This is a genomic window from Pseudomonas sp. GW822-FHT04C11 (assembly GCF_058800905.1).
Genome location: NZ_JBXAMS010000004.1, coordinates 1 through 54,832 on the forward strand (window position 1 = coordinate 1; position 54,832 = coordinate 54,832).

The 54,832-nt window shown below is 59.7% G+C and carries 53 protein-coding genes, 1 tRNA gene and 5 pseudogenes; 26 read left to right on the top strand and 33 right to left on the bottom strand.

The genetic code is table 11. The features are described 5' to 3' along the window. Positions 1-84: 84 nt before the first annotated feature. Genes AC1RJ3_RS07745 through arsC form a run of 3 tightly spaced genes read right to left on the bottom strand, consistent with a single transcriptional unit; the run spans position 85 to position 1,458 of the window. Positions 85-510 carry a DUF2069 domain-containing protein gene (locus tag AC1RJ3_RS07745; protein WP_054593579.1) on the bottom strand — a complete coding sequence of 142 codons (426 nt, stop codon included), beginning with the start codon at positions 508-510 and terminating at the stop codon, positions 85-87. A 1-nt stretch (position 511) separates the two neighbouring features. Then, entirely contained in the window at positions 512-1,108 is a 597-nt protein-coding gene (gene wrbA, locus AC1RJ3_RS07750) for an NAD(P)H:quinone oxidoreductase (protein WP_103318739.1), read from the bottom strand. Next, positions 1,105-1,458: an arsenate reductase (glutaredoxin) gene (arsC, locus tag AC1RJ3_RS07755; protein ID WP_054593577.1), complete on the bottom strand. Its 354-nt coding sequence runs from the start codon at positions 1,456-1,458 to the stop codon at positions 1,105-1,107. Before arsC ends, wrbA begins: the two co-directional genes overlap by 4 nt. 117 nt (positions 1,459-1,575) lie before the next feature. Here arsC and AC1RJ3_RS07760 point away from each other — a divergent pair, with 117 nt between their 5' ends. Next, positions 1,576-2,040: a TlpA disulfide reductase family protein gene (locus AC1RJ3_RS07760; RefSeq protein WP_347927748.1), complete on the top strand. Its 465-nt coding sequence runs from the start codon at positions 1,576-1,578 to the stop codon at positions 2,038-2,040. A gap of 145 nt (positions 2,041-2,185) precedes the next feature. Here the strand turns inward: AC1RJ3_RS07760 and AC1RJ3_RS07765 are convergent, their stop codons facing one another. From AC1RJ3_RS07765 to AC1RJ3_RS07780, 4 genes are all read right to left on the bottom strand, one after another. Further along, on the bottom strand, positions 2,186-2,590 hold the full coding sequence (locus tag AC1RJ3_RS07765) for an META domain-containing protein (protein WP_103318744.1): 405 nt from the start codon (positions 2,588-2,590) through the stop codon (positions 2,186-2,188). Continuing rightward, entirely contained in the window at positions 2,590-3,024 is a 435-nt protein-coding gene (locus AC1RJ3_RS07770) for a hypothetical protein (RefSeq protein WP_054593574.1), read from the bottom strand. The genes AC1RJ3_RS07765 and AC1RJ3_RS07770 overlap by 1 nt, the downstream gene beginning before the upstream one ends. Before the next feature lie 81 nt (positions 3,025-3,105). Next, complete coding sequence (locus tag AC1RJ3_RS07775; RefSeq protein ID WP_493078244.1) at positions 3,106-4,095, bottom strand: 2-hydroxyacid dehydrogenase; 990 nt, start codon at positions 4,093-4,095, stop codon at positions 3,106-3,108. Positions 4,096-4,161: 66 nt separating this feature from the next. Continuing rightward, positions 4,162-6,912: a response regulator gene (locus tag AC1RJ3_RS07780; protein WP_347927746.1), complete on the bottom strand. Its 2,751-nt coding sequence runs from the start codon at positions 6,910-6,912 to the stop codon at positions 4,162-4,164. A gap of 217 nt (positions 6,913-7,129) precedes the next feature. Here AC1RJ3_RS07780 and AC1RJ3_RS07785 point away from each other — a divergent pair, with 217 nt between their 5' ends. From AC1RJ3_RS07785 to AC1RJ3_RS07815, 7 genes and pseudogenes are all read left to right on the top strand, one after another. Continuing rightward, positions 7,130-7,852 carry a response regulator transcription factor gene (locus tag AC1RJ3_RS07785; RefSeq protein ID WP_489112280.1) on the top strand — a complete coding sequence of 241 codons (723 nt, stop codon included), beginning with the start codon at positions 7,130-7,132 and terminating at the stop codon, positions 7,850-7,852. A gap of 28 nt (positions 7,853-7,880) precedes the next feature. Further along, positions 7,881-8,579 (top strand): annotated as a pseudogene (locus tag AC1RJ3_RS07790) (sensor histidine kinase); the annotation flags it as partial. Between the two features lie 210 nt (positions 8,580-8,789). Further along, positions 8,790-9,692, top strand: a complete 903-nt coding sequence (gene cysM, locus AC1RJ3_RS07795; protein ID WP_054593570.1) for a cysteine synthase CysM — start codon at positions 8,790-8,792, stop codon at positions 9,690-9,692. After that, the gene (rlmD, locus tag AC1RJ3_RS07800; RefSeq protein WP_493078248.1) at positions 9,692-11,044 is read left to right on the top strand and encodes a 23S rRNA (uracil(1939)-C(5))-methyltransferase RlmD; all 1,353 of its coding nucleotides are present in this window, start codon (positions 9,692-9,694) and stop codon (positions 11,042-11,044) included. The genes cysM and rlmD overlap by 1 nt, the downstream gene beginning before the upstream one ends. 122 nt (positions 11,045-11,166) lie before the next feature. Continuing rightward, entirely contained in the window at positions 11,167-13,410 is a 2,244-nt protein-coding gene (gene relA / locus AC1RJ3_RS07805; protein ID WP_054593568.1) for a GTP diphosphokinase, read from the top strand. A 149-nt stretch (positions 13,411-13,559) separates the two neighbouring features. Then, positions 13,560-14,393, top strand: a complete 834-nt coding sequence (gene mazG, locus AC1RJ3_RS07810) for a nucleoside triphosphate pyrophosphohydrolase (protein ID WP_493078250.1) — start codon at positions 13,560-13,562, stop codon at positions 14,391-14,393. Positions 14,394-14,418: 25 nt separating this feature from the next. Further along, entirely contained in the window at positions 14,419-14,961 is a 543-nt protein-coding gene (locus AC1RJ3_RS07815; RefSeq protein WP_054593566.1) for a DUF2058 domain-containing protein, read from the top strand. A 249-nt stretch (positions 14,962-15,210) separates the two neighbouring features. Here AC1RJ3_RS07815 and AC1RJ3_RS07820 read toward each other — a convergent pair. Then, positions 15,211-15,420: pseudogene (locus AC1RJ3_RS07820) on the bottom strand (addiction module antidote protein); the annotation flags it as partial. 577 nt (positions 15,421-15,997) lie between these two features. Between AC1RJ3_RS07820 and AC1RJ3_RS07825 the strand changes: the two are divergent. Then, the gene (locus tag AC1RJ3_RS07825) at positions 15,998-16,372 is read left to right on the top strand and encodes a DUF6124 family protein (protein ID WP_493078253.1); all 375 of its coding nucleotides are present in this window, start codon (positions 15,998-16,000) and stop codon (positions 16,370-16,372) included. A gap of 382 nt (positions 16,373-16,754) precedes the next feature. Further along, positions 16,755-18,473 (top strand): hydrogenase maturation protein, encoded by a 1,719-nt coding sequence (locus AC1RJ3_RS07830; RefSeq protein ID WP_493078255.1) that lies wholly within the window; start codon positions 16,755-16,757, stop codon positions 18,471-18,473. A gap of 45 nt (positions 18,474-18,518) precedes the next feature. Here the strand turns inward: AC1RJ3_RS07830 and AC1RJ3_RS07835 are convergent, their stop codons facing one another. After that, positions 18,519-21,143, bottom strand: a complete 2,625-nt coding sequence (locus AC1RJ3_RS07835) for an MGH1-like glycoside hydrolase domain-containing protein (RefSeq protein ID WP_493078257.1) — start codon at positions 21,141-21,143, stop codon at positions 18,519-18,521. A gap of 141 nt (positions 21,144-21,284) precedes the next feature. On the opposite strand from AC1RJ3_RS07835, the gene AC1RJ3_RS07840 reads away from it, so the two are divergent. Together AC1RJ3_RS07840 and AC1RJ3_RS07845 are read left to right on the top strand one after the other, a co-directional pair. Continuing rightward, entirely contained in the window at positions 21,285-22,148 is an 864-nt protein-coding gene (locus AC1RJ3_RS07840; protein WP_054596993.1) for a LysR family transcriptional regulator, read from the top strand. 112 nt (positions 22,149-22,260) lie between these two features. Next, on the top strand, positions 22,261-23,415 hold the full coding sequence (locus AC1RJ3_RS07845) for a sterol desaturase/SRPBCC family protein (RefSeq protein ID WP_347929799.1): 1,155 nt from the start codon (positions 22,261-22,263) through the stop codon (positions 23,413-23,415). Positions 23,416-23,493: 78 nt separating this feature from the next. Here the strand turns inward: AC1RJ3_RS07845 and AC1RJ3_RS07850 are convergent, their stop codons facing one another. From AC1RJ3_RS07850 to AC1RJ3_RS07890, 9 genes are all read right to left on the bottom strand, one after another. Beyond that, positions 23,494-23,733: an HP1242/YdcH family protein gene (locus tag AC1RJ3_RS07850; protein ID WP_054596992.1), complete on the bottom strand. Its 240-nt coding sequence runs from the start codon at positions 23,731-23,733 to the stop codon at positions 23,494-23,496. Positions 23,734-23,941: 208 nt separating this feature from the next. Further along, complete coding sequence (locus tag AC1RJ3_RS07855; RefSeq protein WP_054596991.1) at positions 23,942-24,601, bottom strand: DUF799 domain-containing protein; 660 nt, start codon at positions 24,599-24,601, stop codon at positions 23,942-23,944. Then, positions 24,598-24,954 carry a DUF4810 domain-containing protein gene (locus AC1RJ3_RS07860; RefSeq protein ID WP_347930023.1) on the bottom strand — a complete coding sequence of 119 codons (357 nt, stop codon included), beginning with the start codon at positions 24,952-24,954 and terminating at the stop codon, positions 24,598-24,600. The genes AC1RJ3_RS07855 and AC1RJ3_RS07860 overlap by 4 nt, the downstream gene beginning before the upstream one ends. A 45-nt stretch (positions 24,955-24,999) precedes the next feature. Then, positions 25,000-25,674, bottom strand: coding sequence for a CsgG/HfaB family protein (locus AC1RJ3_RS07865; protein WP_347929798.1), 675 nt, complete (start codon positions 25,672-25,674; stop codon positions 25,000-25,002). Positions 25,675-25,877: 203 nt separating this feature from the next. After that, on the bottom strand, positions 25,878-28,976 hold the full coding sequence (locus AC1RJ3_RS07870) for an error-prone DNA polymerase (RefSeq protein WP_493078260.1): 3,099 nt from the start codon (positions 28,974-28,976) through the stop codon (positions 25,878-25,880). Beyond that, a complete protein-coding gene (locus AC1RJ3_RS07875; protein WP_347929796.1) occupies positions 28,952-30,367 on the bottom strand; it encodes a Y-family DNA polymerase in 1,416 nt (471 codons plus the stop codon). The genes AC1RJ3_RS07870 and AC1RJ3_RS07875 overlap by 25 nt, the downstream gene beginning before the upstream one ends. Positions 30,368-30,374: 7 nt before the next feature. Further along, a complete protein-coding gene (gene imuA / locus AC1RJ3_RS07880) occupies positions 30,375-30,992 on the bottom strand; it encodes a translesion DNA synthesis-associated protein ImuA (RefSeq protein WP_054596986.1) in 618 nt (205 codons plus the stop codon). Continuing rightward, on the bottom strand, positions 30,992-31,609 hold the full coding sequence (gene lexA, locus AC1RJ3_RS07885; RefSeq protein ID WP_493078263.1) for a transcriptional repressor LexA: 618 nt from the start codon (positions 31,607-31,609) through the stop codon (positions 30,992-30,994). The genes imuA and lexA overlap by 1 nt, the downstream gene beginning before the upstream one ends. A 47-nt stretch (positions 31,610-31,656) precedes the next feature. Then, complete coding sequence (locus tag AC1RJ3_RS07890) at positions 31,657-32,574, bottom strand: LysR family transcriptional regulator (RefSeq protein WP_493078265.1); 918 nt, start codon at positions 32,572-32,574, stop codon at positions 31,657-31,659. A gap of 104 nt (positions 32,575-32,678) precedes the next feature. On the opposite strand from AC1RJ3_RS07890, the gene AC1RJ3_RS07895 reads away from it, so the two are divergent. After that, the gene (locus AC1RJ3_RS07895) at positions 32,679-34,424 is read left to right on the top strand and encodes an amidohydrolase (RefSeq protein ID WP_493078267.1); all 1,746 of its coding nucleotides are present in this window, start codon (positions 32,679-32,681) and stop codon (positions 34,422-34,424) included. Positions 34,425-34,549: 125 nt separating this feature from the next. Here the strand turns inward: AC1RJ3_RS07895 and AC1RJ3_RS07900 are convergent, their stop codons facing one another. Further along, a complete protein-coding gene (locus AC1RJ3_RS07900) occupies positions 34,550-35,437 on the bottom strand; it encodes a Dyp-type peroxidase (RefSeq protein WP_493078269.1) in 888 nt (295 codons plus the stop codon). A 319-nt stretch (positions 35,438-35,756) separates the two neighbouring features. Here AC1RJ3_RS07900 and AC1RJ3_RS07905 point away from each other — a divergent pair, with 319 nt between their 5' ends. Both AC1RJ3_RS07905 and AC1RJ3_RS07910 read left to right on the top strand, forming a co-directional pair. Further along, positions 35,757-37,382, top strand: a complete 1,626-nt coding sequence (locus AC1RJ3_RS07905) for an NADP-dependent glyceraldehyde-3-phosphate dehydrogenase (RefSeq protein WP_493078271.1) — start codon at positions 35,757-35,759, stop codon at positions 37,380-37,382. A 30-nt stretch (positions 37,383-37,412) separates the two neighbouring features. Next, a complete protein-coding gene (locus AC1RJ3_RS07910) occupies positions 37,413-38,492 on the top strand; it encodes an FUSC family protein (RefSeq protein WP_493078273.1) in 1,080 nt (359 codons plus the stop codon). 7 nt (positions 38,493-38,499) lie between these two features. Here AC1RJ3_RS07910 and AC1RJ3_RS07915 read toward each other — a convergent pair whose 3' ends face one another. Further along, entirely contained in the window at positions 38,500-39,393 is an 894-nt protein-coding gene (locus AC1RJ3_RS07915; protein WP_493078275.1) for a DMT family transporter, read from the bottom strand. A gap of 133 nt (positions 39,394-39,526) precedes the next feature. On the opposite strand from AC1RJ3_RS07915, the gene AC1RJ3_RS07920 reads away from it, so the two are divergent. Together AC1RJ3_RS07920 and AC1RJ3_RS07925 are read left to right on the top strand one after the other, a co-directional pair. Next, the gene (locus tag AC1RJ3_RS07920; protein WP_019690796.1) at positions 39,527-39,964 is read left to right on the top strand and encodes an Lrp/AsnC family transcriptional regulator; all 438 of its coding nucleotides are present in this window, start codon (positions 39,527-39,529) and stop codon (positions 39,962-39,964) included. 57 nt (positions 39,965-40,021) lie between these two features. Further along, positions 40,022-40,351: a YceK/YidQ family lipoprotein gene (locus tag AC1RJ3_RS07925; protein ID WP_103317930.1), complete on the top strand. Its 330-nt coding sequence runs from the start codon at positions 40,022-40,024 to the stop codon at positions 40,349-40,351. 64 nt (positions 40,352-40,415) lie between these two features. Here the strand turns inward: AC1RJ3_RS07925 and AC1RJ3_RS07930 are convergent, their stop codons facing one another. Then, entirely contained in the window at positions 40,416-41,087 is a 672-nt protein-coding gene (locus AC1RJ3_RS07930; RefSeq protein ID WP_054596977.1) for a Bax inhibitor-1/YccA family protein, read from the bottom strand. Between the two features lie 124 nt (positions 41,088-41,211). On the opposite strand from AC1RJ3_RS07930, the gene AC1RJ3_RS07935 reads away from it, so the two are divergent. Both AC1RJ3_RS07935 and AC1RJ3_RS07940 read left to right on the top strand, forming a co-directional pair. Then, positions 41,212-41,299: transfer RNA gene (locus AC1RJ3_RS07935), tRNA-Ser, on the top strand. Positions 41,300-41,516: 217 nt separating this feature from the next. Further along, entirely contained in the window at positions 41,517-41,726 is a 210-nt protein-coding gene (locus tag AC1RJ3_RS07940; protein WP_493078278.1) for a hypothetical protein, read from the top strand. Between the two features lie 248 nt (positions 41,727-41,974). Here the strand turns inward: AC1RJ3_RS07940 and AC1RJ3_RS07945 are convergent, their stop codons facing one another. From AC1RJ3_RS07945 to AC1RJ3_RS07955, 3 genes are all read right to left on the bottom strand, one after another. Then, positions 41,975-43,192, bottom strand: coding sequence for an MFS transporter (locus tag AC1RJ3_RS07945; RefSeq protein WP_493078279.1), 1,218 nt, complete (start codon positions 43,190-43,192; stop codon positions 41,975-41,977). Between the two features lie 21 nt (positions 43,193-43,213). Further along, the gene (locus AC1RJ3_RS07950; RefSeq protein ID WP_347929786.1) at positions 43,214-44,077 is read right to left on the bottom strand and encodes an NAD(P)-dependent oxidoreductase; all 864 of its coding nucleotides are present in this window, start codon (positions 44,075-44,077) and stop codon (positions 43,214-43,216) included. A gap of 117 nt (positions 44,078-44,194) precedes the next feature. Continuing rightward, positions 44,195-44,776, bottom strand: a complete 582-nt coding sequence (locus AC1RJ3_RS07955) for a TetR/AcrR family transcriptional regulator (RefSeq protein WP_054596973.1) — start codon at positions 44,774-44,776, stop codon at positions 44,195-44,197. A gap of 224 nt (positions 44,777-45,000) precedes the next feature. Here AC1RJ3_RS07955 and AC1RJ3_RS07960 point away from each other — a divergent pair. Together AC1RJ3_RS07960 and AC1RJ3_RS07965 are read left to right on the top strand one after the other, a co-directional pair. Continuing rightward, positions 45,001-45,736, top strand: a pseudogene (locus AC1RJ3_RS07960) (SOS response-associated peptidase family protein). Between the two features lie 257 nt (positions 45,737-45,993). Further along, a complete protein-coding gene (locus AC1RJ3_RS07965) occupies positions 45,994-46,827 on the top strand; it encodes a WG repeat-containing protein (protein ID WP_347929785.1) in 834 nt (277 codons plus the stop codon). 353 nt (positions 46,828-47,180) lie between these two features. On the opposite strand, the gene AC1RJ3_RS07970 is transcribed toward AC1RJ3_RS07965, so the two are convergent. Beyond that, positions 47,181-47,711, bottom strand: coding sequence for a GNAT family N-acetyltransferase (locus tag AC1RJ3_RS07970; protein ID WP_347929784.1), 531 nt, complete (start codon positions 47,709-47,711; stop codon positions 47,181-47,183). 248 nt (positions 47,712-47,959) lie between these two features. Then, positions 47,960-48,106, bottom strand: coding sequence for a hypothetical protein (locus AC1RJ3_RS07975; RefSeq protein ID WP_158246534.1), 147 nt, complete (start codon positions 48,104-48,106; stop codon positions 47,960-47,962). Between the two features lie 475 nt (positions 48,107-48,581). Here AC1RJ3_RS07975 and AC1RJ3_RS07980 point away from each other — a divergent pair, with 475 nt between their 5' ends. Continuing rightward, a complete protein-coding gene (locus AC1RJ3_RS07980; protein ID WP_054596970.1) occupies positions 48,582-49,043 on the top strand; it encodes a hypothetical protein in 462 nt (153 codons plus the stop codon). Between the two features lie 48 nt (positions 49,044-49,091). On the opposite strand, the gene AC1RJ3_RS07985 is transcribed toward AC1RJ3_RS07980, so the two are convergent. The 3 genes from AC1RJ3_RS07985 to AC1RJ3_RS07995 all read right to left on the bottom strand — a co-directional run bounded on the left by AC1RJ3_RS07985 (position 49,092) and on the right by AC1RJ3_RS07995 (position 50,368). Further along, the gene (locus AC1RJ3_RS07985; protein WP_054596969.1) at positions 49,092-49,301 is read right to left on the bottom strand and encodes a hypothetical protein; all 210 of its coding nucleotides are present in this window, start codon (positions 49,299-49,301) and stop codon (positions 49,092-49,094) included. Between the two features lie 59 nt (positions 49,302-49,360). After that, positions 49,361-49,594 carry a hypothetical protein gene (locus tag AC1RJ3_RS07990; RefSeq protein ID WP_054596968.1) on the bottom strand — a complete coding sequence of 78 codons (234 nt, stop codon included), beginning with the start codon at positions 49,592-49,594 and terminating at the stop codon, positions 49,361-49,363. A 222-nt stretch (positions 49,595-49,816) separates the two neighbouring features. Next, a complete protein-coding gene (locus AC1RJ3_RS07995) occupies positions 49,817-50,368 on the bottom strand; it encodes a papain-like cysteine protease family protein (RefSeq protein ID WP_347929783.1) in 552 nt (183 codons plus the stop codon). Positions 50,369-50,530: 162 nt separating this feature from the next. Here AC1RJ3_RS07995 and AC1RJ3_RS08000 point away from each other — a divergent pair, with 162 nt between their 5' ends. Beyond that, positions 50,531-50,662: a hypothetical protein gene (locus AC1RJ3_RS08000; protein ID WP_256583881.1), complete on the top strand. Its 132-nt coding sequence runs from the start codon at positions 50,531-50,533 to the stop codon at positions 50,660-50,662. An 85-nt stretch (positions 50,663-50,747) separates the two neighbouring features. Here AC1RJ3_RS08000 and fabF read toward each other — a convergent pair whose 3' ends face one another. Beyond that, the gene (fabF, locus tag AC1RJ3_RS08005) at positions 50,748-52,016 is read right to left on the bottom strand and encodes a beta-ketoacyl-ACP synthase II (protein WP_493078283.1); all 1,269 of its coding nucleotides are present in this window, start codon (positions 52,014-52,016) and stop codon (positions 50,748-50,750) included. 113 nt (positions 52,017-52,129) lie between these two features. Here fabF and AC1RJ3_RS08010 point away from each other — a divergent pair, with 113 nt between their 5' ends. Beyond that, positions 52,130-52,639 (top strand): winged helix-turn-helix transcriptional regulator, encoded by a 510-nt coding sequence (locus tag AC1RJ3_RS08010; protein ID WP_054596965.1) that lies wholly within the window; start codon positions 52,130-52,132, stop codon positions 52,637-52,639. A gap of 45 nt (positions 52,640-52,684) precedes the next feature. Here AC1RJ3_RS08010 and AC1RJ3_RS08015 read toward each other — a convergent pair. Next, positions 52,685-53,074 (bottom strand): annotated as a pseudogene (locus AC1RJ3_RS08015) (VOC family protein). A 711-nt stretch (positions 53,075-53,785) separates the two neighbouring features. Next, on the bottom strand, positions 53,786-53,953 hold the full coding sequence (locus tag AC1RJ3_RS08020; RefSeq protein WP_237142916.1) for a DUF3088 family protein: 168 nt from the start codon (positions 53,951-53,953) through the stop codon (positions 53,786-53,788). Between the two features lie 10 nt (positions 53,954-53,963). On the opposite strand from AC1RJ3_RS08020, the gene AC1RJ3_RS08025 reads away from it, so the two are divergent. Beyond that, a complete protein-coding gene (locus AC1RJ3_RS08025) occupies positions 53,964-54,203 on the top strand; it encodes a lysozyme family protein (RefSeq protein ID WP_493078286.1) in 240 nt (79 codons plus the stop codon). After that, on the top strand, positions 54,200-54,613 hold the full coding sequence (locus tag AC1RJ3_RS08030) for a hypothetical protein (RefSeq protein ID WP_493078288.1): 414 nt from the start codon (positions 54,200-54,202) through the stop codon (positions 54,611-54,613). Before AC1RJ3_RS08025 ends, AC1RJ3_RS08030 begins: the two co-directional genes overlap by 4 nt. A gap of 51 nt (positions 54,614-54,664) precedes the next feature. Here AC1RJ3_RS08030 and AC1RJ3_RS08035 read toward each other — a convergent pair. After that, a pseudogene (locus tag AC1RJ3_RS08035) lies at positions 54,665-54,784 on the bottom strand (lysis protein); the annotation flags it as partial. Between the last annotated feature and the right edge of the window lie 48 nt (positions 54,785-54,832).

Below are 54,832 nucleotides of genomic sequence, written 5' to 3' on the forward strand. Positions count from 1 at the left end.
CCCCTGCTCCTACGGTTTTAGTGGGTACGACACAAAACCGTAGGAGCAGGGGGGCGCCTAGCTCTTGCCCGCGATGGCGTCCTGTCAGGCGACGGAGATCTCGCCTTCGCCGGCCAGCTTACGGTTCAACTGGAACCGCCAGCGCACATACAGCAGTGCCGAGCAGAACACTGCCAGGCTCGCGGCCATTTCCAGCAGACCAAACACCTGTCGATTCGGGTCGAACGCGGCGGTCGCGCCCTTGATGAAATACAGGTTCACCACAAAACACATCCATGAATGCCCGCGCGCGCTGCCGCTGAGCATGCCTGGTGCCAGCACCAACAAGGGCACCAGTTCAATCAGTAGGATGACCCACGGCCGTGCACCATGCAGGTCGGCGATCAGCAGGTAATAGGCGCAGAGCAATCCCGCCAGGCCGAAGTAGCACAGCAGGCTGATGACGCGCATCGCCCGAACTCGCGGTTCGAGCCAATCGATGGAGGGCAGAACCTTCGGCTTTTTGGCCACGTTAGCGCTCCAGTTTCAGGGCGGTTTTCGCCAAGCGCAGACCCAAGGCCCGGCACAAGGCGACTTCATGCTCGTTCAAGCCGCTTTTGCCGTCAGCACCGGCGTGATGGCTGGCGCCGTAAGGCGTGCCGCCACCGCGGGTCTCGAGCAATGCCGATTCGCTGTAGGGCAGGCCGGTGATCAGCATGCCGTGGTGCAGCAATGGCAACATCATCGACAGCAAGGTGGTTTCCTGGCCGCCATGCAGGCTGGCCGTCGAGGTGAAGACCCCGGCCGGTTTGCCCACCAGTGCGCCGGTCAGCCACAGGTTGCTGGTGCCGTCGAGGAAGTACTTCAGCGGCGCCGCCATGTTGCCGAAGCGGGTCGGGCTGCCAAGGGCCAGGCCCGCGCAGTTTTTCAGGTCGTCGAGGCTGGCGTACAGCGCGCCTTCGTCGGGAATGTCCGGCGACACCGCCTCGCATTCGCTGGAGATCGCCGGCACCGTGCGCAGGCGCGCTTCCATCCCGGCCTGTTCCACGCCACGGGCAATCTGTCGGGCCATTTCATTGGTCGAGCCGCTGCGGCTGTAATACAGAACCAGAATGTACGGCGTACTCACGGCAGAATCTCCAGCAGGTTCTCTATCGGACGGCCGATGACGGCTTTGTCACCGACTTCGAGAATCGGTCGTTCCATGAGTTTTGGATGTTCGGCGATGGCGGCGATCAATTGCGCTTCGCTCAGGCTGCTGTCGGCCAGGTTCAGGGCTTTGAATTCGTCTTCGCCGGTGCGCAGCAATTGGCGGGCGCTGATGCCGAGTTTGCCCAGCAAGCTTTGCAGCTGCGCGGCGTTCAGCGGGGTTTCCAGGTAGCGGACCACGGTTGGAGTCAGGCCACGGGCTTCCAGCAGTTCCAGCGCACCGCGGGATTTCGAGCAGCGCGGGTTGTGATAAAGCGTCAGATCGGTCATGTGCGGTTCGCATCTTGCGTAAGGTGGCGGCTATTCTACCTGTGCAGCGAGCAGTCCTGAACCTTGGGAGGCGATGGGTCGCAGCAGAACCTGTTTTTTTTGAGTAAGGATGATCCCATGACAAGGCGACTGACAGCAGCATTGGCCCTCTTCGCAACCTTGCTGCTTGGCGGCTGCGGCTATGACTACGGCACCGATCAGTTGGGACAGAAAGTAGCGTCCGAGCGGTTGGATGGCCGATGGTTTGTACTTAATTACTGGGCCGAGTGGTGTAGCCCGTGCCGTACCGAAATTCCGCAATTGAACGTGTTGGCTGAACAGCTCAAAGGTCAGAAGATCAGTGTGTTCGGGGTCAATTTCGACAATGTGCAGGGCGAAGAACTCAAGAGCGCCAGTGAAAAGCTCGGGATTACGTTCACCGTGCTGGCCCAGGATCCGGCCGATCGCTTCGAATTGCCACGCAGCGAGGCGCTGCCGGTGACTTACATCATCGATGACAAGGGCAAGGTGCGTGAGCAGTTGATGGGAGAGCAGACGGCGGCGGGGGTGATGGCGAAGCTCAAGGTGTTGCAGGCGATGTGACGACTACTTGTGGCGAGGGGGCTTGCCCCCGTTCGAGTGCGGAGCAGTCGCAGAAACTGCGATGCGGTATCGCAGTTGCAGGATTAGGGGCTGCTTCGCAGCCCAACGGGGGCAAGCCCCCTCGCCACAGGAGCAATCGAGGGGTTTAGCCTTCTTCAAGCCACCAGCGCAGCGGCTTGCCTTCGGCGGGCCAGAAGCGCATTTGCTCGATCGGCGAGATGTCCCAGCGCTGCACGGATTCCAGCGCTTGCAGGAAGCGTTTTTCCTGTTCCATCAAGGCCGGGGCGCACATTTTGCGAGTGCTGCCGACTTTGCCGAAGCTCAGTTTGTCACCGTCCAGCGTGTAGGGCGCGAACCAGTGGTTGCAGCCACCATTGCCATAAGCGCGACCGTCTTCACCCAGGGTGATGGTCAGGTGGCTGTAGTCGATCAGCGGGCGTTCGCCGATCCACTCCAGCACATAGCTGCGATCCTGCTGCAGTTGCACCGGCTCAGCGGCGCAACCCAGCAGGCTGGCACCTGCCATGGCGGCCAGAACGAGGTGTTTCATTACACGGGCTCCTGGCATTTCGGGCACAGGTGCTTCTCGCTGGCGGTGGTCCAGCCCAGTTCGGCAATCCGTGCGGTGGCGGCCGGTTTTTCGGCCTTGTTGCCCAGCTTGGCGTCGACCGCGAACTCGAATTTCAGTTCTTTGGCGCAGCTGTCGCAGTTCACTTGCCAGTTGTGGATCGCCAGTTCACCAAACACCGGACCACTGGCCACGGCAACCCACTGGCCCATGGGTTTGAGCAGGTGACGAACGTTTTCAACGGTCAGGCGCATGGACAAGTCCTTGCTGCCTTTGAGGGTGACCAACAACACGTCATCGGCGCGTATCGAGCCGCCGTTGCCGGTGACTTGATAACGCCCCGGCGTCAGCGCGCGGCATTCGGTCAGGGTGTGTTGCGGGTTCATCAGGCTGTAGCGGAAATCGTGTTCGACCATGGGTCCTCCAAATATGCGCGGTATGCTAGCACGCGAAAGAATCGGGCATGGCCCATGGTTGCGACCTTCGATCAGACCAAATCAGCTTTCGACCTGATTGTGAGGTGTGCCAGCGGCCCAATCGGTGATGTTCTGCAAGGTGGTCATGGCAATTGCGGCCAATGCTTCGTGGGTCAGGAAGGCCTGGTGTGCGGTGATGATCACGTTAGGGAAGGTCAATAGCCGCGCCAACACGTCGTCTTGCAGCGGCCGGTCGGAGCGGTCCTCGAAGAACAGTTGGGCTTCTTCTTCATAGACGTCCAGCCCCAGATACCCCAATTGACCGCTTTTCAGTGCGTCGACCAGCGCGGGTGTGTCCACCAGTCCGCCACGCCCGGTGTTGATCAGCATGGCGCCGGGCTGCAGATGTGCCAGCGACTGGCTGTTGATCAGGTGTTTGCTATCGGCGGTCAGCGGGCAGTGCAGGCTGATGATCTGCGCTTCGGCCAACAGCTCAGGTAACGGCAGGTAACGGACACCGAGCGCCTGGACTTGCGGATTGGGGAAGGGGTCGTAAGCCAGCAGCTTGCAGCCAAACCCGGCCATGATTTTCGCGAAGGTGGCGCCGATCTGGCCGGTGCCGACCACGCCGACGGTCTTGCCGAACAGGTCGAAACCGGTCAGCCCGTGCAGGCTGAAATCGCCTTCGCGGGTCCGGTTGTAGGCGCGGTAAAGGCGTCGGTTCAGGGCCAGGATCAACGCCACCGCGTGCTCGGCCACCGCGTGAGGCGAGTAGGCCGGCACGCGGACGATGCTCAAACCCAGGCGTTTCGCGCACGCCAGGTCAACGTGGTTGTAACCGGCCGAGCGCAGGGCGATCAGGCGCGTACCGCCTGCGGCCAGTCGTTCAAGTACCGGCGCACTCAGGTCGTCATTGATAAAGGCGCAGACCACTTCATGCCGCTCGGCCAGCGCCGCCGTATCCAGACTCAGGCGCGCAGGCTGGAAGTGCAATTCGATACCGGCGGGCACTTTGGCGGCGAGAAAACTCTCGCGGTCGTATGTCTGGCTGCTGAAGAGAATCGTACGCATGGCGTCATCCTTGTGCTCGAGTGCGCTGAGTTTAACCCTCAACGCCCGCCGCGCTATTGCGCTGGGTCAAGCGCCAATACGCGCTTGCGAGGCCAGGCGGTTGATCGCCCGCTCAAGCTCTTCCAGCGCCACGACCGCTTTGGGGTCTTGTTGCTTGAGCAGGGTTTCACTGCGCTGACAGGCCGCACGCAACTGCGGAACGCCGCAATAGCGTGTCGCCCCGTGCAGGCGGTGGACCCGTTCGATCAGGGCATTCTGGTCATTGCTTTCACGGGCGACGCGAATCGCCTCGCGATCGGCTTCCAGTGAGGCCAGCAACATCGCCAGCATGTCGGCCGCCAGATCGGCTTTGCCGGCCGCCAGGCGCAGGCCTTCATCGGGATCGAGTACCAGCAGGTCGCTGTTGTTGCCATAAACGTCGGCCCGCTCCGGACCGTGGTTACGCAGGGCCAGCCCGGTCCACTTCAACACCACCTGCGCCAGTTGGCGTTCGCTGATCGGTTTGGTCAGGTAATCGTCCATGCCGCTTTGCAGCAAGGCGCGTTTTTCGTTGGCCATCGCGTGTGCGGTGAGGGCGACAATCGGCAGTGGCGTGCAATGCCGTTCGCTTTCCCATTGGCGAATCGCCTCGGTGCTTTGGCGTCCATCCATACCCGGCATCTGCACGTCCATCAGCACCAGATCGAAGGCTTCGGTCTGCACGGCCTTGACCGCTGCGTAACCGCTTTCGACTGCCAGTACCTTGGCACCCATGTCTTCGAGCAGCGTCTGTACCAGCAGCAGGTTGGCCGGGTTATCGTCAACGCAGAGTACTTTGGGGGCGCGGCTGGAAATTGGTTCGCCCGGTTCATTGCGTAACTGGCGCGGGTTGACCAGATCCGACAGCGCACGTCGCAACTTGCGGGTGCAGGCCGGTTTGGCCTGCAATTGGCTGTGAGGGTTGGGTACCGAGAGATGGAACAGCGTCTGTTCGGTGGTCGGGCACAGCACCAGCACTTTGCAACCCAGGTGCTCGAGGTCCCAGATATGCTGATTCAGCCGCTCCGGCGGCATGTCGTTGGAGGTGATGCCGAGCACGGCAAGGTCGATCGCCTGCTCGGTCTGGTGTGCGCCGGTGACGCCATTGGTCAGGCTTTCGAGGGTGTTGAACGGGGTCACTTCAAGGCCACAGTCTTCCAGTTGATGCTGCAAGGCCTGGCGTGCCAGTTCGTGGTTTTCCAGCACTGCAACGCGGCGTCCGAGCAACGGTGGTCCTGGCAGGTCTTCGGCATCGTCGCGGGTTTTTGGCAGGCTCAGGCTGACCCAGAATTCCGAGCCTTCGCCCGGCGTGCTGTCGACCCCAATCTCGCCCCCCATCTGCTCGATCAGACGCTTGGAAATCACCAGCCCCAGACCGGTGCCGCCCGGTTGCCGCGACAATGAATTGTCGGCCTGGCTGAAGGCCTGAAACAACGCGCGTACGTCCTGATTCGACAGGCCGATACCAGTGTCCTGAATGCTGATGCGCAGTTGCACGCTGTCTTCGTGTTCTTCTTCAAGCATGGCGCGGGCGACGATGGTGCCTTCGCGGGTGAACTTGATCGCGTTACTCACAAGGTTGGTAAGGATCTGCTTGAGCCGCAGCGGGTCACCGACCAGCGACAGCGGGGTGTCGCGGTACACCAGGCTGACCAGTTCGAGCTGTTTTGCGTGGGCGGCCGGGGCGAGGATGGTCAGGGTGTCCTGGAGCAGATCGCGCAGGTTGAACGGAATACTGTCGAGTACCAATTTGCCGGCCTCGATTTTCGAGAAGTCGAGAATCTCGTTGATGATTCCCAGCAGGCTGTCGGCGGACTTTTCGATCGTGCCCAGGTAGTCGAGCTGACGCGGCGTCAGTTCGCTTTTTTGCAGCAAGTGGGTGAAACCGAGGATGCCGTTGAGCGGCGTACGAATCTCGTGGCTCATGTTGGCGAGGAACTCGGACTTGATCCGGCTCGCTTCCAGGGCTTCCTTGCGCGCCAGATCCAGCTCGATGTTCTGGATCTCGATGGTTTCGAGGTTCTGCCGGACGTCTTCGGTGGCCTGATCGATGCTGTGCTGCAGTTCTTCCCGGGCGTTTTGCAGGGTACTGGCCATGCGGTTGATACCCGAGGCCAGTTCATCCAGCTCCTGGCTGCCAAGCGGGGGCAGGCGGGTTTCGAGATGACCCTCCTTGAGTTGTGCCACGGCCTGCTTGATCAGGTTCAGCGGTGTATTGATGGTGCGACCCATACGCAATGCCAGCAGCGCGGTGCCGACCAGACCTGCGGCGATCAACAGCACGCTGGCGAACAGGCTGCGATAACCGCGCAGCAACATGCCGTTGTGGGAGAGTTCCAGCTCGACCCAGCCCAGCAAGCGATCGGATTCATCGGGGATCAGCTCGCCGGCCAGGTTGCGATGCCTGCCAAACACCGGCAGCAGGTAACGGGTGGCGTCGTTGCCGGTGCGTTGCAGCATATGCGCGCTTTCGCCGGTGGGCGGCTGGTTGAGCATCAGCGGCCCGGCGTGCGCCAGTTGCGTGCGGTCCGGCGCCAGGAACGACACGGCGCGCACGTCCGGTTGCTCCAGTGACTGGGTCGCGATGCGCTCCAGCAAGTCGTCATTTTTGTGGCCCATGGCCGGGGCGACCAGAGGGGCGAGCTGTTCGGCGATCATTTCGCCGCGTTGCAGAAGTTGGGTTTGCAGGTCGGACTGTTGCATCCAGGTGAAGTAGCCGCCCAGAACCAAGGCCATCAGGCTGGTCGGCAACAAGGTCAACAACAATACGCGACCTTTGATCCCCAGTTTCTTCAGCACGTCACTCTCCTGCTATCACGCTGTTTATAGATGACCGTGCGTGCATCCGGCACGCGCTACCCGCGCAGTGTAGCGATTTGCTGGCAGGCAATCCCGGCAAATTATCCAGAGCTTTGTGACGGTTTGAACGTTACCGGGAGCCGCGACGAGAGTCACGGGTTGCTCACTGCCGGGCAATCTAGAATAATCAGTGATTGAGAATGACTAGCAGAAGCTAATGACTCCCGTATCCGTTGTCCCCCCGCGTGTCCTGGCGATTGAAGACGACCTTGTAGTGGGGGCACATGTTCATGAACATCTGGGGCGCTGTGGTTTTCAGGTGACCTGGTGCCAGAACGGCGAGGACGGGTTGGCGATTGCTCGCGAGCAGACCTTCGATATCGTGCTGATGGATATTGTGCTGCCAGGCATGGATGGCCTGGCGGTATTGACCGACCTGCGGACTCGCGATTCCACCCCGGTGCTGCTGATGTCGGCACTGGGCGCCGAAGCGGATCGCATCAGCGGTTTTCGTCTGGGGGCCGATGACTACCTGCCCAAGCCTTTCAGCATGGCCGAGTTGCGGGTACGCATCGAAGCTATCCTGCGGCGGGTGGCCCTGGACCGGCGACATACGTCGCCAGCGTTCAACGGCGACGTTCACAACCTGCGTTTCGATGATGAACAGTGTGATGTTCATTATGCTGAGCAGTGGGCCGGGCTGACTCGCAGCGAATACCGGCTGCTGGAAACCCTGAACCGCAATGGCGATGAAGTGCTCGGCAAGGCCTTCCTTTATCAGCAGGTGTTGCAGCGCGGCTACGCGCCCCACGACCGCAGCCTGGACATGCACATCAGCCAGATTCGCCGAAAACTCAAGGCCATCGGCTACGGCGAACGCGAAGTGCGCACCGTGTGGGGCAAGGGCTATGTAATGAGTGCCGTTGATGAGAGGGTCTGACCGGGTGACGCCTTTGAACAACCTTGATGAACAGGTCCGCGCTTTCGATCAAATGTCCGAACGCCGGCAAAGCCCCGTGGCTGTGCAGCAGCAACTGCTACGCGACTTGTCTCATGAACTGCGCACACCGTTGAGCCGTCTGCGGGTGGCCAGCGAAAGTGAAGAGGACCTGCTGCAACTACGCGAGCGCATTGGTCGCGAAGTCGATGGCATGCAACGGCTGATAGAAAACACTCTGCAACTGGCCTGGCTCGACACGGAGTGCTCGGCATTACCGGATGAGGCGATCCAGATACAGGCGCTGTGGGAAATGCTCACAGAAAACGCCTGTTATGAAAGCGCTTGGCCCGCCGGGCAACTGCACTGCGCGGTGGCGGCTTCGTGCTGGGTTCGCGGCCACCTGAATACCTTGGCCCAGGCACTGGAAAACATCCTGCGCAACGCCATCCGCCATTCTCCGGTCGGTGGCAGCGTGCGCCTCGATGGGCAGCGCGACGGCAATTACTGGCTGCTGTGGCTCGAAGATCAGGGCGGCGGTGTCGCCGAAGACGATCTGGAGCGTATGTTCGACCCGTTCACCCGACTCGACGGCTCACGCCCCGGCAATGGCGGTTTTGGCTTGGGCCTAAGCATCGCGCGCAACGCGGTGCAGCGTCAGGGCGGGCGCTTGTGGGCGGAGAACACGGGGCAGGGGTTGCGGCTGAATATGCGGTTGTTGGCTCATTAATGAATGCCTCTAGGGACGCTCTGCATCCCGCATCTGGGCGCATGTGGCGCAGAGCGCCACGGGCTGCATTCCCACGCAGAGCGTGGTAACGATCTGAGTCAAAACCAGCGCTTATTCCCATTAGCCATAAGCACCACACTTTGCGTGATATGGCCTACGCACGTTTGCCGGTATGATGGTCGCCCCCGCAGTCTGGATTGCGAATACACCATGACCTTGCAGTACCCAACCATCGCCGATTGCGTCGGCAACACTCCGCTGGTTCGTTTGCAGCGCCTGCCCGGCGCCACCAGCAACACCCTGCTGCTCAAGCTCGAGGGTAATAACCCGGCGGGTTCGGTCAAGGACCGTCCGGCGCTGTCGATGATTACCCGTGCCGAGTTGCGTGGGCAGATCCATGCTGGCGATACGCTGATCGAGGCGACCTCCGGCAACACCGGGATTGCCCTGGCCATGGCCGCGGCGATCAAGGGTTACAAGATGATCCTGATCATGCCTGACAACTCCAGCGCTGAACGCAAGGCGGCGATGACCGCTTATGGCGCGGAGCTGATTCTGGTCAGCCAGGAAGAGGGCATGGAAGGTGCTCGCGATCTCGCCGAGCGGATGCAGGCTGAGGGTCGCGGCAAGGTGCTCGACCAGTTCGCCAACGGCGACAACCCCGAGGCGCATTACACCGGTACCGGCCCGGAAATCTGGCGCCAGACCCAGGGCACCATTACTCATTTCATCAGTTCCATGGGCACCACGGGCACCATCATGGGTGTCTCGCGTTACCTGAAAGAACAGAATCCGGCTGTGCAGATCGTCGGTCTGCAACCAATGGAAGGCTCGGCGATTCCGGGTATCCGTCGCTGGCCGCAGGAATACCTGCCGAAGATCTATCAAGCCGATCGGGTTGACCGGATCGTCGACATGGCCCAAAGCGAAGCCGAAGACGTGACCCGTCGTCTGGCGCGCGAAGAAGGGATCTTCTGTGGCGTGTCCTCGGGTGGTGCTGTAGCCGCGATGCTGCGCCTGTCCAAAGAAGTCGAAAATGCGGTGATGGTCGCGATCATTTGTGACCGTGGCGACCGTTACTTGTCGACCGGCATTTTCGACGCACCCAACTGATGGCCAAGCAAGAGAGAGGCCTGCGCTTCCAACCCACTGGCGGCAGCAAGGCCCCGCAAGTCCCGACCGGCAAAAAGCAGCGCTTGAGCATCGAGCGTCTGGCCAATGACGGTCGCGGTATCGCGTTTTTCGAAGGTCGTACCTGGTTCGTCATCGGTGCTTTGGCTGGTGAAGAAGTCGAGGCGCGCGTCCTGGGTGCCCACGGCAAAGTTGTCGAGGCACGCACCGAGCGCGTCTTCGTCGCCAATCAATTGCGTCGTCCGGCACCGTGCGCCCATGCCGGGCGCTGCGGTGGTTGCAGCGTGCAGCATCTGCCCCACAGCGAACAACTCGCCCTGAAACAGCGCATGCTCGCCGAGCAGTTGTCGCGGGTAGCGGGTGTCGAACCCGAGCAGTGGGCGGAGCCCTTGAGCGGTCCTGAGTTCGCCTACCGACGTCGCGCCCGGGTGGCGGTGCGTTGGGACGTGAAGACGAAAAAACTCGAAGTCGGTTTTCGTGCCGCCGGCAGCCAGGACATCGTCGGTATCAACGATTGCCCGGTGCTGGTACAGCCCTTGCAACCGATCATGAGCGGTTTGCCGGAAATGCTCCGGCGTTTGAGCAAGCCTCAAGCGTTGGGTCATGTGGAATTGTTCGCCGGTTCATCACAGGCATTGTTGTTGCGGCACATGGCGCCACTGTCTGAAAACGACCTGAGCATTCTCAAGGAATTCTGCGCATTCCATGACGCCCAATTGTGGCTGCATGGCGAAGGCGAGCCGCAACCGGTCGATGCCGATCAGGCGTTGGGTTACCGACTTGAGCAATGGGATCTTGAACTGGCGTATCGCCCGGGTGACTTCATTCAGGTGAATGCCGGGGTCAATGAAGCGATGGTCGCCCAGGCGCTGGAATGGCTGAAGCCTGCCGCTGACGAACGCGTGCTCGATCTGTTCTGTGGCTTGGGTAACTTTGCCTTGCCGCTGGCGCAGAAAGTCCGTGAAGTGGTAGCGGTGGAAGGTGTGCAGGCCATGGTCGAGCGCGCCGCTGCGAATGCCGCTAGCAACAATCTGCATAACGCGAAGTTTTTTCAGGCCGATTTATCCCAGCCTTTGGCTGATGCCAAATGGGCCAGCGAGGGCTTTTCTGCGGTACTCTTGGACCCACCGCGCGACGGTGCTTTCGAGGTGGTGCGCACACTCGCATCACTGGGTGCCAAGCGCTTGGTTTATGTGTCGTGCAACCCGGCAACTTTGGCCCGCGACACGGTCGAACTGATCAAGCAGGGCTACCGGTTAAAACGTGCCGGGATCCTCGATATGTTTCCTCAGACGGCACATGTCGAGGCCATGGCGTTATTTGAAGCGAGCTAGGATGGCTCGTCTGGTCCGACCAGACCGCTCATGCATCAGCCGTTCAGCCCGGCAAGGGCGCATGAGCAACGAAGGTCAGCGATTTGACGCATTGAATCTGCGTCGTAGGGAAGGTAAGCAAGATGGTACAGGTGAGAGCACACCAGCCGATCAATACCGACGGCAGTATCAATCTCGAGGCTTGGCTCGATCATGCGGTCAGTGTCGATCCGGCACTGGATCGCGAAGCCTTGAAAGAAGCCTGCGAGTTCGCTCGTCAGGCCGAACAGCAAGACAAAGCGGCGAAGAATCTCTGGGCCGAAGGCACGTCGAGTTTTCGTACGGGCCTTGAGATCGCAGAGATCCTCGCCGACCTCAAGCTCGATCAGGATTCGCTGGTCGCGGCAATTCTTTACCGTGGCGTACGCGAAGGCCATATCCAGCTGCCGGCCGTCAGCCAGCGCTTTGGCCCGGTGGTCGCCAAACTGATCGATGGCGTGCAGCGCATGGCAGCGATCAGCGCTAGCCTGAGCCCGCGCCAATCGTTGGTGCTGGGCTCTCAGGGCCAGGTGGAAAACCTGCGCAAGATGCTCGTGGCCATGGTCGACGACGTCCGCGTCGCGCTGATCAAACTGGCCGAGCGCACCTGCGCGATCCGAGCGGTGAAAACCGCCGATGACGAAAAGCGCAACCGGGTCGCCCGGGAAGTCTTCGACATCTATGCGCCGCTGGCTCACCGTCTTGGCATCGGTCATATCAAATGGGAGCTGGAGGACTTGTCCTTCCGTTACCTGGAGCCTGACCAATACAAGCAGATCGCCAAGTTGCTGCACGAGCGGCGCCTTGATCGCGAGCGGTTCATCAGTGATGTGATGAACCAGTTGCAGGCTGAATTGCAGGCTACCGGCGTCGATGCCGACATCAGCGGCCGGGCCAAACACATCTATTCGATCTGGCGCAAAATGCAGCGCAAGGGTCTGGAGTTCAGCCAGATCTACGACGTGCGTGCGGTGCGCGTGCTGGTGCCGGAAATGCGCGATTGCTACACCGCGCTGGGCATCGTCCACACCTTGTGGCGGCACATCCCGAAAGAGTTCGACGACTACATCGCCAACCCGAAAGAGAACGGCTACCGCTCGCTGCACACTGCGGTCATCGGCCCTGAAGGCAAGGTGCTGGAAGTACAGATCCGCACCCACGCGATGCACGAAGAGGCCGAGCTGGGCGTTTGCGCGCACTGGCGCTACAAGGGCACCGACGTCAAATCCGGCTCCAATCACTACGAAGAGAAAATCTCGTGGCTGCGTCAGGTGCTCGAGTGGCACGAAGAGCTGGGCGATATCGGTGGTCTGGCGGAACAGCTGCGGGTCGATATCGAGCCGGATCGGGTGTACATCTTCACCCCCGACGGTCATGCGATCGACTTGCCAAAAGGCGCCACACCGCTGGACTTCGCCTACCGCGTACACACCGAAATCGGTCACAACTGCCGGGGTGCGAAGATCAACGGGCGGATCGTTCCGCTCAACTACAGCCTGCAGACCGGTGAGCAGGTCGAGATCATCACCAGCAAGCACGGCACGCCGAGCCGCGACTGGCTGAACCCGAACCTGGGTTACATCACCACCTCGCGAGCGCGGGCAAAAATCGTTCACTGGTTCAAGTTGCAGGCGCGTGACCAGAACGTCGCGGCCGGTAAAACCCTGTTCGAGCGCGAACTCAATCGCCTCGGTCTGCCGCAGGTGGATTTCGAAAAGCTGGCCGACAAGGCCAACATGAAAACCGCCGAGGACATGTTTGCAGCGTTAGGTGCCGGCGATTTGCGCCTGGCGCAACTGGTCAACCTGGCGCAGCAACTGGTCGAGCCGGAACGCGGCAACGAACAGCTGGAACTGATTCCGCGCAAAGCCACTGGCTACAAGCCGGGCAAGCGCGGCGACATCCAGATCCAGGGCGTCGGCAACCTGATGACCCAAATGGCCGGCTGCTGCCAGCCGTTGCCGGGCGATGCGATCGTCGGCTACATCACTCAGGGTCGTGGCGTCAGCATTCACCGCCAGGACTGCGCCTCGGTGCTGCAGCTGGCCGGGCGCGAGCCTGAGCGGATCATCCAGGTCAGCTGGGGCCCGGTGCCGGTGTTGACCTATCCGGTGGACATCATCATTCGTGCCTACGACCGTTCCGGTCTGCTGCGTGACGTGTCGCAAGTGCTGCTCAACGAGCGGATCAACGTGCTGGCGGTCAACACTCGCTCGAACAAAGAGGACAACACCGCGTTGATGTCCCTGACCATCGAGATTCCGGGGCTGGACGCATTGGGGCGGTTGTTGGGGCGTATTTCCCAATTGCCGAACATCATCGAAACCCGGCGCAACCGCACCCCGTGATGGTGATCAATGTGGGGGCGGGCTCGCGAAAGCGATTTGCCTGGCACGGCGCCGACCTTGCAGGAGCTGAGCGTGCTCGCGATAGCGGTGTGTCATGCGTGCCGCCATCACGAGCTAGCTTTGTTCCTACAGTGTGAAGAGATTGATAGATGTATTCACTTCAAGACTTGCTACACCTGATGAACCGCCTGCGGGATCCGCAGTTCGGCTGTCCGTGGGATATCAAGCAAACGTACCAGACCATCGTCCCGCATACCCTGGAAGAAGCCTACGAGGTGGCTGATGCCATCGAGCGTGGCGACTTCGATCATTTACAGGGTGAGCTGGGCGATCTGCTGTTCCAGGTGGTGTATTACAGCCAACTGGCGCGGGAAGAAGGGCGTTTCGAGTTCGACGGTGTGGTCGACAGCATCACCCGCAAACTGATTCGTCGTCATCCCCACGTATTCCCGACAGGTGATCTATACGCACCACTGGATATCCCGCGCCTCAGTGAGGAGCAGGTCAAGCAGCGCTGGGAGGAGATCAAGGCCGAGGAGCGGGCCGAGAAGTCCCTGGCCCCTGAACAATTGTCCTTGCTCGACGATGTGCCAGCGGCGCTGCCGGCGTTGTCCCGTTCGGCCAAGCTGCAAAAGCGTGCGGGGCAGGTGGGTTTCGACTGGCCGGACGCGTTGCCGGTGCTGGATAAAGTCCGCGAAGAGCTTGATGAAGTGCTCGAAGCCATGGCGGATAACGACGCGACAGCGATCAGTGACGAAGTCGGCGATCTGCTGTTTTCCGTGGTCAACCTGGCGCGTCACCTCAAGGTCGATCCCGAAAGCGCATTGCGCGGCGCCAACAGCAAATTTGAAAGACGCTTCCGATTTATCGAACAGGCATTGCGCGACACCCGCCGTCCCATAGAAGATTGCACCCTCGAAGAGTTGGACGCCTTGTGGGGCGAAGCCAAACGTCAGGAAAAGAATTTGCCCAGCTGCGGCTGAGCTGTTGCCTAAGTGAGTAAGCACCATGAGCCTTTCCCTTCGCGACCAGTTGCTCAAAGCAGGGCTGGTCAACCAAAAGCAGGCCAAACAGGTCGGCAAAGAAAAACAGAAGCAGCAACGTCTGGCCCATAAAGGCCAGATCGAACTCGATGATTCCCAGCAGCGTGCGGCCCAGGAGGCCATGGCCGAGAAGGTCAAGCGCGACCAGGAACTCAATCGCCAGCAGCAGGAAAAGGCCGAGCAGAAGGCCCGTGCCGCGCAGGTCAAGCAATTGATCGAAGTCTCGCGCTTGCCGAAGTTGACCACCGAGGACTACTACAACTTCGTGGACGACAAGAAGGTCAAGCGCATCTGCGTCAACACCCTGATGCGCAACAAGCTCAGCAGCGGTTCCCTGGCGATCGTGCATCACGCCGGCGGTTACGAAGTGATCCCGCGTGAAGCGGCCCTGAAGATCCAGGAGCGCGATCCACAACGTATCGTGCAACTGAATGTGAAGACAGAAGAAGTCAGCGCCGAAGACGATCCGTACGCGGCCTATCAGATCCCTGACGATCTGATGTGGTAAGCCTTTAAAGGTTGCAACAACGACAAACCCCGCTCATTGGCGTAATGCTGTTCACTTAAGGAAGTATGGAGGCCTGAGAAGTATCTTTGGCGAGGGAGCTTGCTCCCGCTGGACTGCGTAGCAGGCCCAATTCAGGGCCGCTTCGCGCCCCAGCGGGAGCAAGCTCCCTCGCCACAACTGCGGTTGTGCCTGAAACATCGGCTTAAGTGAACAGCATTGCGCCATTGGCGGGCTTGTTGTTCAAGGATTTCAAGCACGCCCAACGGTGGCGTGGAGCTCAATGCCCATCGCACGCATCACTTTAATCACCGTGTCGAAGCGTGGCTTGGCGCCTGGCGCAAATGCTTTGTACAAGCTTGCCCGACCAAGGCCTGAGTCATTCGCAATCTGGGCCATACCGCGCGCTTTGGCGACGTATCCAACCGCACGGATGAACTCGTCAGTGTCGCCCTCGGCCACTTCCAATCGAGGGTCACTTTATGCCTTGGTCCTCCACGTGAAACCCTACATAGATAACCAAGGTGTAGAGCCTGCACCCGTAGCAGCTGTCGAGCCCGCGAGGCTGCGTTCGAGGACAGAGTCCTCGCCAACCCTGCGTACGCGATTTACCTGAAAGAAGGTGTTGCTTGATTTTACGACCGCTTCGCGGCCGAACGCAGCCTCGCGGGCTCGGCAGCTGCTACGACGGGCGTTTAAGCTTGCCTACGCAGTGCTCATCAGAGGCTACAACGTCTTGCGTCACGGCCTACACCTACGCCAGAATCCGCCGGCTTGTGCGCTTTTGGCCTTGCTCTTATTGTTTCCGTGTCACTGCTCATCAGTGATCGGGTCTGCAAGCCCGCCGGAAATAACCAGTCGCACAGCAACACCATAAGCAAAGGACGATTTTTTGTGTCCGCTTTATGGCGGCTTTGCGCGGGAGACCTTAGGGTCTGCCGGGTTCCTGGTTTCCCGGTCTTGCAGACCCGCGCTTAGCTGCCACCCATCATCTGCAAGTGATATTGGCAGCTCCTTTGAAACAATCAGGAGCATCACCATGTTCAAACCAACGCCCAACCCTCCCGAAACCGATCCGGTCTCTCCCTACGCCTCCCTCGATTCAAAAGAACTCCACGCCGCCGCACACCGTGCGCTCGATCACTACCTGGTGCTGCCCGAGACCAAGCAGTTGTTAGCCGACCGACGTCCTGGCTGCATTTTCGTCATTGCCCCGGACGTCGACAGCGAAACCCTGCTGGCCCACGCCTGCGAAACCCTCGCCTCAGTGAATGTCATGGCCAGCGATCTGGCGTTTGAGCTCGAAGGCCCCAAGCGCAATACCGCGCTGGCGATTCAGCAGATGATTTCGCTGACCGAATTGGCGGTGAATCGCGCCCTCGATCACCTAGATCCACCGGATTCACCGCAGTAGCCAATCCGGCGCAGTCATTGTGGCGAGGGAGCTTGCTCCCGCTCGGCCGCGAAGCGGTCGTAATCCGGTAATCGCGCGCTATCTGGTTATTCGCGGTGGCTGATTTTAGGGTCGCTTCGCAACCCAGCGGGAGCAAGCTCCCTCGCCACGGAACCGTATGGGCCTTTAGGCAGTGTTCGCAGACCACACAAAGCCCGCCACCTTTTCACAAGGTTGGCGGGTTTTGTTGTTTTGATCGTCGACTGATGAACAATTTGCAAACACAAGATTGATCTCGATCAGCTAACCCTCGCCACACACTCTCTACCCTTGCGCCTCCATCAAAGGCCAGGGACGGCTCAATGGGAGCCTCCGGCCGCGCATCCTCAGGGAAGAGTCACTCATGCGATCATTGAAGATCATTTTGTTGTCATCGGCGTTCAACGGTTTGACCCAACGGGCCTGGCTGGACTTGCGCCAGTCGGGTCACGAGCCCAGTGTGGTGCTGTTCACCGACGAAGCCTCGGTGTGCCGGCAGATCGAAGAATCGGCGGCCGATCTGGTGATCTGCCCATTTCTCAAGGATCGCGTTCCGCAACGGCTCTGGAGCAACCCGGATCGCCCAGTGGTGATCATTCACCCAGGCATCGTCGGCGACCGCGGCGCCAGTGCGCTCGACTGGGCCATCACCCAGCAGGTCAGCCGCTGGGGCGTTACGGCCTTGCAAGCGGTCGAAGAAATGGACGCCGGACCAATCTGGTCGACCTATGAATTCAATATGCCCGCCGACGTGCGCAAATCCGAGCTGTACAACGGCCCGGTGAGCGACGCCGCGATCTATTGCATCCGTGACGTGGTGGAAAAATTCGCCAGCGACTTCGTCCCGACACCCCTCGATTACACGCAACCGAACGTCATCGGGCGCCTGAAGCCAAACATGAAACAGGCCGACCGAACCTTCAGCTGGCACGATTGCGCGCAGTTCATCAAACGCACCCTCGATGCCGCCGACGGTCAACCCGGAGTGCTGGCGAGCCTGGCCGGCGGGCAGTATTACCTGTACGACGCCCACCTGGATTCACGTACCGGCACGCCGGGGGAAATCCTTGCCGTGCAAGACGATGCCGTACTGGTCGCGACCGGCGATCACAGCCTGTGGATCGGCTCGCTCAAACGCAAGGCTCAGCCAGGAGAAGAAACCTTCAAATTGCCGGCGCGGCATGTGCTGGCCGGGCAACTCGATGCAATACCGGTACTGGACGGATCGATCGCCAACCAACCGTTCAACGAGGCGACCTATCAACCGATTCGTTATCGGGAGTCGGGTCACGTCGGTGAACTGACCTTCGAGTTCTATAACGGCGCCATGAGCACCGAACAATGCCAGCGGCTAGTTGCAGCGCTGCAGTGGGCCAAGGCTCGGGACACCCAGGTGCTGCTGATCAAGGGCGGTCGTGGAAGCTTTTCCAACGGTGTGCACCTCAATGTCATTCAGGCTGCCAAGGTGCCGGGGCTGGAAGCCTGGGCCAATATTCAGGCGATCGACGATGTCTGCAAGGAAATGTTGACGGCCCGGCAACTGGTGGTCAGCGGCCTGACCGGCAGTGCCGGAGCCGGCGGTGTGATGCTGGCGCTGGCCGCCGACATCGTGTTTGCCCGAGCGGGTGTCGTACTCAATCCGCATTACAAAACCATGGGCCTGTATGGCTCCGAATACTGGACCTACAGCCTGCCCCGAGCAGTGGGCAGCGAAATCGCGCACAAGCTGACCGAAGACTGCCTGCCGGTCAGCGCGTTTCAGTCCTGGCAGTTGGGGATGATTCAGGAGATTGGTCCACGCTGCCCCCGCGAGTTCAGCCAATGGCTGTTGCAACAGGCCAAGGGCGCTTTGACCGATGAAAAGTACGCGGCGTTTCGCGCGCAAAGAACCAGAATGGACCTTCAGCAGATCGAACACTGTCGCGAGGCCGAGCTGGCCCAGATGCAACTGGACATGGTGCACAACCGCCAGCAGTTCGCCGAGAAGTGCCGCAACTTCGTGTTCAAGCGCAAAACCTGCCAGACCCCGCAGCGCTTGATCGCGCCGTGGGCATTAGAGCGCGAAGTGACGCTGATCGCTTGATAGGCCTGGTGATCGTTCCCACGCTCCCGCGTGGGAACGAGCTCGCTAGAGCAACAACGCGACCAGCGCGCTCCAGCCGGTTTGATGGCTGGCACCCAAGCCGCGGCCGGTTTCGCCGTGGAAATACTCGTGAAATAGCACCAGGTCGCAGCTCAACGGGTCGGCCTGGAGCTGCGCGTAGCCGACCATCGACGGTCGGCTACCGTTTTCATCCCGCAAGAACAGTCGGGTCAGACGCTGGCTCAAACTGTCGGCTACCTGGGCAAGCGATGCCAGATAGCCTGAGCCGCTGGGGTATTCGACCGAAAAATTTTCGCCGTAGTAGCGATGAAACTCACGCAACGACTCGATCAGCAGGTAGTTGATCGGCATCCACAACGGCCCGCGCCAGTTGGAATTGCCGCCGTACAGCCGCGAACCGGATTCCGCCGGTTCATAGTCGGCACACAGTTTGTTGCCATTGATCTGCATGCCAAACGGATGCTCGGCGAAGGCTTTGGACAAGGAGCGAACGCCGAATTCGGAGAGGAACTCGGCCTCATCGAGCATGCGCTTGAGCAGGTTTTTGGTGCGCTCGCCACGCAACAGCGCGAGCAGGATCCGATTGCCTTTTCCAGGCTCGGTCCAGCGTGAAATCAGACTTGCCAGGTCCGGCCGATGATGCAGGAAGCCCAATAAACGCTCACGCAAGCCGGGCAACCCTTCGTGCTCGTGCTGTTCCAGCACCTGCACTGCAAACAGCGGCATCAAGCCAACGATAGAGCGCAGGCGCAGCGGTTCGTTGACCCCATCCGGGCGGTGCAGCACATCGTAGAAAAACTGATCCTGCTCATCCCACAACCCTTCCGCGGCATCGTCCACGCGGTTGATGGCGCCGGCGATATAGAGGAAGTGCTCGAAGAACTTCACCGCGATATCGACGTACACCGGATTGCGCTTGGCCAGTTCCAGGGCAATCCGCATCAAGTCCAGCGCATACGCCGCCACCCATGCCGTGCCGTCGGCCTGATCCAGGTGAAAACCGGGGGGTAACGCGGCCGAACGGTCAAACAGCGCAATGTTGTCCAGCCCGAGAAACCCGCCCTGGAACAGGTTGCGACCTTCGGCATCCTTGCGGTTGACCCACCAGGAAAAATTCAGCAGCAGCTTGTGGAAAATCCGCTCGAGAAAATCCATATCGCCGACGCCGGTCAAGGCCTTGTCACGCTGATACACCCGCCAACTGGCCCAGGCATGCACCGGCGGGTTGGCATCGTCGAAACGCCATTCGTAGGCCGGCAGTTGGCCGTTGGGGTGCATGAAGCGGTCTTTGACCAACAGCAGCAGTTGATGCTTGGCAAAACCCGGATCGATCAACGCGTAAGCAACGGCCTGAAAGCCCAGGTCCCACGAGGCGTACCACGGATATTCCCAGGTATCGGGCATGGAAACGATGTCGGAGTTCGACAAATGCCGCCAATGGGTGTTGCGGATGTTCAGCCGTCCGGGCGGTGGCGAGGGTTGTCCGGGGTCGCCATCGAGCCAGCGATTGACGTCGAAGTAATACAGCTGCTTGGACCAGAGCAGCCCGGCCAGCGCCTGACGCTGAACGTTACGTGCGTCCGGGTCCGTCATCTGTGCTTGCAGCACCGCGTAATAGTCATCGGCCTCCAAGCGGCGGCGTTCGAACAGCGCCTTGGCGTTGACCTTGGGCGCGACGGTCGGCGCAAAGCGCAGGTAGATGCATTTGCGCGCCAGCCCGTCCAGTTCGAGAACAAAATGCGCCGCGACCCGAGTACCGGCGTCACGCCGAATCGCCCCCGCCACACCGTCGACCAGATAATCGTTGATGCCATCCTTGAACGGGCCGTTGGCGGGCACACCGTCGAGTTTCGGATGATTGGTCTGGTTGTCGCAGAACAGCCACTCACACCCCTCCTCGCCCCAGGCACTGAGTTGCCGGTCCGTGAGCATCGGGTGCCGCGCCAGGACCGAATCACCGGTCAGCGTCAGGCTGGGCATGTGTCGGTCACCGCCCCAACTCCAGGTATTGCGCGCCCACACCTGGGGCAAGACTCGCAGACGCGCCGGCAGATCCGAACGGTTGTGCACGGTGACCCGCATCAACAGATCGTCCGGGCTGTTCTTGGCGTATTCCACCGTTACGTCGAAGTAGCGGTCGTCCTCGAACACCCCGGTATCGAGGATTTCATACTCGGTATCGCAAAGGCCGCGACGAGCGTTTTCAGCCACCAGGTCGGCATAGGGAAACATAGCTTGCGGGTATTTGTAGAGCATGCGCATGTAGGCATGGCTCGGCACCCCGTCGACATAAAAATACAGCTCTTTGACGTCCTCGCCGTGATTGCCTTCGGCATTGTTCAGGCCAAACAGGCGCTCCTTGAGAATCGGGTCGCGCTCGTTCCATAGCCCCAACCCGATGCACCAGTGCTGGGCCCGGTCGCAGAACCCGGCCAATCCGTCCTCGCCCCAACGATAGGCCCGGCTGCGGGCGTGCTCATGCGGGAAATAGGTCCAGGCATCGCCATCGGCGCTGTAGTCCTCGCGCACGGTGCCCCATTGCCGTTCACTCAAATACGGGCCCCACTCACGCCAGCACTCCGCCTCATCGCCAACCAAACGCTGGCCTTCGACGGTGTCGAGAATGTTCTTGGCCGACTGCGCTGTCATGGGAACGTCCGTTGTTGTCCGGGATGGTTTGCAGTGTAGAGCGAGGATTCGCCCCCGTGCATGCCGCCTCATGTTCATTCAACTCGAGTTCAGGCGCGCGCTTGCTCTACACTGCGGGGCTCTTCACCTCAGCGACTGCTTATGGACATCGATCTCGCCCGTACCTTTCTGGAAATCGTTCGCTGCGGCAGTCTTGCGGCCGCCGCCGATAAGCTGCACGTCACCCAGACCGCGATCACCGCTCGGGTACAGAAGCTCGAAAGCCAGCTCGCCAGCACCTTGTTCGTGCGCAACCGCGCTGGCGCTCGCCTGACCGCAGACGGTGAAGCCTTCGTGGTGTACGCCAATCAGCTGGTACAGACGTGGGAAGCCGCGCGCCGGGATTTGCCGTTGCCGGAAGGCTACCGCAATGTGCTGCACATCGGCGGCGAGGTCAGTTTGTGCAACCCATTGATGCTCAGTTGGGCCCGCGAACTGCGTGAGAAGATCCCCAGCCACGCCTTACGCACAGAAATCCGCGACGGCGAAAACCTGCTGCGCCAGCTGGAATTGGGCGTGCTGGATGCCGCGCTGGTGTTTCAACCCGAGTACTGGCCACAGCTGCAAGTGGAGCAACTGCTTGAGGAGAAACTCATTCTGGTGCGCCTGCCGTCCAGACCCGAACCCTACGTCTATATCGACTGGGGCAAGGAGTTTCGGCGCCAGCACGACGCGGCGCTGCCGGACAAGGCCAAAGCCGCGGTGAGCTTCAATCTCGGCCCGCTGGCGCTGCAATACATCCTGCAGAACGGTGGCACCGGTTATTTCCGCACTCGGGTGGTTCAGACCTACCTCGACAGCGGCGTGCTGGAACGGGTGCCCAAAGCCCCGGAATTCAGTTACCCGACCTATCTGGTGTATTCGCGGGATCGCGACTCGGCGGTGCTGCAACAGGCCTTCGAGTTGTTGCGCGAACTGGTCAAGACCGACAGCGACTGGTCGCAGCGCTGGGATCCGTTGATCTGAGCAACATCCATACCCGTTCGGCGTGAATACCCACTCATTCCCGACATTCATTGGCTGAATAATTTCTCCGCGACTAGTCTTTTGTTAATAACAACGACAACAGGTGATCGCGGTGAGGCAAACCACGCAGGCGTTTCGTGCCCGTTACCGGGCCGATATTCATCGGCTCTACAACCCGTGGCTGCACGGCGGTTTTGTGTTGGCCTTCGGTGTGCTGGGCATCACGCTGTTCTGGAGCACCGTGCACCAGGTGCAACCGCTGGAGTGGCTGGCGGTGCCGCTGACGCTGTTGTTTTTCAATTTCGCGGTCTACGTGGTGCACCGCCACCTGGGCCATCACAAAAAGGCTTTTGCGCGGTTGTTCTATGCCCGACACGCAGGCGATCACCACAGTTTTTTCGCCCCCGGCTACATGACCTACGATTCTGCGCGCGACTGGCGGGTGATTCTGTTTCCCGCGTGGCTGATTGTGCTGCACAGCCTGGCGATCACCCTGCCCGCCTGGTGGCTGCTCAAACATCTCAATGGCAACATCGCCGGACTGTTCGCAGGCTGCATGATCCTCGGCTACCTGGCCTATGAGGTGTTTCACGCCTGCGAACATCTGCCGCCGGGCAATCCCGTCACCCGCCTGCCGTGGATTCGCCAGATGCGCCGCCTGCACGCACTGCATCACCGTCGCGAGCTGATGCAGGAGCGCAATTTCAATATCGTTTTCCCGCTAATGGACTACCTGTTTGGCACGCTGTATTGGGAGGCTGAACCCGATCATTCGCACCTTCAAACGAGACGAGCGCCCATGACCCGCCTGCAACACCGGATCGACATCGGGCGCGACCCGATCTCGGTGCTTGCCTACGCCAGCACCGCGACGCGTTGGCCTGAGTGGCACCCGTCATCGCTGAAAGTCGACGGCCCGCCAGGACCGCTGCACGCGGGGGCACGTTTTGAAGAGGACATTCATGCGGGTGGACGAGCCGGGCATCTGAGCTGGGAGGTCGAGGAGTATTTGCCGGGGCGACGCTGGAGCGCTCGCGCTCAGGGTGATCATGGTCTGGAGCTGCTGCTGACTTATGAATGCGCCAGCGAGGGTGGCAGCACGCGCTTCGTTCGCACCCTGGAATACCGCTTCAGCGGACGACTGATGCGCCTGGCCAATCGACTGCTGCTCAAGCGGCGTATCGAGCACGAATCGGCAGCCTCGATGCTGGCCTTGCGCGACATGGCGCAACAGACGATCCCGGCCCAGACAGGGGCAATCGCCTGATACGCAACACTCAATGTTGAATCAACGCTTGCAATCGGGCTGCCAAACAAGGGGGCGACACCGCGCCCCCCACGGTGGTCACGTTCTGACAGAACCGTTCAAACTCCGGGATATTTCGTCTTTGATTGAAAGGCGCTTTGCCTTGAGCTTCCTCAATTCGTCATCTGCCAGAGCCTGGGCTTCTGCCTCCAGGACACGCTTGTCGATATCCGAATATTTGTCCAGCAGCGCGTTCAGGTGAGGATCATTGGCGCGCTTTTGCTGAATGACTTCCTTTGAGCAGCTCAGGTCCTGATACAGGTCATGATTAACCGGCATGGAACACCTCCGTTTGTTGATCGGTGGCGAACGCCATTGCGTGCGCTCGCCAGTTATCAGAATGGCCTCGCTCGGTGGTCGCTGTCGACTATCAATCAGACCAGCGGTGACCGTTGGTCGGACGTGTCGATATTGTCAGCGCCCTCACCCACCAGAATAGTCTCGTGCCCGCCGCTGTGTTGAGCACCGCATGTCGGCAACCGGAATTTCAGTCGGTGCCGTACATCGGCGACCGCGGCCCGTACAGCAAGCCCGCCGGGTGTCCCGCCGACAGCAGTCGTGCGCTGGTGATACCGGCAATCGGGTGACCGGCGTCGGTGGAGCTGTTGATGACCTGCTTGACCGCTGCGGTGATCAGCGCACCCAACAAACCGCCTCCACTGTTGTTGTTGCCCTCTTCGCTCGACGCGCTGGCCGAGCCGGTCCACAAGGTCGTGCCCGTCTTGAGGTCCACCAGTTTCGCGCTGGCGGTAACCACGGTTGCACTGGAGATCACCATGTAGCGAGTGCCGTAGTCAGTCACGGTAATGTAGAGCGCGGCATCGGCACCGAAGATTTCTTGCAGTTTGTTGGCCGGCGCCTGGTGGATGTCCGCCGGCGTGGTCAGGCCGTTCTGGTGGAACGTCTCGTCGACCAGCGCGATCGGCAGCACGTAGTAACCGGCTTCAGCCAGCGGGTACGTAACCTGCGAGAGCATGCTGTAGGACGCCTTGACGTCCGGCGAGTTGTTCAGCGGCGGTAGCACCAGAATGGTTTTTGGACGGCTTTGCTTGTAAGCCGAGTAGTCCACAGTCTTGGGGCTGACGCAACCGCCGAGGACGGCCAGGGCCAGCAAGCCGGCCATCAGTTTCAATGAGCGCGCGATCATTGGGCATCTCCGGTCTTGGCGTTTTTAAGCAGAAAGTTCATGTACGGCGTCGACTCGGGAAACAGGGTCTTCTCGGTTCTGAACTGCTGCACCATCTGATCGTCCTTGCCCAGGCTCAGGTACAACAGCCCCAGGTGAGCGTGGTAACCAGGCGGCGGAGTCTTGCCGGTGGACTTGATCTTTTGCAGGTCGCGCTCCAGCGCTTCGGCCTGAGCTTCCTTGGGCTCTTCGCCTTTGAAATACTCATAAACCTGTGGCTGGTAGCCTTCCCACTGATAAAGGGTTTTCGGACTGTTGCATCCGGCCAGTAAGCCACTGACCAGCAACATCGACGTCATCAACGCCCACGACATATAACGTTTGAACATGCTTGTACCGCTCCTTGTCATCGACCTTGATCAGTTGCCCGGCTTCCATGCACCCGAGTTCATGCCATCCACCAGGCGATTGATCGCCTCGCGCATGGCCAGGTCGAGCACCTTGCCGTTGAGGGTCGAATCGTAGGCAGCAGTACCGCCGAAGCCGATGACTTCACGGTTGGACAAGGCGTATTCACCTGCGCCCTGGGTCGAATAAACGACTTCCGAGGTGCTGATATTGACGATATTCAAATTGACCTTGGCGTATGCCACCTGGGTCTTGCCACGGCCAAGAATGCCGAACAGCTGGTGATCGCCGGTCTCTTTGCGACCGAACTCGGTAACGTCGCCGGTCACCACGAAATCAGCACCCTTGAGGCGCTGGGCCTGCCCCTTGATCGATGCTTCCTGCTGGATCTCGCCCATGTTGTCGCGGTCCAGCACGCTGAAGCGGTTGGTCTGCTGCAAATGAGTGATCAGGATGGTCTTGGCCTGACCGCCGAGGCGATCCACGCCATCGGAGAAGATCCCGCGCATGTAGCTCGAACGGTTGTCGAACTTGCCGACAGCCATCGGCACTCGAACACCGACAAAGGCCTGGCTGGCGCTTTCGACTTTGGCTACCGGCAATGCCCGGGAGCTTTCGGTCGCACACCCGGCCATCGCGCCCAATACGGCAATCGCTGCCCCTGATACCACCATTCGAGAGATCATTCTCACTGTGCATTCCTTCTGAAAAACGGTTTATCCCGGCATGACAGCGACCCGCCACTGCGGATTGTAGTGGCGAAAAAGCGATGGGGATTCGAATCGATAAGCGACGTGCAGGACGTCAGCGGGCGCCATTATGACAAAGTGCCACTACTGATGACAGTGTTTATATTTTCTGGCGTCAGTTTCTTGAATGATCATGACGACTAGTGAAAATCCCGGCTATGCACGCTGATGCCGTTGAGCAACGGGCTCAGGTCGCTCAAGCGTCCGGCGATCAGGTGCCGGACTTCGCCGACCTTCTCCCAGCGGCCGTCGATCTTGAGCAATTGCGAGCCGATCAGTGCTTTGCGTTGACGCTCGGCGAGGTCGCGCCAGACCACGACGTTGATGTTGCCGAACTCATCTTCAAGGGTCACGAAGGTCACTCCACTGGCCGTGCCCGGGCGTTGGCGGCCGGTGACCAGGCCGGCGACGCTGACGTTGCGCCCATGTTCGACCTCCAGCAATTCCCGTGAGCTGCGGCAACGTCGGGCACGCAACTCATCGCGCAACAAGGCCAGCGGATGCGGGCCGAGGGTCGTACCGACGCTGCTGTAGTCAGCTTGCAGGTCTTCGCTCACGGTCGGTTTGGGTAACACCACGCAAGGCTCTTCCTGGCTCGGCAACCCGGCAAACAACCCAAGTTGCTTCTGCACCCCCGCCACTTCCCAGCGCGCGCGATGGCGATCACCGGCCAGCCTGCGCAACGCTCCGGCGTCGGCCAGTTGTTCTTGCGCACGAGCATCAAGCCGGGCGCGCTCGCCCAGGTCGGCGATGTCGATGAACTCACCCTGCAAACGCGCGGCTTCGATGCGGCGCGCATCGTCCTCGCGAAAGCCCTTGATCATGCGCAACCCCAGGCGAATCGCCGGTTGCTCACCGTCAGTCGGCTCCAGGCTGCAATCCCAATCGCTGGCGGCCACGTCCACCGGACGGATCTGCAACTGATGCCGGCGTGCATCCTGGAGAATCTGGTCCGGGCTGTAGAAACCCATCGGCCAGCTGTTGATCAGCGCACAGGCGAACGCCGCCGGCTCATGGCATTTCAACCAGCAGCTGGCGTAGGTCAGCAAGGCAAAACTGGCGGCGTGGGATTCGGGAAAACCGTAGCTGCCAAAGCCCTTGATCTGCTCGAAGATCTGCGCGGCGAACTCCTCCGAGTAGCCGTTTTTCAGCATGCCTTCGCGAAGGCGTTTCTGGTGCGGCTCAAGACCGCCATGGCGCTTCCAGGCCGCCATGCAACGGCGCAACTGATCGGCCTCGCCGGGACTGTAGTCGGCGGCCACAATCGCGATCTGCATGACCTGCTCCTGAAACAACGGCACGCCGAGAGTGCGTTTGAGCACGGCCTCCAGTTGCACCGAGGGATAGGTTTCCGGCTCTTCCTTGTTACGCCGTCGCAGGTACGGGTGCACCATCCCGCCCTGGATCGGACCGGGACGAACGATGGCCACTTCGATCACCAGATCATAGAAATTCTGGGGTTTGAGTCGGGGCAACATCGACATCTGCGCCCGAGACTCGATCTGGAACACTCCGATGGTGTCGGCGCGGCTGATCATCTCGTAGGTTTTCGGGTCCTCGGACGGTATGTTGGCCAGGCTCAGGTCTCGCCCGCGGTGGTCGCGCAGCAGGTCAAAGCAGCGGCGAATGGCGCTGAGCATGCCGAGGGCAAGAATGTCGACCTTGAGCAGGCCGACCATATCCAGGTCGTCCTTGTCCCACTGGATGATCGTGCGCTCGGCCATGGCTGCGTTTTCCACCGGCACCAGGCTGTCCAGCGGCTGCTCGGAAATCACGAAACCGCCCGGATGCTGGGACAGGTGCCGGGGGAAGCCGATCAACTGCCGGGTCAAGCTCAGCACCTGGCGCAACACCGGGCTGTCCGGGTCGAAGCCACCTTCGCGCAGACGCTCCAGCGGCGGTACATCGTCGCTCCAATGGCCACAGCAATCGGCCAGCGCGTTGACCTGATCCGGCGGCAAACCGAGGGCCTTGGCCACGTCGCGGATCGCACCGGCACCGTGGTAAGTGCTGACCACCGCCGTCAGCGCGGCCCGCGTCCTGCCGTAACGCTGGAACACGTACTGCAAGACTTCTTCGCGGCGCTCGTGCTCGAAATCGACGTCGATGTCCGGTGGCTCGTTGCGCTCTTTGGAGAGGAACCGCTCGAACAGCATGCTCGTCCGGCTCGGGTCGATTTCAGTGATTCCCAGCGCGTAACACACCGCCGAGTTGGCGGCCGAACCGCGCCCCTGACACAGAATGCGCTGGCTGCGGGCGAAGCTGACGATGTCTTCGACGGTGAGGAAGTAACTCTCGTAACCGAGCTCGACGATCAGCTTCAGCTCCTTTTCGATCAGCGCCATGACCGTGCTGTCCGGCCCTTCAGGCCAACGTCTGCTCAGGCCCTGTTCGGTCAACCGACGTAGCCAGGAAGTCGGGGTCTGCCCTTCAGGCACCAGCTCACGCGGGTATTGGTAGCGCAACTGGCCGAGGTCGAAAGTACAACGTCGGGCAATGATCAGCGTTTCTTCAAGCAGCGACGCTGGGTACAGTTCACGCAACGCCTCAAGGCTGCGCAAGTGCCGTTCGCCATTGGGATGCAAGCGCTGCCCGGCGTCGGCGACCCGCACATGCAGACGAATTGCCGTCATGGTGTCCTGCAATGCACGCCGACCACGGGCATGCATGTGCACATCGCCGCTGGCCACCACCGGAATCTGCAAGCGGGCAGCCAGGGCCTGCCAATCAGCCAGACGCCGGGCGTCGTTCTGCCCGCAATGCAGCTCGACCGCCAGCCACAGCCGCTCGCCGAAAATACCTTTCAGCCAGGCGCCGTGTTCCAGTGCGTCAACGGCATCTGGCACCCACAACGCCAACAGTCCGGGCAATGGCCCGTTGAAGTCTTCGCGCAACACCCGGTACTGGCCCTTTTCCGTACGCCGTCGGGCATGGGTGATCAGCCGGCACAGGGCCTGATAACCCTCAAGGTTTTCCACCAGCAACACCAGCTTGGGGCCGTTCTCGATGCGCATTTCACTGCCGATGATCAACGGCAATTCCAGCGCCTTGGCCGCTTGCCAGGCGCGGACGATACCGGCCAGGGTGCACTCGTCGGTGATCGCCAGGGCTTGGTAACCCTGACGTTTGGCCCGCTCGAACAGCTCGTGGGCACTGGACGCCCCGCGCTGGAAACTGAAGTTCGACAGGCAGTGCAGTTCGGCGTAGCCGGCGCTCATGCGAACCAGCCTTGCAGCCACAGCGGCCCGGCCTCGCCCACCGTACGATAGGCCCAGGCCTTGGAGCCTGTGCGGGTTTCGATCAGGTAGTAATCGCGGCGCACGTCGGCGCCATCCCACCAGCCGGACTCGATGCGCTCCGGCCCCATGAGGATGCGCGCCGTGCCTTCGTGCACGGGTAACGGCTCGGTCAGCAACCAGCCGGGACGCTGTACATCAGGCAGCGCCGGACAGGCCTGAGGTTGTGCATTCGGCAGCCAGGCACACTCCGGCCGGTGATCGGACTGAAAACCCAGGCCCTGCACCGCCTCATCCCCGAGCCGCGCACGCAAGCGTTCGCGCAGTTGTTCCCAGGGCAAGGACTGTTGCGGGCGTTCGTCGAACAGCTCCCGGCGCTGCGGGACGAAGCTTGGCAAGTCCTGCGCCGACAGCCGAAAACCGCGTACCGGCGCCTCGACCTGCACCTGTTCCAGCCGACCGCGCGCGAGTTCGAAGAGCATCGCCGGGTCGCGCTCGGCGCTCAGCAGGCCGACCTTGATCAGCGTGTCCGGCAACCCGGCGTGTTCCAGATGCAGGTCAAAGCGCTGCACGCCGCTGTCCCGGCCACAGAGGAACGCCGAGAGATCACCGGTCAGCCGGCGCAAGGGGAACAGCAATGCCTGATGGGATTGCACATCGAAATTCAGCTCGATCCGCACATCGAAACGGTCCGGCGGCAGATAAAACCCCAGGGCCAGCGGCCGTTCGCCCAACAAGGTATCGAGGTGCTTGAGCACTTGCGCCTCGAAGCGTCGGGCCAGGGTTTGACGCGGCAGCGCCTGAACCTGGCCCAAGGTGCGCAAGCCCATGCGCGACAGTGCAGTGGCGACCGTTTGCTCAAGCCCGATCCGCTCGACAGGCATCTGCCCGAGCAATTGCCGTAGTGCGTCATTGTCCGGCACCGCCAGACCGTCGTAGGCATTGGCCAGGACCCGTGCGGCCAGCGGGTTGGGCGCCGCGACCAGTCGATGGCGAAACCCCAGTGCCGTGAGCTCTGCGCGCAACCGCGCCTCGAACTGCGACCAAGGCCCGAACAGCCCCAGGCTCGATTCGATTTCAAACAGCACCGCACGCGGGTAATGCACGCTGACCTGGGAGCTGAAGCGATAGGCCCAGGCGGCGAGAAACTGCTGCCAATGCTCGATTTCGGCCACGTCATAGTCGGCGCTGACAAAGGCCTTGCTCAAGGCCTGGGCGGCGGTCATCGACTGGCCCGGACGCAGCCCCAATGCTCGCGCCGGCGCATTGACCGCTTGCAACACCCGACGCTGCGCCGGGCCGCTCAGCAACACCAACGGTTCGTCAGGATCGCTGCGCTGACGCAACACCGCGTCCAGCGCCAGTTGCGGGAAAAGGATACAGACCCAGCGCATGCCAACCTCACTGCCCCGTGGCGAAGGCAATCGGTGCCGAACGGGCCAGCCCGCCACGGCACTTGAGCACCCTTAACTGCGCGGGCCTTGAATCGATGGCGATGCGCAGGGCTGCCGGCGAAGGATTGATGGCGTCCTTGATCGAGCGATAGGCAAACGCCAGGGTCTGCCCGGTTTCCGCCGCCACCTGCAAACGGCGCAAGGCGCGGTCATCCGCCTGTTGCGGCCAGCACAACACCGCCCCGCAACTGCCTGAGCGCAGGCATTGTTCCGCCGCCCACAGTGCCTCGCGGTCACTGGCCTGGATGATCGACAATTGCCGCAAATCCACCCCGGCGTTCTGCCAGGCTTGGGGATACGGCACATACGGCGGCGCTACCAGCACCACCCGCTCACCGGCGGTCGTCAGTCGGGCCAAGGTTGGCCATACCAGCTGCAACTCGCCCACGCCCTGCCCGGCGACAAGGATTTCGCTCAGTGCCGCTTCCGGCCAGCCGCCGCTGGGCAACGCCGCGTCCAGTGCCGCATGCCCGGTCGGTTGCGGGCTGATGCTCGGCGGCGCGGGCCGGCCTTTCCAGACCTGGCCGCCATTGAACAGCGTATCCAGCGCAACGACGGCGCCCATCACCCTTGCCTCACCAGACCGCAGAACACCCCTTCAATCGCCAGGTCCTGATCGGCGGTGACCACAATGGGGCTGTAATCCGGGTTGCGCGGCAGCAACCGCACGCTGTCCCCTACCCGCTCAAAGCGCTTGATGGTGACTTCGCCCTCAAGCCGCGCAACGACGATCTGGCCGTTCCGCACCTCGGCACTGCGGCGCACGCCCACCAGATCACCGTCGAGAATGCCGTCGCCGATCATCGAGTCGCCCTGAACCCGCAGCAGGTAGTCCGGTGTGCGCGAGAACATTGCCGGATCCAGCCACAAGCGGCTGTGCACCTCGGCATCGACTCCCATCGGCACACCGGCGGCCACCCGCCCGAGTACCGGGATGTCCAGCAACTCGGGGCGACGCGGCTGATTGAGCAAGCGAATACCGCGGGCCTGGTGCGGATTGACCTCGATGAAACCGGCCTCGGTCAGCGCCACCACATGCTTGCGCGCCACGCTGCGTGAGGCAAAACCGAACGCCTCGCTGATTTCAGCGAGGCTCGGTGACTGGCCTTGTTGCGCGATACGGTCGCGGATGAAGGTCAGGATGGCGGTACGGCGGGGAGTCAAAGTCGTCATGGAGTACATTTGTACTCCTCTCGGGTTTTCCTGACAATAACCGCCAGTCGTAACGCTTAGCCCAAGCCGCGCTGGCGCAGAAAAACCGAAATGAAATCGATGAAAGCCGCCACCTTGGCAGTGGCGCGACGGTGGCTGGGATACACCGCCAGGATGTGCGAACCGAACGCGTCCGGATCAATCTCGTAGTCGGCCATCAACCGCACCAGCCGGCCATCCGCCAGATACGGCGCGGCACTCCACAGCGGTGCGTGCAGCAGCCCGCGTCCCGCCAGCGCACTGGCCAGCAGCAAGTCGTAATTGTCGCTCTTCAGGCGCGGCCGCGACGGCTGGGGCAAGCTGAGCCGTTGACCGTCGCGCTCGACCCACCAGAATTCACGGCTCAGGGCCGCATGGTGATAGAGCAGCCAGTGATGCTGATCGAGGGTCTGCGGCGTCACCGGAACCGGGTTGCGCGCCAGGTAATCCGGGCTGGCACACAGGGCCAGGCGATTCTCACCGATGACTCGAGCGATCTGTCCGGGCAGGTCGTCATGACCTTCACGCAACGCCAGGTCGTAGCCGCTTTCGAGCAGATCGACGAACTCATCGCACAGGTCGATGTGCAAACTGATTTGCGGGTACTCATCGAGAAAGCCTGCGCACGCCTCGTCGAGAAAGGCCCGACCAAAGGCCAGCGGCGCAGTGATTTTCAGCGTGCCCTGCAAACCATGCTGCACCTGCAGGATCTCTTCGCTGACCTCTTGCAGGCGTTGCAACACCTGGCGCGCGGTCTCCAGATAAAGCCGCCCGACCTCAGTCAATAAAGTGCGCCGCGTGCTGCGCTCGAACAAGCGCGCACCCAGCTCATCCTCCAGATGACTGACCGCTTTGGTCAGCGCCGACGGGGTCTTGCCCAGTTGCTGCGCGGCACGGCTGAAACTGCCGTGCTCTGCGGACGCAACAAACATTTTCAAGGCACTGAGCGTGTCCATGGTTTTTCCATTCAGGCAAAAGGGTTTTGCTGGTTTCAGGTGTTCTGCCCAGCGTGCCAAGCCACTAGTCTCGCTGCCAGACGAATAAAAACAAGGCATCCCGCATGAATAGAGTTATCCCGACATTCCTGAGCTGCGCCGTGGCTTTTGCCTCGATGGAAGCCATGGCCGCCGCCGATCTGGTATTGATCAACGGCAAGATCTTCACCGCCGACCACGCCCAACCCAAGGTCCAGGCCCTGGCAGTGGAGGACGGCAAAGTGTTGCAGGTCGGCAGCGACGCGCAGATCAAGGCGTTGATCGAGCCCTCGACCCGGGTCATCGATCTGGCGGGTAAAACCCTGATGCCCGGCCTGATCGACAGCCATTCACACGCGATCTTCGGCGGCCTCGAACTGGCCTCGGCCAACATGGAAGATGAACAGGTCAGTCTCGATGTGTTGGAAAAACGTCTGCGCGGCTGGCGTGACGACGGCAAGGCAAAACACGGCGATGTGCTGAGTGCGGCCGGCATGAGTTCGACCTACTGGGCGCAAGCCGAAGCCTTTGCCCAGCGTTTCAACCAGGGTGAATGGGCGCAGGTGCCGATCGTGTTCATCGGCAGCGACCACCACACCGCCTGGGCCAACAACGTGATGCTCACGCGTGCCGGGATCGACGCTGCACTGATCAACACCCTGCCCGCCGCCGAGCGCGACACCATCGGCCGCCTGGCGAATGGCGCGCCCAACGGTTTTCTGGTGGATGCAGGTTGGGACCGGGTCGCTTCGATCATGCCCAAAGCCAGTCCGGCGGACCTGCTGCGAGCCGCCCAGGCCGCGCTGCGGTTCAACAACAGTTTGGGTATCACGGCCTGGATGGACCCGGCCGCCAACGCCGCGCCGGGGGAACCGGTGTTCGCCCTCAAGCCCACGGAGAAAACCGTCGGCGTTCTACCGGTGTACAAGGCGCTGTCTGAAACCGGGGCCATGAGCGCGCACGTCGCCGCGCTGCTGGTGGCCAACCCGCGAAGCCGCCCGGCCGATCTGGAGACGCTGGACACGGTGCGCAAGCAGTTCCAGGACATCCCGAACCTGAGCCTGCCCGGCATCAAGATTTTCGCCGACGGCGTACTGGAATTTCCGGCGCAGAGCGCGGCGCTGATCAATCCCTACAACAACTCGCACAAACAGGGTGAGCTGTTGATCGATCCGGCGCATTTCGGTGAGCTGGTCAGTGCCGCTGACCAACGCGGCTGGCTGGTGCACATCCACGCCATTGGCGACCGTGCGGTGCGCGAGTCGTTGAACGGCATCGAGCAGGCGCGCAAGGATCGGCAAAGCGGCGTGACCCACTCCATCACTCACCTGCAACTGGTCAACCCCAAGGAGTTCGCCCGCTTCAAGCCACTCAATGTGATCGCCTCGATGCAGCTGCTCTGGGCCTCGGCTGACGAGTACACCCTGGACATGATCAAGCCGTACGTCAGCGCGCTCGCCTTCCGCTATCAGTACCCGGCGCACTCGTTGCTCAAGCAAGGCGCAACGATTGCCGGTGCGAGTGACTGGCCGGTGTCATCGCCGAACCCGTTCAATGCGATGGCCCAGGCCATCACCCGTGTCGGGCCCAAAGGCGTATTGAACGCCGCCGAGGGCATCGACCGCGAGACGATGTTCTACGCCTACACCGTCAATGCCGCCCGCACCATTGGCCTGGAACAGCAGATCGGTTCGCTTGAGCCCGGCAAGCAGGCGGACTTCATTATCGTCGACCGCGATGTGTTCAAGGTCGACGAAAAAGCCCTGCACGACACTCGGGTGCTGAGCACCTGGTTCGCCGGCCGCGAAGTCTATGCCCCCGCCGCACAGTAAAAAGCGATTAGCGCCCCCCCCCCGATCCGTAGGAGCAAGGCTTGCCCGCGATGGCGGTATGTCTGATACACCGCGATATCGTTCATCGCGAGCAAGCTTTGCTCCTACAGGATCTGCGTTAGTCTTCAGCCGATGTTCAGTGCACGCAGATCCAGCTGGCCGTCCTTGAGCGGAGGGCACCAGTAGTAACCACCGGTGATCGGCCGGCTCATGCGGTACAGACCGTCAACGACGCCGTCTTCCAGGCCACTCATGCGGCGCAGTTGGGCTTCGAAGGCGTTGAAGGAATGACCGAAGGCCAGGAACATCAGGCCGGCACGATCACCTTCGATCCACGGCATCGAACGGCGCACAATGAAGGCTTCGGGGGTGAAGCTTTCCTGGGCCGTGCGTTTGACGTGGGCGGAGATCGGCGCGTCGTCGAGTTCTTCGTTGTCGCTCTTGCGGCGACCAATGATGTTGTCCTGCTCATGGGACGGCATCGCATTAAAACCGCTCAGGTCATGCTGCCACTGCTGGATCGCGGCGAAGCTGCCACCCACCGGACTGTCCTCACCCTCGGCCACCAGCGCTGCGGCAACGGCGGCTTCGTCGTGGGGGTTTTCGGTGCCGTCTTCATAGCCTGTCAGGTCGTGGCCACTCATATGACGGAAGGCTTCATTCATCTGCACCAGGCGCAACGCCGGAGCCAGCGCAACTTCAAGGGCGCGGCTACGATTAAGCAACTCGCCGCGATCCTCACCGTGCAACCAGCACCACAGCGCGTGCTGGGTCGAAGGGTTATCGACGCCAACGCCGATCATCGCCGGGAACGGTCGCAGCCCCGCTACTTTCGCGCCCAGTGCATTGACCAGCGACTTGCCAAAACCGACCACTGCCGACTTGCCGTCCACCAGTTTCATCAGGTTGTCGAGCGCAGCCGGCAGAGTTTCGGCGGATTCGAGAGCGAAAAACAAATGACGCGCCTGAGGCGGAACGGGGGTGGCAAGGATGCCCGGCTGGTAGTAACTCATGAGAACTCCTCTGGAAAGGCATGAAGTTTACCCGGCACGCGGCAGTTTGTGTGTGTTGAAAGGTGCAAGAGCAGTGCAGACACGAAACTGTGCTGATGTCGCTCAAATCCTCCGTAGCAGTTGCCGAAGCAATCTGATAAAACGATTCAGCAATGCTAATCATGGCGCACATCCTATGCCGAGCCAAAACCGGCATCAGAATGATGTGTAGCCATCGCCGTCATTCCAGAAAAAGACACGGCTGACAGGTCTTGACCTCATGGCAGTGTCTGGCGATAAAAACCTTATCCGCATCACCCAATCCAGACGGGGTAGCGACATGAGCACAGAAAACATCCTTGGCAACCTGTTCCCGACCGCCCGCGACATCCCGGAGCAATACCGTCTCGACGGGCAAACCGAGCAACGTGAATACCTTGTCGATGGCGTCCTGAAAATCTGGAACGGCCCGCTGGCCATCGTCCGCAGCCCGGTCTACCTGACCGGCGAAAATGGCGATGAGCAAGTCATTCTCGGCAGCACGCCACTGCTCGACGCCGACACCGCATTAACCGCCCTCGACGCTGCTGTCCGTGCCTATGACCGTGGTCAGGGCAACTGGCCAACGATGCGGGTGGCCGAACGGATTCAGCATGTCGAAGCATTCCTCTCCCGCATGCGCGAACAGCGCGAGGCGGTGGTCAAGCTGCTGATGTGGGAGATCGGCAAGAACCTCAAGGATTCGGAAAAAGAGTTCGACCGTACCTGCGATTACATCGTCGACACCATCAACGCCCTCAAGGAACTCGACCGTCGCTCCAGCCGATTTGAACTGGAACAGGACACGCTCGGCCAGATCCGCCGCGTGCCGCTTGGCGTCGCCTTGTGCATGGGACCTTACAACTACCCGCTGAACGAGACCTTCACCACGCTGATTCCGGCGCTGATCATGGGCAACACCGTGGTGTTCAAACCGGCCAAGCTCGGTGTCCTGCTGATTCGCCCGTTGCTGGAAGCGTTCCGCGACAGCTTCCCGGCCGGGGTGATCAACGTGATCTACGGCAGCGGCCGTGAGACCGTCAGCGCGCTTATGGCCAGCGGCAAGATCGACATCTTTGCCTTCATCGGCACCAACAAGGCCGCCAGCGACCTGAAGAAACTTCACCCGAAACCACACCGCTTGCGCGCAGCGTTAGGGCTGGACGCGAAGAACCCCGGCATCGTGCTGCCCGAGGTGGATCTGGACAATGCAGTCAACGAAGCCGTCACCGGCTCGCTGTCGTTCAATGGCCAGCGCTGCACTGCGCTGAAGATCCTCTTCGTTCACGAGCAAGTGGTCGACCGTTTCATCGAAAAATTCAACCACAAGCTGGCCTCGCTCAAACCCGGCATGCCATGGGAAAGCGGTGTGTCTCTGACGCCGCTGCCGGAGTCGGGCAAGGTCGATTACCTGCATGGGCTGATGGACGATGCCCTGAGGAAAGGCGCCAACGTGGTGAACGAAAATGGCGGCCAGGCACGCGGTTCGTTCTTCTATCCGGCGGTGTTGTACCCAGTGACCACCGACATGCGCGTCTATCATGAAGAGCAGTTCGGCCCGGTGGTGCCTATCGTGCCTTATCGTGACCTGGACACGGTGATCGACTACGTCCTCGAGTCGGACTTCGGACAACAATTGAGCCTGTTCGGCACCAATCCCGCCGAGGTTGGGCGGCTGGTGGATATCTTTGCCAATCAGGTCGGGCGGATCAACATCAACGCCCAGTGCCAGCGCGGCCCGGACACCTTCCCGTTCAACGGGCGCAAGAATTCGGCTGAAGGCACGCTGTCGGTGCACGACGCGTTGCGGACTTTCTCGATCCGCACGCTGGTGGCGACCAAGTTCCAGGAGAGCAACAAGGAACTGATCAGCGACATCATCCGCGGACGGGAGTCGAGTTTCCTCACCACCGACTATATTTTCTAGCACGCACACCGAGGACACCCTGCGAACCCGATGACAGCCTTTCGATCATCTCGATTGCCTCCGTTGCTGCGCCGGCTGCTGCGTCCGCTTCTGGACCCGTACCGGCGCTATCGCAACGCCAAACTGATCCACGCCGTTCGGGTGTCGCTGGGGCTGTTGGCGACGATTCTGCTGACCACCGGCATCCATCTGCCCCACGGTGAATGGGCGTCGGTAACCATGTTGGTGGTGATCGGTGGTTTGCAGCACCACGGCAATATCGGCAAAAAAGCTGCCGAGCGCGCGTATGGCACGCTGATCGGTGCTGGCGTGGGTTTGCTGCTGGTGGCGCAGCAGGCGTGGCTCGGCATGCCGTGGCTGACTTACTTCGGTATGTCGGTGGTCTGCGGGTTCTTCTCCTACCACGCAATTGGCAAGGGTGGTTACACCGCGCTGTTGTCGGCCATCACTGTATTCATCGTCGCCGGACACGGCGATAACCCGGTGACCGACGGACTCTGGCGCACAGTCGATATCCTCATCGGTATTATCCTGGCACTGGCCTTTTCCTTCGCACTGCCGCTGTACGCGGTCTACTCCTGGCGCTACAAACTCGCCAGTGCCTTGCGCGACTGCGCGAGCATTTACAGCCGGATCATCAGTGGCCAATCGGTCACCGATGACCACTACCTCAAGATGCTCAGTCGTCTCAATGGGATGATGGTGCAACTGCGCTCGTTGATGCCTTCAGTGTCCAAGGAAGTGCGAATGTCCATGACCGAGCTCGACGCCCTCCAGCGCAATTTACGGATGTGTATCAGCACCCTGGAAATCCTCGCCAACACCCGCCCCGAAGCCAACGACGAACAGGCCATGGCACAAATGCAACTGGCGTTGAAAGCCGAGCACCGGCAGGTTCGCGTGTTACTGATTGGCATGGCCCGGGCGCTGCAATCCGGTACAACACAGCGCCTGGAGCGTGCGACCGATGAAGCCGCACCGCAGGCCGCCATGGGCACCCCGGTCTACAGCGCGCTGGACGGTTACCGATTACTGACCCGACAACTGACCGCCAACCTGAATGACATGCGCCTGCGCTTGGTGAAGACCGCCCCACGCTGGAAAATCTGAGCGTCGGTCACTGCGTCGCGACTTTACGAACGCCGTTGCCCCAACCTTGTTGCATACCCGCAGCGGCCAGCAGAATCGCGACCACACCGATCCACTGCAACAGTTCGAGGCGGTGACCGAAGGCGAACCAGTCAACGAAAATCGCTGCAATCGGGTAGATGAACGACAGTGCGCCGGTCAGTGCCGTCGGCAGTTTCTGTATCGCGCCGTACAGCAGCACATACATCACGCCGGTGTGTGCAATGCCCAGCGTCAGCAAACTGGCCCAGGCACCGGGTTGTTGCGGCAACGCGGAAAAATTCGCCCAGGGTGCAAGCAACAGCACGCCGGTGCAGACCTGAATCAACGCGATCAAATGCGGCGGTGTGCCGGTCAGGCGTTTGATGATCAGCGCGGCAAAGGCATAAAGCAGCGCGGCGCCCAAGGCCAGTGCAATCCCCAGCAGGTACTCACCGCCTCCCGCGCCCTGCTCGCCATGGGCACTGACGATTGCCAGCATCCCGAGAAAAGAAACCCCGAGCCAGAACAGCTTTTGTGCGGTGATCTTCTCGCCGAGAAACAACGCAGCCAAACCCACCAGCATGAACGGTTGCACGTTATAGACCGCAGTGCCGATGGCAATCGACGCTCGTGAGTAGGAGGCAAACAACAGCACCCAGTTACCGACAATCGCGACGCCGCTGAGCACCGCCAACAGGAACGTGGTGCGGGTCAGAATGCCCGGGTGCAGAAAGCCGAACACTGCACAAATCAGCAGCAAGGTCGCAGCACCGAACACGCAGCGCCAGAACACCACGTCCAGCACAGGCTGGCCGGAAACCAGCACGAACCATCCGATGGTCCCGGAAATAAGCATAGCGGCGGTCATTTCCAACGAACCACGACGCAGTGTTTTATCCATGATCAGGCTCCTCGATATGAGCCCAAAGTATGCCAATCCAGCGCCGTGCCACTCCAGCGTCAAATGCAGGCTAAACTGCCAGTTCACCTTTTTTATCAAGGCAGATTCCAGTATTTGCCTAATCGGGGGCTGTATGACTGACGACATTGACCAACTGCTGATCGCCGCCCTCATGGAAGACTCCCGACGCTCGCTCAAGGCCCTGGCACAGATCAGCGGCCTGTCCTCACCCAGCGTCGCCGAGCGCCTGCGCAGACTCGAAGAGCGTGGCGTGCTCAAGGGCTACACCGTCGACATCGATCCCAAATGCTTCGGTTATCAACTGCAGGCCATCGTGCGTATTCGCCCGTTGCCCGGCCAGTTGCAGAATGTCGAACGGCAGATCCAGGCCATTCCCGAGTTCACCGAATGCGACAAGGTCACCGGCGATGACTGCTTCATCGCGCGCCTGCACGTGCGTTCGATGGAACAGCTGGACACCCTGCTCGACCGCCTCAACAGCTATGCCGAAACCAATACTGCAATCGTCAAGAAGACCCCGGTGAAACGGCGGTTGCCACCGATGGCGTGAGTGCTGTTTTGTTTTGAACCGCGTAGATTGAGGACTTTCCGGCGAAGGATTGGCGGTATGAAAGCTCAGGCTATGTTATTGGCAGCACTGATGCTCGCAGGGTGCGGCACCATCCAGACAGTGGTGCGCCACGACGATGCGGCCATAAAGAGCCTCAAGGAACAGAAAAGCTACTGCGGCGCCGTCCCTCGAATCTACAGCGGCGTGACCTACGATTTCTGCACACTGTATGCTCCCCTGCGCTCAGGCGTCGACGCGCAAAAATACGACAACGCCACGATTATCGTCTTGATTGACGCCGTAATTTCCGGTGCTCTCGACACTGTGTTGCTGCCCTACACCATTTACCGGCAACAGGCCGATGGCAGCATCATCGTCACCGAGTGAGCCCCGCCCGAATGCCAGGCAACAAAAAACCCGCCGTAGCGGGTTTTTTGCTCAAGGCTGGCGATCAGTCATCGCGGCCCATGATGCCGAACAGCTGCAACAAGCTGACGAACAGGTTGTAGATCGATACATACAGGCTGATGGTCGCCATGATGTAGTTACGCTCGCCACCATGAATGATGGCGCTGGTCTGGAACAGAATGCAGACCGAAGAAAACAGCACGAAACCTGCGCTGATCGCCAGTTGCAGACCGCTGATCTTGAAGAACATGCCCGCCAGCGTCGCGCCCAGCAGAACGAAGAAACCAGCGGTGATGAAACCACCGAGGAAGCTCATGTCCTTGCGGGTGATCAGCACATAGGCCGACAAACCACCGAATACCAGTGCGGTCATCGCGAAAGCCGAGCTGACCACTTCAGCGCCGCCTTGCATGCCCAGGTAACGGTTGAGAATCGGGCCCAGCAGGAACCCCATGAAACCGGTCAGGGCAAACGCCGACACCAGGCCCCAGGCCGAGTCACGAAGCTTGTTGGTCAGAAAGAAAAGCCCGTAGAAGCCGATCAGCACCACAAACACGTTCGGGTAGCCGACACGCATCTGCTGAGCGACGAACGCCATCACACCGCTGAATGCGAGCGTAAGGGCGAGTAAGCCGTAAGTGTTGCGCAGGACGCGGCTAACCTCTAGCTGCTCAGCCTGCACGCTGTTATTAACTGCGTAATCCTGTTCGCGCATGGCGACACTCCTGTTGGTTTGAAACGTTCAGTCGCAAAGATCATAACAGACGCTCTGTAACAAGCTACGCAGAGAGTTTGACAGTGTGTTTCATTCAGGTATTATGGCGCCCGCAACGCAATACGGAGGTGTGGCCGAGTGGTTTAAGGCAACGGTCTTGAAAACCGTCGACTGTAACAGGTCCATGAGTTCGAATCCCATCGCCTCCGCCATATTTGTACGTTAGAGCCCTGATTATTCAGGGCTTTGTCGTTTCTGGGGTTTGGTGAAAATCTCGGCGCTCGGCATGTGTTCCAGAACTATTTTGGAAGTGCTCCAGAACTAAGCCCGTTTTTCAGCCCTTCCGCCCCCTCCCTCGACCGCTCCATTTCCCCGTCGTGTAACACGATATTTCATCTGCGAAGCTAAAGCCTCCACGGAGGATTCGCGATGCCAAAATCAGACCTGCTTCCTTCCCTGCAGTTCAATATCAACGAAAACCAACTCGCCCTAGAGTCAGCCATCCTGAGGCTATCTAACCGGGTTGAGCGGAGTGGCTCGGCCAACGCCGTCGACAACTTATGCGGCGCCCTGGACACGATCGACCGGAATGAGGAGTTCATCAAAATGGCGCTTGCGGTGCTGATGGCAGCAGAGTGACGTTCAATGCCAACAGCGCGCCCAGGCGCCTGCAATCACTAGGTGCGGGCAGATGCCAGGTGAGCAGCGACAGCAGCACACTTACCGGCAGTAGGATTAAGAGTAACGTCGTGATGGGCCGATCCGGTGGCAACCATTCCGAAGCCACCAGATACGTCGCCCCCCCTCAAAAAAATCATCAGCGCAAGAGCCGTCACACCACATCGTGCTAAGTATTCATCGCGGTCCTTTACACGGGATGCCTTCGATCAAGAAGCAGCGATGCGATGGCCTGGCCGGAAGCCATGCACTCCGGCCGACCAGACCACCGACAGGCCCAGCAACGCCAACACGGCCAATGCCCACGGAAAAGACGCAGGCCCGAGACGCTCTAGCAAGACACCGCCCACCGCGCCGCCACCGGCCACAGCCAGGTTGAAGACCGTCACCAGCATGGATTGCGCCACATCGGCCCCCTCGCCAGCCGTATCAGCCAGAGCGGTTTGTAGCAACGTCGGTGCACCGCCAAAGGTCAGACCCCATGTCGCAACGCCCAGTAGCACCACCAGCGCCGAGCCGCCCGAGAAACCCAACATCAGTGCCGCTACGGTGAACACGGCCAGACTCAGCAAGGTCAGTGTGCGCAGCCAGCGATCCACCAGCACGCCGGTGATCCAGATTCCCATAATGGAGGCCACACCGAACAACGCCAGCACGGCGTCCACCCGATGCCCAAGCCCCACCGACGCCAGGAAGGGCGCGATGTAAGTGTAGAGAACGTTGTGCGCCAATATCCACGCGAATAGCGCGAGCAGTACCGGACGGATGCCGGGCATCAGGAAGATGCGTCGGATCGGCACGCGCTGCCTGGCGGACTGTCCTGCGAAGTCCGGCACCGCCAACCGCACCCAGGCAAATAGCAGTAGCGACAACGCCGACATGATCCAAAACACGCCTCGCCAATCGAACAAGGTGCCCAGCCACGTTCCCAACGGCACGCCGATGGCCAAGGCAATGGGCTGGCCAACGCCCGCTATTGCCAGTGCTCGTCCCTGCAGGTGCTGGGGCACCATGCGCCGTGCATATCCGGCCAGCAGCCCCCATATCACGCCGGCCGCCATACCAGCGACGAAGCGCGCTGCCAGGATTAGCTCATAGTGGGCGGACAAAGCCGTGACGGAATTGAAGACCAGCAGACCGCCAATGGCCAGCAGTAGCAACGGCCTGCGGCTCCAACTGCGTGTGGCGGCGATGATCGGGATTGCGGCCAGTACCGCCCCCAGTGCATACAGGGTCACTAACTGGCCCGCCAAGGCTTCGGAGACACCCAGGCCCTCGCCAATCTGCGGCAACAGACCGGCTGGCATAGTCTCGGTCATGATGGCAAGGAAACCCGCCATCGTGAACGCCAGCAGCTTCCAGACAGGTAGCCCTACAGCGATTGCCTCATGAACGGTTACGGGAGTTTCTTGATTTCGGATGCTCATACGGTGTTCTCCTTATGTATATCAGGCGAGATAGGACGCGGCCATGTCCTTGGCGCCGTGCCCAGCTTCCAGCGCACGCTCGAAGCGGCAAAGACCGGCCTGCGCCCCATCCATCCGCACACCGACTTGGGCGGCTGCCTCGACCACCAATCTCGCGTCCTTCACTGCATTGACGATGGAGAAACTAGCGGTGTATTCCTCGGCCAGGATGGTGGCGGCCTTGGCCTGGAAATAGCTGCTGTCCATCGGACCGCCCGTGACCACATCCACCACCAACGCCGGATCGACGCCCAGCCCTTTGGCAAGCGCGAGGCTCTCTGCGAGCCCGTGGGTCAGCGCAAAGGCCCAGTTGTTGAGGGCGAGCTTCAAGCGGCTGCTAGCGCTCGCGTGCTCGGACACCCACAAGGTGCGTTTGCCGATAGCATCAAAGACTGGCTGAACGACTTCGCGCTGCTCGACCGGACCAGACGCCAGAATGATCAGTTGCGCTAGTTCGGCTGGCTGGCGAGTGCCTTGCACCGGAGCGTCATAGAACACCAATCCATACTGCTCGGCCAACGAGGAAAGCGTCTCGATGGCCTCGATACCAACGGTGCTCAATTGCAGCCAGACGGCGGCCTTGTTCAAGGCCGGTGCCGCTGCCTGTATGGCTTCCTGAACGCAGCGACCATCCTTAAGTACAGTCACGATGATGTCGGCCCCCCTTACAGCATCGGCCGGGCTGTCGAATGCCAGGATTCCGTCATCCACCAAAGCCTGTGCCTTGGCGGCGGTGCGATTCCAGGCATGCACGGTGAACCCCCGCTTGCGCATATTGCGCGCTACGGGAGCGCCGATCAGGCCAGTGCCGAGGATAGCGATGGTGGTTTTCTGGTTAATGCTCACATGAACTCCTTTTGATAGCGGATGAAGACCCCCTAACTGGAATGATCATTCCAATTTAGATCAAACAAAACCCGCCATCCCTGTGCACTCCGATGCACCAGGATGGCGGGTGGGTGGTTATAGCGTATTGAGCGCCACGTCGATCACATCCAGTAGGCACTGGCGACGCTGCCGCGCAGGGCTGCCCTTGCCCAGTACACGCATCCCCTGCATGGTGTTGACAAAGAAACGGGCCAGCGCACGCGGGTTCTTCTCGGCAGCAATCTCGCCTGATTGCTGCCCCCGGATGATCAGTTTCTCCAGCGCCTTCAGAAGGCGCTGGAAGTTATGGGCCACCAGTTCGGCCACTGACTCGTCATGACCCGCCAGCTCCAGCGTCGCATTGGCAACTAGGCAGCCGCGGCGCTGTGGATCGCCCAGTTCGTCCTCCACAATGCGCATCAGAAGTTGCTGGATCACATCTTTTGTCGAACCGGGGCCGGCCATCAGTTCCACATTGGCCGTAGTTATTGCCTGGTATCGGCGCAGCGCCTGTTGATAGAGCCCCTGCTTGCTCTCAAACGTGCTGTAGAGACTGCTGCGCGACAGCCCCGTGCCTTCGACCAGATCCTGCACAGAGGTCGCAGCATAGCCGCGCTCCCAGAAAACGCGCATGGCGGCATCGGCGATTTCGTCGGGTTCAAATTCCTTGGTGCGCATGCTAATCCATACAATTGGAATGATCGTTCCCAATAATTTACGATGTGCTTTCTGGAGCGTCAACAACAATCGGATCGTCCATCGATATGCCATGAAACATGGCCGGCGCAAGTCAGCGGTGCGCTCCGCCATGATCAACGCTCTCAGAGCCGGTACCGGTTTTTCACGGAGATGAGCAGTTCCAGACTCAGCTAAGCTGAAACCTCCACTGGAGGACTTTGCCAATGTGCGGAAGACTTTCCCAGTACAGAGGAATCCACGACTTCGTTGCGGCGCTGAGCATGCCTAACGCCCTGGTCAACACCCTAGGCGATCAGGCCTCGAGCGGTACAACGTCGCGCCATCGACTCAGGTCGCCCTGTTCCATCTCGAAGGCGACACTCTGCACGCTGACCGGGTGCGCTGGGGGTGAGGCCCGCACTGGGCGAAGGATCGCGCCGCGCCGATCAATGTCAGGGTTGAGAAAGTCGCGCACGGATCATTCTTTCGGGCGACCTGGCCAAACGCGCCATCACACCCATCGACAACTGGTTTGAGTGGGTCGACGAAGGCTGACCGAAGAAGCAACCCTATTTGATCCGGCACCGGGACGGTTCACCGATATTGTGTGCCTCCATCGGCCAGTTTCCCGATAGCGATGAAGGCCCTGGGGAGCACGACGGCTTTGTGATCATCACCGCCGACAGCGCCGGCGGCATGGTCGACATTCATGACCGGCGACCGTTGGTGCTTGCGCCGGAACTGGCACGGGATTGGCTCGACCCGGCCACACCCAAGGAACGCGCCGAGCATATGATGATTCAACAGGGAGAGCCGCCTGAGGACTTCGAATGGTTCAAGGTCAGCGCAGCGATTGGCAATGTGCGCAACCAAGGCGCGAGCCTGACCAGACACCCGCACCTAGACACTCCACATCCCCGAGTCCTGTCGGGTGCCGCCGAAGTTCCTCAGCATGGATGATATAGTAGGCGGTCTGCTCGAAGTGTGGCTCGCCTCACATGCAGCGTATCAATGAACGACGCCCTGATTTTCGCTGCCCTGCCTGCTGGAGCGCGGTAAGCTTGCTCCATGGCACGTTGCTGTCTCGGTTGGGTCATCCGGAGCACTGGTTGGGTTTTGCCGTCCCACCCAAGCATTCACGGAGGCGGAACGCAGTGTCTTAAACCCCTTCAGAGTCTCCCGAATTAACCCGAAAATTTTGGAATGGAATCAAATTTATGGTTGCTGTACGAGTGATATGGGGTTTGTATTTTTTTGTTTTTTGCATTTTTTCCAGCCACGCATCTGCTGGAAATAATAATGCTGACGAGTATCCGATTCCCTTTGAGCTGAATCGAAGCTGGGGGGCTAAAGATAAGAATGGTGTGATTGTGATTCCACCAATCTACAAAAATGTATTGCTATTTAAGGGAGGTATAAGCATTGCAAGAATAGACAAGAAGATAGGCTATATCGATCAGAACGGGGGAATCGCTATACCCTTCGAGTATGATAAAGGTTTGAATTTCAATCATGGACTTGTTGGTGTTTGCACTGAAGGCAAGTGCGGATATCTAGACGCAAAGGGAAATATAGTTATCTCTCTTCTGTATAAAGAGATAGACTACTTCAGAGACGAGCACGGAGGCCTTGCGATAGTAAAGGGAGAACATGGCTGGGGAGTTATTGATACTGCAGGGCGCAACATAATTGAGCCAGTACTTAGGACCAAACCATCTATTTCCGAAGGGGTTATAATTGCCTTTAAAGGCGCACGCGACGGCATGATATACGACATGAAAGGCAATCAGTTAACGCCGTTAAATTATGATCAAATTGCTTATAATGTGTGGGCCGGAAAATACCTCAATGATAATCTTTTCACAGTGGCAATCGATGGTAAATGGGGGTTCATTGATAAAGCTGGCAAGGTCATAATCCCTATGCGCTATGACAAGCGCGCTTTTTTCTTTGAAGGTTATGCCGAATTAGTTCGAGACGGGAAGGTCTACCGCGTAGACAAGCAAGGGACGGAGGAGCTAATTGGTGATTGGCAGCAAGCAACTCCATAAGTGCTGCGACCTGCGGTTGAGGCCTTTGGTATCACCACCCAACCCGCCCACTTGCAACCATTTCGTTGCCAGCGCCGGTGACATCAAGTTCAAGAAAGAGTGACTCCATGGGCTACGCAATATCACCGCAAACTGGGGCTCAGCGGCACATGACTGGAAAAGCGCGATGAATCAATTTGCGATTCTGTACGGAGATCGATTTATCAGGCCGACCTGGTAAAAGCACGGCCTGCCTGACGGCAGGCCGTTACCGGCCCGCACACAAAATATCTGACAGTCCCCTGGACATGGCAACGCCCTCACCTCAAGCGATACCCCCGGCGTCCTGCCGACCGGGCATCGCGCAATACAACTCACCCCTTCGGAAAATACTCTGGATTCAAGCATGACACGCATACTCTATCCACGGCCTCGCCGTTTACCCAGTAGTAGCCATTCAACGTGGCCTCAACAACCCAGCCGGCTGCGGTGTACGCTTTTATCGACGCAATATTTCCCGAGAGCATCCCTCCCTGAAGACGTCGGATATCGAATCTTGAAAAGGCGATTTCATTAGCTAAGGCGATGGCTTTTTTAGCAACCCCCTGACCAATAAACTTTCGATTCCCGATCAAACACACAAGGTCTGAAGTCTTATTTTTCAGGTCCATTGGACCTATTTTCACGTTCCCTATCTTTTCTCCACTATCACTCTCAATCAGAAAATAAGCCCACAGGCCTGACTCGACTCCTTTTCTGTAATCTTCCGTGATCATCTGTTTCGTGAATACACGGCCGGACCCAGTAAAGTAATTCAAATGCCCGTCATCATTGTTGAACCAAGACAGATACTGATCGTCAATGTCGCCAAGCTCAAGCTCGCGCAGCGTTATCCCTATGCTCATACCGCTCCTTAAATGCTGAGTAATTTTGTGACAGAAGGCTCTATCTATTGAGCAAGATTACAAAACTGCATGTCGCTACAATACTGTCTATTTTTGGTGTTCTGTCGACCCAACACAACCCCCTGCGCTGGGGCAAGTCGGGCGCGCGCTCCTTCATGAACCACACTGCCGGCGCCGGTAGCGGTTGGCACTGCGCAACCACTGGCTGAATCCGCTGCGTCGATGAGGACTGACACACACCGAGGCATTCACAGCAACGCCCTGCGCAGCCCTTCCTCGAACACGGCATCCGGATAGGGACTCCCGCTGTTTTCGTGAACAATGATCCCAAGCATCACCGCGCGCAGGGTCGCCGGGTTCTTGATATCGATCACATCGTTCGGCTGCACGCCCATCGAGCCAGCACCTGCACAACCAGCACCAACGCCCTCCCCGATGAAAGCCGCTCCAGCAGTTGCCGCAATTGCGAAGCCCGCAGCGACAGCCATGCGCTCGGACCGACTCTGTCATACCAGGCAATCGAGAGTCCGCGCCACAAAGTGCAGATAATCGAAAACGTGGCGCGAATGTTTCGGAATAAGAGCCTGGCAGAGCTGAAGCGCGACCCTGGTGACGAGATCGTTGAGCCAGCATAGCCAGAGTCACACCACATCAAAATCAATAAGCCCTGTATCAATCACCCATTTATCACCAAGGCGAGCTGAACTCACTCGACAGCCCTGGTGGGCTCCCTTGAGACATTCGGCGACTTTTCGTACAGACCCTAATTTACACAACAGGACTTATGTAACCCGACAATACGCCGATACCATGCAGCGGCACGGAAGCACCGAAGCAACACTTACTTCATAGAAGGCAGGAACCTGAACAATGTTTGAACACATCTGGCGCAGCATCCATTCCCCGAACTACTTCCCCAATGTACTGGAGTGGATGATCAATATTCTCCTCAACCCGTTCATGGTGATTATGTGCCTGATGGTCGGAGCGCTGGCCGGTAAATGGTGGAGAGCCGTCCCCTACGGCAGCCTGATTTGTTATGTGGTGTTCCTGAGCCGGTCGTCATTCTATCGGTGGGGAAGCATTTTCCCCGAAGCCGGCCTGCCTGCGCTGTTCATTGATGGCGCACTGCTGGCCCTCCTCGGCTTCTATTTGAAAGGCGTACTCAGAACCCGCTCAGAAGCAAAACCCGAAGGCCATTGGTTGCGCTGGCTTTATCAAAGCCTGAAGGTCGTCATGCTGACAGTTATGGTGATGTTCTGGGCGCTCGTCGTGCTGTTTGTCGTGACCTTCACCGTCTCGGTCGCTACCCAACCATCATTGGTGCACTGACCCACCTTCTGCTTGCCAGGGTCTGTACGAAAAGTCGCCGAGTGGCGATCAGGTAGTTCTCGTACAGAGCCTAATATCCCGATCAGACAATTCGGGATCAAGGATCGCCGGAAACAGTGCCCGGATGTGATGTTCACTCAGCCACTTGTCGCTGGTCTTATTGAAGCAGATGCTTCTGCCCGGGCGGCGCAGCTCAACGCAATACTCAAGCTCATCCGCAATTTCGAAAACCTTTTTCACAAACTCATCAACATTCATGGCCGACACTTCATTGGTGCGTCAGCAGAGTGTAGGACTCCCCCGTACCCACAGAAAACCTATAGACCTCGCTCAGCAACCATCCACGCCCCCTGCTCCCGGCCCGCTACCTGCGCCAGCCCGCGGTCAGCGTAAGTCTGGTCACCGGCCACAACCGGAATCACCACCTCATCAACGCGCTTCACCTCGACATTGATCCGCCAGACCTCCTGGCCGCTCTCCAGTGTTTCGCACTCCATGTAGTTCCAGAGCCGAAATCCTTCGTGCTCGTCATAAATATCATGCTTGGTCATGTGGTGATCTCTTTAAGGTGACCGCATCGTAGCACTCCACTGTCGGGGCATGGCCCGGCATAGGACGTCCCATGCCCACAGGAAACCGAAAGCTTGATATCCGCAGCATCTTTACCGATTCGTTGTCGCGACCGTAACCCAGCTGGTACCACCAGCGAATGAGTCCGCCCCTTTATTCTCGAACAAGCCAGACGACGCCCGTAAACATCTACAACTCAAATATTAATCCCCAGCAACTACTAATGTGTGCTGAGTACCCCATTTCAAAAAATATTGTAGATCGCACGTCTCAATAACTCCGAACCAAGGATCATAATAATCAATTGTACTAGCAGCAGCATCATAGCCAAGCACCACTACATAGTGCTGCTTAACAAAAACCAAAAAACCTGAATACTGACCTGCATACTGCAAAATCGGCTCCAGCTTTTTATAGGCCTTAATCTCGCGCACGCCATGTACAAGTCCGCTCTCCTTTGAAAAATGAAACTTATTATAATATTCAGCAAGACTATACAACTGATCAAAGGTAATACCATCATAAACCCACTCAGGATAGAAACCAATCACAGCCTGTTCCGAAACCTGCACACCATTTAGTCTCATCAATACCGAAAAACTCGCAGCCCAACAACTATGACTAACCTTCTGTATTTCAATTTTTGGAAAAACAGTAAAGAATTTTTCTCGAGTTACGCCTTCATATGACATATAAATTCCCTTTCTATTAGAAAGCCCATCAAACAAGCCCGAAACGTAGAACTGGCTACCCATCTATTCATTTGTAGTTGATGGGCACATTTTTTGCCAAGACCCTGCTCGTTGTTGACAGTGCGAATGAGGCTGTAACCGATCATCAGGTTGATCATTCGGCTGCAGCGCTACCACTGAATCCCCCCCTTCAAAGTCAGCCGCTATAGCGGTAAAGGAACAGTCATGCCTGAAGAAACTGTTTTGCCTGTCGCCCCGGTCGGCATCGATCCTGCGGAGTTTGTGAATTCGGATTTTCATTTCTTAAATACCCCGATAGCAGAGTCGAAGGCGGTCAGTGGGGCGGTTGATTGGTAGGACCAATGTCCTGGGGGATGTTGAGGTCTCGACCTACCGGTGCTGAAACCTCAACGACACTGAAAACCGGACTGAATACCCAGTTTTAAATCCAGCGTCGGAACAGCACGCTGGCGTTGACCCCGCCGAAACCGAAGCCATTGGACAGTGCATATTCCAGGGGCAGGTGCTGGGCCCGGCCGCGAATCAGGTTTAGGCCTTCGGCAGCGGTATCCGGGGCTTCCAGATTGAGTGTCGCCGGGACCACCTGATCGCGCAGCGCAAGTACGGTGAAGATCGCCTCGATCCCCCCCGCAGCACCCAACAGGTGGCCAGTGGCGGATTTGGTCGAACTGATCGCAAGGCCGCTGTCTGTGCCGAACAGGGCTTTGATTGCCGCCAACTCGCCTTTATCGCCCACCGGGGTCGAGGTGGCGTGAGCATTCAAGTGCTGAACCTGGGATGCTTCCACGCCGGCTTGGCGCAACGCCTGCTGCATGGCCCGGCGGGCGCCGTCACCATCTTCCGGCCCGGCAGTCATGTGGTACGCGTCGGCGCTGGTGCCATAACCCACCAGTTCAGCGATGGGCCTGGCGCCGCGCGCCAGGGCATGTTGCAACTCTTCGATGACCAGTAGGCCGGCGCCCTCGCCCATGACGAAACCGTCGCGGGCCTGATCGAAGGGGCGCGAGGCGCGTTCCGGGGTGTCGTTGTAATCGCTCGACAGGGCGCGTGCGGCAGCGAAGCCAGCCAGGCTGACCCGGTGAATGGCCGCTTCCGCCCCGCCACAGAGCGCTACGTCAATTTCCCCTGCACGAATCATCCGCGCAGCGTCGCCGATGGCCTGGACGCCCGCCGCACACGCCGTCACTGGAGCCCCCAGCGGCCCCTTGAAGCCATGACTGATTGAGACATGACCGGCGGCCATATTGCTTAGAAATGATGGAATGGTGAAGGGTGACAAGCGTCGCGGCCCCTTGCTGTCAGTCGTCCGCACAGCTTCGGCAATCGCCGGAAATCCGCCCACGCCCGAAGCGATGATGGTGGCGGTGCGCTCCTGCGCCTCTGGGGTTTGCGGCGCCCAGCCGGCCTGTGCCAACGCTTCATGGGCCGCTGCCAGGGCGAACAGAATGAAGCGGTCCATCTTGCGCTGTTCTTTTGGTGCCAGCAGTAGATCCGGATCGAAGCCGGCCTCAGGGTCTTGGATGCGGTCGGGAACCTGGCCGCCGATGCTGATAGACAGATCGCCGATTAGCTCCGGCGGCAACTGGCGGATCCCCGACTGCCCGGCAAGAAGGCGTTGCCATATCTGCTCGACTCCGCAGCCAAGTGGGGTCAGTGCGCCCATGCCTGTGACGACGATACGTTTGTTCATGTTGGTCTAGCTCCTTCTGCATATTGGGGGGTAGCGACATATGGACGTCACTATCATTATGAAAGTAACATACCGGACCAACAAATGTTTGAACCCCCCCGTAAGGAACTGCCATGCAGCGCAAGACCCTCATCCATGCCGAATGTCCGATTGCCCGCAGCCTGGAAAGGGTTGGCGAGTGGTGGAGCATTTTGATCATGCGCGATGCCCTGCATGGCCTGAGACGCTTTGAGGAGTTTTCCCGAAGCCTGGATATTGCCCCGAACATGCTCACCAGACGCTTGAACTCGCTGGTGGAGGCGGGTCTGCTCGAGCGTCAGCCTTACAGTCAGCGCCCGTTGCGCTACCAATACGTGCCGACTGCCAAGGGCGAAGATTTCCGCGTGGTGCTCATGGCCTTTGTGGCCTGGGGCAATCGCCATTACGCTCCAGAAGGGGAAAGCGTGCAGATTGTCGAGCGGAAGACTGGGCGGCCGGTGCTGCCGATGATGGCGGATATCACCGATGGCCATCTTGTGCCCTTGGACCAGTGCAGCGTACAGGCCGGACCAGCCGCCAGCGCGGGCATGCGTCAGCGGCTGGGATCCATGGCTGACCCGGATGAGCCTTGCCAGGTCGATTGAGGAGCAGTACAGCGGATGAGCGCGGCACTTTAGGACTGCCAGCGGTTATTCGCCTTGTAACTCACTATTCATGGCACGTCCAAAGCGATCGACCAGCATACCGAAGCACGCGACCCAGACGATCGCTTGCAGCGGCAGTTGAATGTTGCCCCCATCCGTCAGCGCGGCGAAGATCTGCTTGGCTTCAGCGATGCTGGTCACGTTGAGGGACACGGAGCAGCCGCTGATGCCGTTGTCGGGGCGTTCCGGAGTGGTGTCCAAGCCGAAGATGGTCTGGTCGCCGGCCAACAGGCGGGTGTAGATGATGCGGTCGTGGTAATCCACCAGCACGTCATCGAGGGCAGGGCTTTCGCCGAAGTTCATCATGACTTCGATCTAGCCTGGCAGGCATTGGGCATAGAAGTTGAAGGCGGCTTTGCATTCGCCATTGAAAATCGGCGAAGAACATTTGTTTCATCGAGGCGCAGTCGTTCGGTTCGTGTGAGGCGGGTATTTCACCAAATCTGAAAGTCTTTTTCAGAGTTTCCCTAACGGACGTTTCAATAAAAAAAAGCGCAAAAAAAACGCTACTCATTGAGTGGTGTTTTTCTGTATTTGGAGCGGGAAACGAGACTGAAACCCGCGCTCTTTCTCCTTGAAAGCGTTGAGATTTTTCTAGCGTCAGCGCTTTCGATGTACTGGATGATGTACATATTAGGTGAGGCTGGAAAGACCCTATGCTTTACAAATCATTCAGAGGCATTCGTAGCGCCCGTCATCTCTCACACCGACATGCTCTGGAAGTCTTTTTTGCGTGTTCAGTTTTCGAATGTCCGCATTCGGCTCGAGTGCTCTTCCTAGAAATAGCGAAGCGAACGGAGGCCTGACTGACCATACACCGCGCTGGTTAATGCAAGACCGTCACTATTCGGCCGATTTAGGCCTACTGGTACAGCCCCCCTTGTCCTTGCGTGTCAGCCGAACTGTCGGTGCCCGCGGGGAAAATACTGCCGTAGCAGGCCATGAGTCTTCAACTTTGTCCCACGTTGCGGTCGCGCCAAAGGAATAGGCCGGCGGCTCGCAAGCGAACCGTCGGCCCGCGGCCCGCGGCCTGCCGTCACGAAGTGCGGCGGGCCGTTTTTGGTGCGTGTACCTGATCGCTACCGATTACGACGCCTGCACGACGCTGTACTGTGACGACAGGTAGCGCCGGATATCGTCGGGCGCGTTGATGAAGCGCGTGCCGTTGTACTCCTGAACCGCAACGGACACGTCCTTTGGCTCCCGCCCTTTGCCGAGCACGATCACCGGCGCAGACTGATGCCCTTCTTTCATGGAGGAAAAGATGGGACTTACCGACTTTACGCCTAACACCCAAGACCTCATCGCGGTCGACATACGCACCCTTGGTGTGATCGACAAGATCAAGGCTGGCGACATCCCCGGAGCCATGCCGAAGGCGGCAACGAGGTGGGCGGCACTTCCCGAAGGGCCTGGCAAAGCGAATCATTACCCGCCGCAACCGTATGTCGAATGTTCAAAATTTTTGGCGAACTACAAATCGGCTGAAGGGAGTGTTAAATGAAGCTTTCGATCCTCGCGCTCATCGCCCTCTATTGCATTGGCACCAATGCAGCGTTTGCGGATGGCTCGCAGGCGACAAACGACAGGCGCGGGCCGGCAGGCATCGCCGTCGGTGAGTCCTTGGTCGCGGCCAAGGCCAAGCTCATCAAACAAGGATGGACGCCGACACGGATACATACCGCCGACGGCTATGAATATAGTGGCGTGGAGCGTGAGCTGGCTGCGCACAAGTACTATGAGGTCGATGTCTGCTCTTTTGATAGCTCGCGTTGCATCTTGTTCTACACAAAGAACGGCGTTTGCCTGCGCGTAGACACTATCGGCGAGCAATTCAATGACATGACGGTTACGCGATGGGCCGATGAGTGTCCTGACGCACCTCCAAAACCAAGTAAGCGCGGCGCGGGCTAGCGACCGACCATTGCCGAAAATTGCGGTCATTGCACTTCCGTGTGATCCCCTCCTCACAGACGCCTGGCACGCAGCCAGAGCGATCAGTCCTCGGTCGCCGTCGTCGGTGATGCCGATAATTCGTCGAGCATGCGCCGGGGCAAGTCGGGCGTGCGCTCTTCCATGAGCCAATCGGGTGTTTGTGCAGGCTGGGGCGTGTAACTCAGGAGGTTCTAGCCC

What these genes read in the sequence shown, in the direction of transcription:
- arsC (WP_054593577.1), bottom strand. Translation starts at nt 1,458, where the DNA reads ATGACCGATCTGACGCTTTATCACAACCCGCGCTGCTCGAAATCCCGC.
- AC1RJ3_RS07760 (WP_347927748.1), top strand. Translation starts at nt 1,576, where the DNA reads ATGACAAGGCGACTGACAGCAGCATTGGCCCTCTTCGCAACCTTGCTG.
- AC1RJ3_RS07765 (WP_103318744.1), bottom strand. Translation starts at nt 2,590, where the DNA reads ATGAAACACCTCGTTCTGGCCGCCATGGCAGGTGCCAGCCTGCTGGGT.
- AC1RJ3_RS07770 (WP_054593574.1), bottom strand. Translation starts at nt 3,024, where the DNA reads ATGGTCGAACACGATTTCCGCTACAGCCTGATGAACCCGCAACACACC.
- AC1RJ3_RS07775 (WP_493078244.1), bottom strand. Translation starts at nt 4,095, where the DNA reads ATGCGTACGATTCTCTTCAGCAGCCAGACATACGACCGCGAGAGTTTT.
- AC1RJ3_RS07785 (WP_489112280.1), top strand. Translation starts at nt 7,130, where the DNA reads ATGACTCCCGTATCCGTTGTCCCCCCGCGTGTCCTGGCGATTGAAGAC.
- cysM (WP_054593570.1), top strand. Translation starts at nt 8,790, where the DNA reads ATGACCTTGCAGTACCCAACCATCGCCGATTGCGTCGGCAACACTCCG.
- rlmD (WP_493078248.1), top strand. Translation starts at nt 9,692, where the DNA reads ATGGCCAAGCAAGAGAGAGGCCTGCGCTTCCAACCCACTGGCGGCAGC.
- relA (WP_054593568.1), top strand. Translation starts at nt 11,167, where the DNA reads ATGGTACAGGTGAGAGCACACCAGCCGATCAATACCGACGGCAGTATC.
- mazG (WP_493078250.1), top strand. Translation starts at nt 13,560, where the DNA reads ATGTATTCACTTCAAGACTTGCTACACCTGATGAACCGCCTGCGGGAT.
- AC1RJ3_RS07815 (WP_054593566.1), top strand. Translation starts at nt 14,419, where the DNA reads ATGAGCCTTTCCCTTCGCGACCAGTTGCTCAAAGCAGGGCTGGTCAAC.
- AC1RJ3_RS07825 (WP_493078253.1), top strand. Translation starts at nt 15,998, where the DNA reads ATGTTCAAACCAACGCCCAACCCTCCCGAAACCGATCCGGTCTCTCCC.
- AC1RJ3_RS07830 (WP_493078255.1), top strand. Translation starts at nt 16,755, where the DNA reads ATGCGATCATTGAAGATCATTTTGTTGTCATCGGCGTTCAACGGTTTG.
- AC1RJ3_RS07835 (WP_493078257.1), bottom strand. Translation starts at nt 21,143, where the DNA reads ATGACAGCGCAGTCGGCCAAGAACATTCTCGACACCGTCGAAGGCCAG.
- AC1RJ3_RS07840 (WP_054596993.1), top strand. Translation starts at nt 21,285, where the DNA reads ATGGACATCGATCTCGCCCGTACCTTTCTGGAAATCGTTCGCTGCGGC.
- AC1RJ3_RS07850 (WP_054596992.1), bottom strand. Translation starts at nt 23,733, where the DNA reads ATGCCGGTTAATCATGACCTGTATCAGGACCTGAGCTGCTCAAAGGAA.
- AC1RJ3_RS07855 (WP_054596991.1), bottom strand. Translation starts at nt 24,601, where the DNA reads ATGATCGCGCGCTCATTGAAACTGATGGCCGGCTTGCTGGCCCTGGCC.
- AC1RJ3_RS07860 (WP_347930023.1), bottom strand. Translation starts at nt 24,954, where the DNA reads ATGTCGTGGGCGTTGATGACGTCGATGTTGCTGGTCAGTGGCTTACTG.
- AC1RJ3_RS07865 (WP_347929798.1), bottom strand. Translation starts at nt 25,674, where the DNA reads ATGATCTCTCGAATGGTGGTATCAGGGGCAGCGATTGCCGTATTGGGC.
- AC1RJ3_RS07875 (WP_347929796.1), bottom strand. Translation starts at nt 30,367, where the DNA reads ATGCGCTGGGTCTGTATCCTTTTCCCGCAACTGGCGCTGGACGCGGTG.
- imuA (WP_054596986.1), bottom strand. Translation starts at nt 30,992, where the DNA reads ATGGGCGCCGTCGTTGCGCTGGATACGCTGTTCAATGGCGGCCAGGTC.
- lexA (WP_493078263.1), bottom strand. Translation starts at nt 31,609, where the DNA reads ATGTACTCCATGACGACTTTGACTCCCCGCCGTACCGCCATCCTGACC.
- AC1RJ3_RS07890 (WP_493078265.1), bottom strand. Translation starts at nt 32,574, where the DNA reads ATGGACACGCTCAGTGCCTTGAAAATGTTTGTTGCGTCCGCAGAGCAC.
- AC1RJ3_RS07895 (WP_493078267.1), top strand. Translation starts at nt 32,679, where the DNA reads ATGAATAGAGTTATCCCGACATTCCTGAGCTGCGCCGTGGCTTTTGCC.
- AC1RJ3_RS07900 (WP_493078269.1), bottom strand. Translation starts at nt 35,437, where the DNA reads ATGAGTTACTACCAGCCGGGCATCCTTGCCACCCCCGTTCCGCCTCAG.
- AC1RJ3_RS07905 (WP_493078271.1), top strand. Translation starts at nt 35,757, where the DNA reads ATGAGCACAGAAAACATCCTTGGCAACCTGTTCCCGACCGCCCGCGAC.
- AC1RJ3_RS07910 (WP_493078273.1), top strand. Translation starts at nt 37,413, where the DNA reads ATGACAGCCTTTCGATCATCTCGATTGCCTCCGTTGCTGCGCCGGCTG.
- AC1RJ3_RS07915 (WP_493078275.1), bottom strand. Translation starts at nt 39,393, where the DNA reads ATGGATAAAACACTGCGTCGTGGTTCGTTGGAAATGACCGCCGCTATG.
- AC1RJ3_RS07920 (WP_019690796.1), top strand. Translation starts at nt 39,527, where the DNA reads ATGACTGACGACATTGACCAACTGCTGATCGCCGCCCTCATGGAAGAC.
- AC1RJ3_RS07925 (WP_103317930.1), top strand. Translation starts at nt 40,022, where the DNA reads ATGAAAGCTCAGGCTATGTTATTGGCAGCACTGATGCTCGCAGGGTGC.
- AC1RJ3_RS07930 (WP_054596977.1), bottom strand. Translation starts at nt 41,087, where the DNA reads ATGCGCGAACAGGATTACGCAGTTAATAACAGCGTGCAGGCTGAGCAG.
- AC1RJ3_RS07940 (WP_493078278.1), top strand. Translation starts at nt 41,517, where the DNA reads ATGCCAAAATCAGACCTGCTTCCTTCCCTGCAGTTCAATATCAACGAA.
- AC1RJ3_RS07945 (WP_493078279.1), bottom strand. Translation starts at nt 43,192, where the DNA reads ATGAGCATCCGAAATCAAGAAACTCCCGTAACCGTTCATGAGGCAATC.
- AC1RJ3_RS07955 (WP_054596973.1), bottom strand. Translation starts at nt 44,776, where the DNA reads ATGCGCACCAAGGAATTTGAACCCGACGAAATCGCCGATGCCGCCATG.
- AC1RJ3_RS07965 (WP_347929785.1), top strand. Translation starts at nt 45,994, where the DNA reads ATGGTTGCTGTACGAGTGATATGGGGTTTGTATTTTTTTGTTTTTTGC.
- AC1RJ3_RS07970 (WP_347929784.1), bottom strand. Translation starts at nt 47,711, where the DNA reads ATGAGCATAGGGATAACGCTGCGCGAGCTTGAGCTTGGCGACATTGAC.
- AC1RJ3_RS07975 (WP_158246534.1), bottom strand. Translation starts at nt 48,106, where the DNA reads ATGGGCGTGCAGCCGAACGATGTGATCGATATCAAGAACCCGGCGACC.
- AC1RJ3_RS07980 (WP_054596970.1), top strand. Translation starts at nt 48,582, where the DNA reads ATGTTTGAACACATCTGGCGCAGCATCCATTCCCCGAACTACTTCCCC.
- AC1RJ3_RS07985 (WP_054596969.1), bottom strand. Translation starts at nt 49,301, where the DNA reads ATGAATGTTGATGAGTTTGTGAAAAAGGTTTTCGAAATTGCGGATGAG.
- AC1RJ3_RS07990 (WP_054596968.1), bottom strand. Translation starts at nt 49,594, where the DNA reads ATGACCAAGCATGATATTTATGACGAGCACGAAGGATTTCGGCTCTGG.
- AC1RJ3_RS07995 (WP_347929783.1), bottom strand. Translation starts at nt 50,368, where the DNA reads ATGGGTAGCCAGTTCTACGTTTCGGGCTTGTTTGATGGGCTTTCTAAT.
- AC1RJ3_RS08000 (WP_256583881.1), top strand. Translation starts at nt 50,531, where the DNA reads ATGCCTGAAGAAACTGTTTTGCCTGTCGCCCCGGTCGGCATCGATCCT.
- fabF (WP_493078283.1), bottom strand. Translation starts at nt 52,016, where the DNA reads ATGAACAAACGTATCGTCGTCACAGGCATGGGCGCACTGACCCCACTT.
- AC1RJ3_RS08010 (WP_054596965.1), top strand. Translation starts at nt 52,130, where the DNA reads ATGCAGCGCAAGACCCTCATCCATGCCGAATGTCCGATTGCCCGCAGC.
- AC1RJ3_RS08020 (WP_237142916.1), bottom strand. Translation starts at nt 53,953, where the DNA reads ATGAAAGAAGGGCATCAGTCTGCGCCGGTGATCGTGCTCGGCAAAGGG.
- AC1RJ3_RS08025 (WP_493078286.1), top strand. Translation starts at nt 53,964, where the DNA reads ATGGGACTTACCGACTTTACGCCTAACACCCAAGACCTCATCGCGGTC.
- AC1RJ3_RS08030 (WP_493078288.1), top strand. Translation starts at nt 54,200, where the DNA reads ATGAAGCTTTCGATCCTCGCGCTCATCGCCCTCTATTGCATTGGCACC.